The organism is Arthrobacter sp. DualSoilB13 (genome assembly GCF_055389195.1).
The window spans coordinates 2,973,425-3,029,463 of the sequence record NZ_AP035865.1 but is presented as its reverse complement, the minus strand read 5'-3'; the positions used below and the strand labels follow the sequence as shown (position 1 = coordinate 3,029,463).

The window sequence follows — 56,039 nt, the reverse complement described above, 5'->3', positions numbered from 1 at the left end:
AGCCCGGAGAGGCAGACCTTGTTGATGGTGACGGCAGGGATGTTCCAACCAACACCGGCGGCGATGGCGCTTTGCCGGGCCGGATTTTGGCCCGTGCCGGCCTGAAGCACCTGGCCCATGATGACGGCGTCCACCTGTTCGGCTTTGACCCCGCTGGCCGCCAAAGCGGCGGTAATGGCATGAGCGCCGAGGTCGACGGCGGTGAAGCCCGCCAATTGTCCGTTGAGCCGACCCTGTGGGGTACGGGAAGCAGCAAGGATGACAACGTCATTGTCGTCAGCGGAGTTCGTCATGGTCTCTCTTCCGATCCGGGAGTGGTGTAGCAAGGCTATCGCGGAGTGCGCTCGAGCCCACTTCTTCAACAACTGCGTTGATCATCCCATTCCTTGCCTGCTCTCCTCTGACAGTTCGGCCTTCACGGTTCGGCGAATTTTCGCTGGCATTGGTGCCCGCAGCAACCGTGCTTGCAATCACGGACGATCTGGGGTAGACAGAAAGGCTACTTTGCCGTATCGTAGATATTTGCGTCTTCCCTGTTAACCTTCAGCCTTCATATAGCGGTGGGCTTTACCTCTCAGCTGCGTCATTGACGTGCCGTTCCGAAACGTGCACTGTCATAAGCGGACTGGGTCCGGGTCATATAGCGGAACCGGAACAAGTATTCTGCGGAGCACTCTGCAGGATGCAAACGGGGGAGATCTGAAAACGCCTGAAGGTCTGTGGAAGGATCCCTCTTGGTCGCCTCGAGCACCTCTAATAACGAAACCGCTAACACGGCAAGCACCGATGGTGCCACCCGCCGCCTCTCATTCGCAAAGATTCACGAACCGCTTGACGTTCCGAATCTTCTCGCCCTGCAGACAGACAGCTTTGACTGGCTGGTCGGAAACGAACGCTGGCAGGCGCGGGTAGCGAAGGCTGTCGAGGAGGGCGACCTCAGCGTCGCCACCACCTCCGGACTTGCCGACATCTTCGAAGAGATCTCCCCCATCGAGGATTTCCAGGGCACTATGTCCTTGAGCTTCTCCGAGCCGGAGTTCGCTGACCCGAAGTACACCATGGCCGAATGCAAAGACCGTGACGCCACTTACTCGGCACCGCTGTATGTCAAGGCCGAGTTCATGAACAACAACACGGGCGAAATCAAGCAGCAGACCGTGTTCATGGGCGACTTCCCCCTCATGACTGAGAAGGGTACGTTCGTCGTCAACGGCACCGAGCGTGTTGTTGTCTCCCAGTTGGTCCGCTCACCGGGCGCCTACTTTGAGCGCACGGCTGACAAGACCAGTGACAAGGACATCTTCACTGCGAAGATCATCCCGTCCCGTGGTGCATGGTTCGAACTTGAAATCGACAAGCGCGACCAGGTCGGCGTACGCCTCGACCGTAAGCGCAAGCAGTCGGTCACGGTTCTCCTGAAGGCCCTCGGCTGGACCGAAGGCCAGATCCTGGAAGAGTTCGGCCAGTACGACTCCATGCGTGCAACGCTGGAGAAGGACGCCACCGAAACCCGCGAAGATGCGCTTCTGGACATCTACCGCAAGCTGCGTCCGGGCGAGCCGCCCACAGTTGAGGCTGCCCAGTCCCTGCTGGACAACCTGTACTTCAACGCCAAGCGCTACGATCTTGCCAAGGTTGGCCGTTACAAGATCAACCGCAAGCTCGGCATCGACCGTTCCCTTGGTGACAAGGAAGCTTCGGTCCTGCACGTTGAAGACATCGTCGCCATGATCAAGTTCCTCGTCGCGCTTCACGCCGGCGAGAAGACCCTCATGGGCAAGCGCGACGGCGAAGACCACGAACTTCGCGTCGACGTCGACGACATCGACCACTTCGGCAACCGTCGCATCCGCGCCGTGGGCGAACTGATCGAGAACCAGGTCCGCACCGGCCTCTCCCGCATGGAACGCGTCGTTCGCGAACGCATGACCACGCAGGACGTCGAGGCCATCACGCCGCAGACACTGATCAACATCCGTCCCGTTGTGGCAGCCATCAAGGAGTTCTTCGGAACCTCCCAGCTGTCGCAGTTCATGGACCAGAACAACCCGCTTTCGGGTTTGACCCACAAGCGCCGCCTGTCGGCACTTGGCCCGGGTGGTCTGTCCCGTGACCGTGCAGGCATGGAAGTTCGAGACGTTCACCCGTCCCACTACGGACGTATGTGCCCCATCGAAACCCCTGAAGGCCCGAACATTGGTCTGATCGGCTCGCTGGCTTCCTACGGCCGCATCAACCCGTTCGGCTTCATTGAGACGCCGTACCGTCTGGTTTCCGAAGGCGTCGTTTCCGATGAGGTCCAGTACCTCACGGCTGACGACGAAGCAGAGGTCCTGATCGCACAGGCCAACGCTCCGCTGGACGCTGACAAGAAGTTCGCGGAAGAGACCGTGCTTGTCCGTGCCCGTGGTGGTGGAGGCGAGCCCGTTCTGGTTCCCGCTGCAGACGTTCAGTTCATGGACGTTTCCCCGCGCCAAATGGTTTCCGTGGCAACCGCCCTGATTCCGTTCCTCGAGCATGACGATGCCAACCGTGCACTCATGGGTGCCAACATGCAGCGTCAGGCCGTGCCCCTGGTCCGTTCCGAGGCTCCTTTCGTGGGCACCGGCATGGAACGCGCAGCAGCAGTCGACGCCGGTGACGTTGTCATCGCGAAGAAGGCAGGTGTGGTTACCGAGGTTTCCGCCGAGCTCGTTGTGATGATCAACGATGACGGTACCGAGACCAACTACCGCATCAACAAGTTCGCCCGTTCCAACCAGGGCAACTGCTACAACCACCGCGTGTTGGTCAACGAAGGCCAGCGCCTGGAAGTTGGCGGCATCATCGCCGACGGTCCCGCAACGGACCAGGGTGAGCTTGCCCTCGGTAAGAACCTGCTTGTGGCATTCATGTCATGGGAGGGCCACAACTTCGAGGACGCCATCATCCTGTCCCAGCGCATTGTTGCTGAGGATGTTCTTTCCTCCATCCACATCGAGGAGCACGAAATTGATGCCCGCGACACCAAGCTTGGTGCCGAGGAAATCACCCGTGATATCCCCAACGTGTCCGAGGAAGTCCTTGCAGGACTGGACGAGCGCGGCATCATCCACATCGGTGCCGAGGTTGAAGCCGGCGACATCCTGGTCGGAAAGGTCACCCCTAAGGGTGAAACCGAACTGACCCCGGAAGAGCGCCTCCTCCGCGCCATCTTCGGTGAGAAGTCCCGCGAAGTCCGAGACACCTCCCTGAAGGTGCCCCACGGCGAGTCCGGTACGGTCATCGGCGTGCGCGTCTTCGACCGCGACAACGACGACGAACTGCCCCCGGGCGTGAACCAGCTGGTCCGCGTCTACGTTGCAGCCAAGCGTAAGATCACCGACGGCGACAAGCTCGCCGGCCGTCACGGCAACAAGGGTGTTATCTCCAAGATCCTCCCGATCGAGGACATGCCCTTCCTTGCAGACGGTACCCCGGTGGACATCGTCCTGAACCCCCTTGGTGTTCCGGGTCGAATGAACGTTGGACAGGTCCTGGAAACCCACCTCGGTTGGGTTGCCAAGACTGGTTGGAAGATCGAAGGCGAGCCGGAGTGGGTCAAGAACCTGCCCAACCTGCCCCGTGAAACCGGCCAGACCACCGTTGCCACACCGGTGTTCGATGGCGCCCGCGAAGAAGAAATCACGGGCCTGCTTGACTCCACCAACGTGACCCGCGATGGCGATCGCCTGATCGATTCCTCCGGCAAGACCCGTCTGTTCGACGGCCGCTCCGGCGAGCCGTTCCCGGACCCGATCTCCGTCGGTTACATGTACATCCTGAAGCTCCACCACTTGGTGGACGACAAGATCCACGCGCGCTCCACCGGCCCGTACTCCATGATCACGCAGCAGCCGCTGGGTGGTAAGGCTCAGTTCGGTGGCCAGCGCTTCGGTGAAATGGAAGTGTGGGCGCTCGAAGCTTACGGCGCTGCTTACACCCTTCAGGAACTCCTCACGATCAAGTCCGATGACATCCATGGTCGTGTGAAGGTCTACGAAGCCATCGTCAAGGGCGAGAACATCCCTGAGCCTGGCGTTCCCGAGTCCTTCAAGGTCTTGATCAAGGAAATGCAGTCGTTGTGCCTGAACGTGGAAGTTCTTTCCACGGACGGAACCACGATCGAAATGCGTGACTCTGATGACGCAGTCTTCACGGCTGCGGAAGAACTGGGCATCGATCTGTCTCGTGCAGAGCCCAGTTCCGTAGAAGAGGTTTAGCAGCTGTTCCGGCGGACAGCTTCAACAACTGTCCGTCGGAACAACTCCCTCTTCCCGTAACCAAGACTTCAGAATTTAGAGAACAAGAGAGAACAGGGACCATATGTCCAGCGAATCCTCCTTCGGCCTCATGCAGATCGGCCTCGCCACCGCGGAAGACATCCGCGGATGGTCTTACGGTGAGGTCAAGAAGCCGGAAACCATCAACTACCGCACGCTAAAGCCTGAGAAGGACGGCCTCTTCTGCGAGAAGATCTTTGGCCCGTCCCGCGACTGGGAATGCTACTGCGGTAAGTACAAGCGCGTCCGCTTCAAGGGCATCATTTGCGAGCGTTGTGGCGTTGAAGTCACCCGTGCCAAGGTGCGCCGTGAGCGCATGGGCCACATCGAGCTGGCCGCGCCTGTAACCCACATCTGGTACTTCAAGGGCGTCCCCTCGCGCTTGGGTTACCTTTTGGACCTGGCGCCGAAGGACCTTGAGAAGGTCATCTACTTCGCTGCCTACATGATCACCAGCGTTGACACCGAGAGCCGTCACGCAGAACTGCCGAACCTCCAGGTTGAGCACGACCTCGAGAAGAAGCAGATGGTGGACAACCGCGACAGCGACATCGCCACGATCGCCCGCGACCTTGAAGACGAGCTTGCCCGTCTTGAAGGCGAAGGCGCCAAGGCTGCCGACAAGAAGAAGGCCCGCGACTCTGCTGACCGCCAGATGGCGAACGTCCGTAAGCGTGCCGACGCCGACATCGAGCGCCTTGAGCAGGTTTGGGACCGCTTCAAGAACCTCAAGGTTGCTGACCTTGAAGGTGACGAAGGCCTGTACCGCGAACTGCGCGACCGTTACGGACTGTACTTCGAGGGCTCCATGGGTGCCGAGGCGATCAAGAAGCGCCTCGAGACCTTTGACATGCAGGCTGAAGCCGAGTCACTGCGCGACACCATCCAGAACGGCAAGGGCCAGCGCAAGACGCGTGCCCTGAAGCGCCTGAAGGTTGTCAACGCGTTCCTGACCACCAACAACAGCCCGCTCGGCATGGTTCTCGACGCCGTCCCGGTGATCCCGCCGGAACTGCGCCCGATGGTCCAGCTGGACGGTGGCCGCTTCGCGACCTCCGACCTCAACGACCTCTACCGTCGCGTGATCAACCGCAACAACCGACTCAAGCGACTGCTTGACCTCGGTGCTCCGGAGATCATCGTCAACAACGAGAAGCGCATGCTTCAGGAAGCTGTTGACAGCCTCTTCGACAACGGTCGTCGTGGCCGCCCCGTTACGGGTCCGGGCAACCGTCCCTTGAAGTCCCTGAGCGACATGCTCAAGGGCAAGCAGGGTCGTTTCCGCCAGAACCTCCTCGGCAAGCGCGTTGACTACTCGGGTCGTTCGGTTATCGTCGTCGGCCCGCAGCTGAAGCTGCACCAGTGTGGTCTGCCCAAGCAGATGGCCTTGGAGCTCTTCAAGCCGTTCGTGATGAAGCGCTTGGTTGACCTCAACCACGCACAGAACATCAAGTCGGCCAAGCGCATGGTTGAGCGTTACCGTCCGCAGGTTTGGGACGTGCTGGAAGAGATCATCACCGAACACCCGGTGCTGCTCAACCGTGCACCTACCCTTCACCGCCTCGGCATCCAGGCCTTCGAACCCCAGCTTGTGGAAGGCAAGGCAATCCAGCTTCACCCGTTGGTTTGTGGCGCCTTCAACGCTGACTTCGACGGCGACCAGATGGCAGTCCACCTGCCGCTGAGCCCGGAAGCCCAGGCCGAAGCACGCATCCTGATGCTGTCCTCGAACAACATCCTGAAGCCCTCTGATGGCCGTCCGGTGACCCTTCCTTCGCAGGATATGATCATCGGCCTGTACCACCTGACCACCAAGCGCGTCGGCTCCGCCGGCGAAGGCCGCATCTTCTCCTCGGTTTCGGAAGCCATCATGGCCTACGATGCCCGTGATCTGCACCTGAACTCCCAGGTCAAGATCCGCTTGGACGACTTCGTGCCTTACGCAGGATGGGAAGCTCCGGAAGGTTGGGAGCCCGGTCAGCCGGCTCTCGTTGAAACCTCCCTGGGCCAGGTCATCTTCAACCAGACGCTGCCTGAGGATTACCCGTGGGTTGAGGCTGTTGCAGATAAGGGCGAACTGTCCCGTATCGTCAACGACCTCGCCGAGCGCTACCCGAAGGTTGTTACCGCGGCAACGCTGGACAACTTGAAGGACGCCGGTTTCTACTGGGCCACCCGTTCGGGTGTCACGGTTGCCATCTCTGACATCGAGGTGCCTACTTCCAAGCCTGCCATCCTGGCCGGTTACGAGAACATGGCCGCCAAGATCCAGGGCCAGTACGACAAGGGCCTGATCGACGACGACGAGCGTCGCCAGGAACTGATCGAAATCTGGAACAAGGCAACCAACGAAATCGCCCAGGCGATGCGTGACAGCCTGTCCCCGATGAACACCATCAACCGCATGGTGTCCTCCGGTGCACGTGGTAACTGGATGCAGGTCCGCCAGATCGCGGGTATCCGTGGTCTTGTGGCCAACCCGAAGGGTGAGATCATTCCTCGCCCGATCAAGTCCTCCTACCGCGAGGGCCTGTCGGTTCTGGAATACTTCATCGCCACGCACGGTGCCCGTAAGGGTCTGGCCGATACCGCTCTGCGTACTGCCAACTCGGGTTACCTGACCCGTCGTCTGGTGGACGTTTCGCAGGATGTCATCGTCCGCGAAGAGGACTGTGGTACCGAACGCGGTCTGGTCACCCCGATCGCCGTGCCGGATTCCAACGGTGAGCTCGTCCTGGACGAGAACGTCGAGAACAGCGCCTACGCACGTACGCTGGCTGTCGACGTCGTCGATGCCCAGGGCAACGTCCTGGCTGCCGGCGGCACCGACTGCGGCGACGTCGTTATCGACCAGCTGCTGGCTGCAGGCATCACCGAGGTCAAGGTCCGCTCCGTACTCACGTGTGAGTCCAAGGTGGGCACGTGTGCACTCTGCTACGGCCGTTCGCTGGCTACCGGTAAGACCGTGGACATCGGCGAGGCCGTGGGCATCATTGCCGCACAGTCCATCGGTGAGCCCGGTACACAGCTGACCATGCGTACGTTCCACACCGGTGGTGCTGTTTCCGCCGGTGGCGGCGACGACATCACCCAGGGTCTGCCCCGTATCCAGGAGCTCTTCGAAGCCCGTACTCCGAAGGGTGTGGCACCGATTGCAGAAGCAGCCGGCCGCATCACCATCGAAGAGTCCGAGCGTCAGATGCGCCTGGTCATCACTCCGGACGATGGTTCCGAAGAGATTGCCTACCCGGTGCTCCGCCGTTCACGTTTGCTCATCGAAGATGGCGATCACGTAAGCGTCGGCCAGAAGCTGATCAACGGTCCTGTGGACCCGAAGCAGGTTCTGCGCATCATGGGTCCGCGTGCTGCACAGAAGTTCCTTGTGGACGAAGTTCAGGGCGTGTACCGCAGCCAGGGTATTGGTATCCACGACAAGCACGTCGAGGTTATCGTCCGCCAGATGCTGCGCCGCGTGACCGTCATCGAATCCGGCGACTCCGACCTGCTCCCCGGTGAGCTGGCAGAGCGCGCCCGCTTCGAGGACGAGAACCGCCGCGTCGTGTCTGAGGGCAAGGCGCCGGCATCCGGTCGTCCGGAACTCATGGGTATCACCAAGGCTTCCTTGGCTACCGAGTCCTGGCTGTCGGCTGCTTCCTTCCAGGAAACCACCCGCGTCCTGACGCAGGCGGCCATGGAAGGCAAGAGCGATCCTCTGCTCGGCCTCAAGGAAAACGTCATCATCGGTAAGCTCATCCCGGCTGGTACGGGTCTGCCCCGCTACACAGAGGTCACCGTGGAGCCGACGGAAGAAGCAAAGGCAAGCCTGTTCACAGGCCCCAGCGCTTTCACCGACTTCTCCTATGACGCCCTGGGTGGCGACGGTGCGCCTGAGTTCCACGCCATCCCGCTGGATGACTACGATCTCGGTAACGATTTCCGCTGACGCGTGAGTTGACGCCAAAAGGCCAGGCCCCGCACTTTCGAGTGCGGGGCCTGGCCCGTTAACGCCGCCTTTTCGGGCGGGAACCCGGGGGAGTGGAGGACGACGGCGGCGCCCGGCTTCCGCCGTCGTCCTCCATACACCCGATTAAGGCGCTAGATCAAGCCGTGCTAGACTTTTGGTAATTGTTCTGTGTGGCAGTGGATGAAGGCCGCCGCAGCATCATTTTGGTTTTGTTCTCATGGTGCTGGGTGGAGCCTGTTTCCGGGTTGCGGGCAACATGCGCAACGAATGCCGCACTTTTGCACGCCTACCGGAGTTTCGGCCGGCTGCACGAGCAACGCCAAAGTTCCCACGTTTACACAGGCTGGCGCCTGTGTGTGGGGGCAGAGATCAAACAACGGAGAACACGAAAGTGCCTACGATTAACCAGCTGGTCCGCAAGGGCCGCACGCCGAAGGTCTCCAAGACCAAGGCTCCCGCGCTGAAGGGCAGCCCGATGCGCCGCGGTGTTTGCACCCGCGTTTACACCACCACCCCCAAGAAGCCGAACTCGGCTCTCCGTAAGGTGGCACGTGTGCGCCTCAACGGTGGCGTAGAAGTTACCGCCTACATCCCCGGTGTTGGCCACAACCTCCAGGAGCACTCCATCGTGCTCGTCCGTGGTGGTCGTGTTAAGGACCTTCCGGGTGTCCGCTACAAGATCGTCCGCGGCGCACTCGACACCCAGGGTGTCAAGAACCGCAAGCAGGCTCGCAGCCGTTACGGCGCAAAGATGGAGAAGAAGTAATATGCCTCGCAAGGGTCCGGCCCCGAAGCGGCCGCTAGTTTCCGATCCCGTTTACGGCTCCCCGTTGGTCACGCAGCTGATCAACAAGGTTCTTGTCGACGGCAAGAAGTCCACTGCAGAGCGCATCGTTTACGGTGCACTCGAAGGTGCACGTGCCAAGTCCGGCGGCGACCCCGTTGCCGCTCTCAAGAAGGCCATGGACAACGTCAAGCCTTCTCTCGAGGTGCGTTCACGCCGTGTTGGTGGCGCTACCTACCAGGTTCCGGTTGAGGTCAAGCCGGGTCGCTCCACCGCTCTCGCTCTGCGTTGGCTCGTGGGCTACTCCAAGGCCCGCCGCGAGAAGACCATGACCGAGCGCCTCCAGAACGAAATCCTGGATGCCTCAAATGGTCTTGGTGCCGCTGTGAAGCGTCGCGAAGACACCCACAAGATGGCCGAGTCCAACAAGGCCTTCGCACACTACCGCTGGTAAAAACTTTCCGGACGCCGCCGGCTCACTGAGCCGGCGGCGAACGTGTAGTCCATCCGAAAGGGAGACCCCGTGGCACAGGACGTGCTTACCGACCTTAATAAGGTCCGCAACATCGGCATCATGGCCCACATCGATGCCGGCAAGACCACCACTACCGAGCGCATCCTGTTCTACACGGGTGTGAACCACAAGATCGGCGAGACGCACGACGGCGCTTCGACGACTGACTGGATGGAACAGGAAAAGGAACGCGGCATCACCATCACGTCTGCCGCCGTGACTTGCTTCTGGGACAAGAACCAGATCAACATCATTGACACCCCGGGCCACGTTGACTTCACGGTTGAGGTTGAGCGCTCCCTGCGCGTCCTCGACGGTGCAGTCGCAGTGTTCGATGGCAAGGAAGGCGTGGAGCCGCAGTCCGAGACTGTTTGGCGCCAGGCCGACAAGTACAACGTTCCGCGTATCTGCTTTGTCAACAAGATGGACAAGCTGGGTGCTGACTTCTACTTCACCGTAGATACCATCATCTCCCGCCTTGGTGCCAAGCCGCTGGTTATGCAGCTGCCCATTGGCGCTGAGAACGACTTCATCGGTGTTGTTGACCTCCTCGAAATGCGCGCCCTGGTTTGGCCTGGCGACGCAAAGGGTGACGTCACCATGGGCGCTTCCTACGAAGTGCAGGAAATCCCGGCGGATCTCCAGGCCAAGGCCGAAGAGTACCGTGCACAGCTCGTTGAGACTGTGGCCGAGGCTTCCGAAGAACTTATGGAGAAGTACCTCGAAGGTGAAGAACTCACCCTCGAAGAGATCAAAGCCGGCATCCGCAAGATGACCATCAACTCTGAGCTCTACCCGGTCTTCTGTGGTTCTGCCTTCAAGAACCGCGGTGTCCAGCCGATGCTTGACGCTGTTGTTGACTTCCTGCCGAACCCGCTCGACGTCCCGCCGATGATCGGTCACGATCCTCGCGACGAAGAGAAGGAACTCACCCGCAAGCCCTCTGCTGACGAGCCGTTCTCGGCCCTCGCCTTCAAGATTGCTGCGCACCCGTTCTTCGGTCAGCTGACCTTCGTTCGCGTGTACTCCGGTCACGTCGAGGCTGGCGCCCAGGTGGTTAACTCCACCAAGGGCAAGAAGGAACGCATCGGCAAGCTGTTCCAGATGCACGCCAACAAGGAAATGCCTGTTGAGGGCGCTACCGCCGGCCACATCTACGCGGCTATCGGTCTGAAGGACACCACCACGGGCGACACCCTGTGTGATGCCAACAACCAGATCGTCCTCGAGTCCATGAGCTTCCCGGAGCCCGTGATCTCTGTTGCGATCGAGCCCAACACCAAGGGTGACCAGGAGAAGCTCTCCACGGCCATCCAGAAGCTCTCCGCTGAGGACCCGACCTTCCAGGTCTCCCTCAACGAAGACACGGGCCAGACCATCATCGCCGGCATGGGCGAGCTCCACCTGGACATCCTGGTGGACCGCATGCGCCGCGAATTCAAGGTCGAGGCAAACGTTGGCAAGCCGCAGGTTGCTTACCGCGAAACCATCAAGCGCGCCGTTGAGCGCCTTGACTACACGCACAAGAAGCAGACCGGTGGTTCGGGTCAGTTCGCAAAGATCCAGATTGCGATCGAGCCCATGGACACCGCTTCCGGCGAGCTGTACGCGTTCGAAAACAAGGTCACTGGTGGCCGTGTTCCGCGCGAATACATCCCGTCCGTTGACGCTGGTATCCAGGATGCACTGAACGACGGCGTCCTGGCCGGTTACCCGGTTGTCGGCATCAAGGCCACGCTGATTGATGGCGCGTCCCACGATGTTGACTCCTCGGAAATGGCGTTCAAGATCGCCGGACGTATGGCTTTCAAGGAAGCTGCACGCAAGGCGAACCCTGTTCTGCTTGAACCGCTGATGGATGTTGAGGTCCGCACACCTGAGGAATACATGGGTGATGTTATCGGTGACCTTAACGCCCGTCGTGGCCAGATGCAGTCCATGGAAGACGCAGCAGGTGTGAAGGTTATCCGTGCACACGTTCCGCTGTCCGGCATGTTCGGCTACATCGGTGACCTCCGGTCCAAGACCCAGGGTCGCGCTGTGTACTCCATGACGTTCAACAGCTACGCGGAGGTCCCCAAGGCAGTAGCCGACGAGATCATCCAGAAAACCCGCGGCGAGTAATCTCCCGGTAACGGATGCAATTCCGGTATCGGGAAGGCATCTGAGCGCTTGAGGCGGGGCTGCGGCGAGAGCTGCAGCCTGGCCCCTGCGCAAACAGGCTCGAGGAACTACCATTGGTTCCTGAATCTGCAATTTCACCAAAACCAAGCCCCCAAGTAGACTTGCTAAAGTTTCTGCCGCGAAAAGCGCGGCCGAGGAGCACTTCACTTGAAATCGTTCTAGGAGGAACCTGTGGCAAAGGCAAAGTTCGAGCGGACTAAGCCGCACGTCAACATCGGCACCATTGGTCACGTTGACCACGGTAAGACGACGCTGACTGCCGCCATTTCCAAGGTGCTGTACGACCAGTACCCGGATCTCAACGAGCAGCGCGACTTCGCGTCGATCGACTCTGCTCCGGAAGAGCGCCAGCGCGGTATTACCATCAACATCTCCCACGTGGAGTACCAGACCGAGAAGCGCCACTACGCACACGTAGACGCCCCGGGTCACGCTGACTACATCAAGAACATGATCACCGGTGCTGCCCAGATGGACGGCGCAATCCTCGTGGTTGCTGCAACCGATGGTCCGATGGCTCAGACCCGTGAGCACGTTCTGCTCGCCCGCCAGGTTGGTGTTCCCTACCTGCTGGTTGCACTGAACAAGTCCGACATGGTTGATGACGAAGAACTCCTCGACCTCGTCGAAATGGAAGTTCGTGAGCTCCTGAGCTCGCAGGGCTTCGATGGCGATGAGGCTCCGGTTGTTCGCGTTTCCGGTCTCAAGGCTCTGGAAGGCGACCCGGTTTGGGTCAAGTCCGTCCAGGACCTGATGGCAGCAGTCGACGAGTCCGTTCCGGACCCCGTACGTGACCGCGACAAGCCGTTCCTGATGCCGATCGAAGACGTCTTCACGATCACCGGTCGTGGAACCGTTGTTACGGGCCGCGCCGAGCGTGGAACCCTCGCCATCAACTCCGAGGTTGAGATCGTTGGCATCCGCCCGATCCAGAAGACCACGGTTACCGGTATCGAGATGTTCCACAAGCAGCTCGACGAAGCATGGGCCGGCGAGAACTGTGGCCTCCTGCTCCGCGGTCTGAAGCGCGACGATGTCGAGCGTGGCCAGGTTGTCGTCAAGCCGGGTTCCATCACCCCGCACACCGACTTCGAGGCTAACGTCTACATCCTTTCCAAGGACGAAGGCGGACGTCACAACCCGTTCTACTCCAACTACCGCCCGCAGTTCTACTTCCGTACCACGGACGTAACCGGCGTTATCACCCTGCCGGAAGGCACGGAAATGGTTATGCCTGGCGACAACACTGAGATGACCGTTGCGCTCATCCAGCCGATCGCTATGGAAGAGGGCCTCGGCTTCGCTATCCGCGAAGGCGGCCGCACCGTTGGTTCGGGACGTGTTACCAGCATCATCAAGTAGTCTCTACTTGTAGATCGGTGACACTCCGGCCCAGCCGGTAGTTAGCTAAGAGAACCCCACCGCTACGGCGGTGGGGTTCTTTTTGCTACAGTTACTCTATCGAATGGATAAAGGCCGTGCACTTGCTGCGTCCGGCGCAACCAAGGAGCTACCATGACTGCATTTCTCATCCTGCTGCTCGTCGTCATTGTCGGCGGGATTGGCTTTGCAGTCGGGCTTGCGAAGGGACGCCGCGGGACTGCTCATGCCCCTACTGCGGAGCCTCACCACGCAGCCTCCTACCAGGCAGGTTTTCTCGCCGGGCACCTGGCTGGTTGGCGGGATGCTGAGGCCAAGGGGCAGGCATTGGGCGGGTCCGCGGCCGGGAGTCCTGCTCCTGCCTCTGTTAGCCCGCCGGCTCCGTCTGCCCCGTACCGCCCAGTGCCGCCGCCGGCGCCCGCTTTCCACCCGCCTACGCCTCAGCCACCTGCACAACAACAGGCCGCGGCCGCGCAGCAGCCCATCCCACAGCAGCCCCTTCCGCAGCAGCCCGTCCGGCGGCAGCCGAACCCGCACCAGCCGAACCCACAGCCGTCGAATCCACAGCAGCCCGTTCGGCAATGGACTGCTCCCCGGGAACAGGCGACACAACGGGCCGTGCCACCTGTGGCACAACAGCAACCTGGTTTCTACGTCAACCAACCCCCGGTAGTTCGAGAGACTCCTGAGGCCGCCGCTGCGCGCAAGGAAAAGCGCGATCAGCAGAACATCAACATCACGCTCTACGTCGCCAGCCTCCTCTTGGTTGCAGCCGGAGCTTTGTTCCTGGGCACGAGCCTTCCGGCCCTCTTGCGGTTCGTGGGGATCTGGTTCATCACTGCGCTGTTCTATGGTGCAGGCATGGTCATCCACTCGCGCGTACCGCGGCTTCGGCCTGCTGCTGTGGCCTTTGTTGGAACAGGACTTGCGCTGGTTCCGGTCACCGGGTTGGCCATGTACAACTTTGTGCTTCACAACGGCCCGGCGGCATGGTTGGTCACTTCGTTGCTGGGCACCGCAGTCTACGCTTACACCGCAGTGAAGTTGGACAACAAAGTCCTGGCCTTCCTGTCCCTCAGCTTCATCGTCTCAACGGCGTGGTCCGGCGTATCGGTCCTTGGCGGCGCGCTGGTCTGGTACTTCACGGCGCTCATTGGGGTGGCAGTTCTCCTGACAGTAGTGTCCTTGCTGCGTCCTAAGTGGCTTCCGCCTCTTTACGTCCGTCCTCTGATGATGCTGCACCCGGCGTTGGTTCCCCTTGTAGCCGTTGCTGTTACGCTCACCCCTCACCTTTTGTCCAAGGGGGAGTACGCCTGGGTCATGTTGATGTGCGGCATCTACTTCGCCGTGATGTTCTTCGTTCCGCGGGCTCGCTATAGGGTGCAGCACCTCTATGCGGCGCGGGCCGCGCTGACCCTCGCCCTGCTCGGGGTGGTGTGGGATGTCACCGCGAACGTGAGCACGGTGTTGTTGGCCGCCGTCATCTGCCTCGGAGTCCAGGCCTTGGGGGTTGCCTTCGGAGGAAGGAAGTTGCTGCCCCGCTCCTGGTGGGCTGACGCCGTGTCATGTTTGGCGCTGCAACTGATAACTTCAACTATCCTCACCGTGGTGCTGGAGTTCAGGCCGTTCGACCCCCCAAACTATGTTCCTCTCGCTGTGACGATGCTGACTGCCATGGTGATGGGTTGGAAGTTGCGCCAAGGCCTGGAGTTTGCCCCGGCCGCTGTGCTGGGAGTGGGCGGAGCCCTCGGTGCGTTGCTCGGGGCATGGCCCGTCTCGATATTCCTGGGGTCAGCAGCGCTTTACTGGTTCCTGCTGGCACTGACCGCAGCAACCACTTCCCGCCAATACTTGATTCTCGCGGGGAGGATCGCGCTCACCTTGGCTGTGCCTTTGGGGGTAGCCGGTGTGATGACGGGAAATCCGGAACGAACGTCGTACTCCTTGATTGCGCTCGTGGCCGCGGCCGCCGTGCAGCAACTACTGAGCGCCGGGTTGGCACGTGGGGGAGTCCGGCTGTTGGCGCCGCAGGCTTCGGTAGCCGGCTTTGGCGCCGCCGCCGTCGCGGGCCTTCTTGTACTGCCGATATTTGACGACACTTCCGGGCGTCCGGTTGTTGCAGTAGCTGTACTCCTTGTTGTGCTGGCAGGTTTGGTAACGGGACTTCTGATGTTTCCGCCAGTTCGTACGGAATCCGCTGGCAAGGTTGGATGGCGTGCAACAGTGGCCGAAGTCATTGCGCCCGCAACCGCAGTCATCGCGGGCGCAATGGCAACTGCATTCGTGTCGTTGACGTTGGGAAATGGCGTCCTTTTGGCATTGCTTGCCTACTTCGTGGTCACTGCCCTAAGAATCTCCCCGTCCTTCCACAGGCAGTGCTACTGGTGGCTGTCCCGGGCGGCTGGCACGCTGTTGGCGGTCTCGGCTTACGGGGACGCGATGCGCGATGGCTGGAGCATTCGGGTCGCCGGTGAAGTTCCCACCACAGGATTTGTACTGGTGGTGGCGGCCGCGGTCCAGCTGGTCCTTCCCCTCCTTGTCGGCAGCCGACGCCGTTACCCTCGAGCTTCCGTAGCAGATGCCGGTGTTGTGGTTGCCGTCATGGCGGCGGCAACCACGTTCCTTACTGTCACTGGAGCGTTTTCCGGGGGGACCGTTAGGGATAGCTGGCAGCCTGGAGTTGCAGCGGTATCGACTGCCTTGGCGGCCGTCCTCGTCAGTGCGATTCTGCGACGCCACTCCGCTGGCTGGATCTTTGCGCCCGCTGCTTTTGTCCTCCTCCTGGCACTCCGAGGAGGGAACGTCCGGGACGTCGAAATTCTGTTGGGCATCTTTGCCGCCTACAGCGGGTTCATGATGGGCGCGGTTCGCCACCGATTGATCCGCGGTTACTACCTGCTGGCGGTCCGGGTGCTTACCGGCGCCTTCGTCGCGGTGACAGTGGCTGATGTCACGGACTCGGCGACGGCTCTGTCCATTAGCCTCGCTCTGGTTCTTGCCTTGCAGCATGCGTTGACCATGGTCCTGCGAGGGCGAGGCATTGATGTCGCATTCCAGCAGGCAACAGTCCACGCCACCTTGGGTGCCCAGCTATTGCTGCCGTTCTCATACCTGCTCGCAGGGGATTACGACGGCGGAGGCCGCTGGGTAGCGATGCTTGAATTGGCTGTGGCCGCGGCTTCGGCCGCTATTGCATGGCGGATTCTCCGAGCCCGAGGATCCCAGTACTTCGGTACCGCGGCCGTTGTGGCTGGCGTCATCGCTGCTGGGCCGGCCCTCGTGTTCCCAGCTTCAACGTGGCTGTATCAGCCGCTTCTGGACAAGTCTCAAGTCCCTGTTGTCCTGCTCGCCCTGGCTGTTGCCACGGTTGCTGCGCGGGGGATATCCCGCCCGCAGAAGTCGTACGAGGGTTCTGCTGCCGGCGGCGCGGAGCGCTGGTTCTGGCTCATCTCGGCAATGGCATTTACGTTGGTTGGCGGCACTTTGACCTTGGGCATCTCACACTCCCTGACAGGACTGTCGGTACTGGTCCTGGCTGGTGTCTTGTTCGCTGCCTCGCACTTTGAACGGATGCCGGTCCTTTACACCGCAGCTGCCCCGGCTGTGCTGGTAGGGGCGGTGCCCGCCGTCGACGGTTTGTTGGTGGAGCTGCCTGCGGGTGTCTGGAGCGACTACGCTGCCTGGCTTATTGGCGGAGTGGGGACCGCGGTGCTCCTCTATTCCCTGAGAGTATTTGGCGGAGCGGCCATCAAAGGCAATGACTGGCGACGTAACTCCTTGGCTGCCATTGCGGCCGTGGCGGTTGCAACATCTGCGGCCGTGGGGTTGGGGCGCGATCAAACATCCATGCTGGGATTTGTCCTGGTGGTGGTTACCGGGGTACTGGTTGTGATTGAGGTACCGAACGGGAAGTGGCTGGCAGCGGAGCTTGCGGGGATTGTCTCCGTCGCGGCTCTGCAACGGGCGGTGCTTTTCGTGGACGGATCCAGTCCGGATTTGTTCTGGACCGCGCAATGGTACGTGGTGGCGGGGGCCGTTATAGCAGGGCTGCGCTATGCAAAGGGGCAGCGCGCGGAGGCCCTCCTTCGGCTTTGCCTTGCCGCTGGCTTGCTGTCTCTCATGTCCCTGGGGACCGTCGTCGGCGGTACGTCTTCGCAACAGCTCTACGTACTGGTGGCACACGTCGTGCTTCTGGCAGCGGGCCTGCTCCTGGCTGAACGCGTACTGGTGTGGTGGGGAGCCGTCGCCGTAGCGCTGAGCATTATGTGGGCGCTGCGGTCCTACGCCTTTGCCATGCTCGCGTTGGTCGCCTTGGGTCTGATCGTGCTGGCGGTATGGCGTTTGAATCGGAAGCCGCCCAGCAATACCGGCGGGCCGGTCAAGGGCGGGGATCCGAGCGATGTTCCGCCGGAGCGGACCCGTGACGGAATCCGATAATGTTGCAGTCTACGAAGAGGAGAGCACCATGGAATTTCTGATTTTCCTGGCAGTCATTGCCGCTATCGGTGGCGGGGTGCTGTGGGGTCGAAAGAACTTCAAGAGCGAGATCGAACGCGCCAAGCGGATACGTCGCGCCAACAAGAGCAAGTAGGGTTCGGACTCCAAGCCTGATCGATTTAACTCACACATGCTACGAGTGATGGTGGCGTGCGCGGACCAGGGATCGATACCAGTAGAACGAGTCCTTGGGAGTCCGCTCCATGGTCTCGAAGTCCACGTGGGTCAGGCCGAACCGTTGTGAGTAGCCTGCTGCCCACTCGAAGTTATCCAGTAAGGTCCAGACGTAATATCCCCGGAGATCCACATCTGCGGCGAGGCCACCAGGCCCCGTTGCCGTCAAGGCATGGCCAAGATGCTCAGCCAGGTAGGTAATGCGGTTAGTGTCTTGGATGGGTCCGTCAACGTGGGCAGGCTCGGGGAAGCTTGCTCCACCTTCCGTGATGTAGACGGGGGGAAGTGCCGCTCCATACCGGTCCTTCATGTCGCGGAGCAGCAACGCCAGGTATTCCGGCGCAACAGGCCAGCCGAACCCTGTGGTCTCATACTCCTGGTAGGCGGCCAAATGGAAAGGAACATTGGTCATCTCGGGAGAACTTCCGGTAGGGATCTCCGCCGGTCCAGGGCCCACTGCCACCTTCACGGGGTAGTAGTAGTTGAGCCCGTAAAAGTCCAGAGGTTGGCTGATCAGTTCAAGATCACCGTCGTGGACGGTACCCAGCGAGCGGAACCACGGTTTCATGGGCCACGGTGGCTTGGGGTATTGGCCAAGCAGGATCGCATCGGCGTAGATGCGGTTGAGGATCAGGTCCAGCGCCTGCGTCATCAGCCTGTCGCCGAGACTGTTGCTGGCCGGCTCCACGGGGCAATGCATGTTTGACACCCCGATCTGCCCCTTGACGCCAGCGTTCCGGAGAGCCCGCACGGCCATCCCATGACCCAGCAATTGATGATGCGCGGCAGGCAGTGAGTCGAACAGCAGTTGCCGGCCAGGGGCGTGCACTCCCAGCGCGTATCCCTGAACTGTGACGGACACAGGCTCGTTCATGGTGACCCAGTGCTCAACGCGGTCACCGAACCGTTTGGCGGCGGCTTCGCAGTACACTCCGAAGCGTTCTGCAGTGTCCCGGTTCATCCACCCCCCGGCATGCTCCAACTCCAGCGGGGTATCCCAGTGGTACAGCGTTGCCATGGGGGAAATGCCTGCGGCCAGGAGTTTGTCGATCAGGCGATCATAGAAGTCCAGGCCGCGCTGGTTGACTGCACCTTTGCCTCCAGGTTGGATACGCGGCCACGAGAGCGAAAAGCGGTAGGAATCGACACCAAGCTCCTGCATCAAGGCAATATCTTCGTCGGAGCGGTTGTAGTGATCGCAGGCCATGGCGGGGGAGCCGCCGTCGACTATTGCCCCGGGCTTTTCGGAGAAAGCATCCCATCCCGACGGCCCGCGGCCGTCAGCGGTCAGCGAGCCCTCAATCTGGAAAGCTGCAGCAGCCACACCCAACGTGAACCCGGGAGGCAGGCGGGCGGCGAGATCTTCCACGGAGCCTGAATCCTGGGCGTTCATGCCCCTATCATCCTCACGGGACGAGTGGCGGGCAATGGCTCTTCAGGGCCGATTAGCCTTTACACCATATTTCCGCCATACTGGATGAGTTGTTCAAGCGCTTCTTCGTGTCCCGATCCGGATAATGCCGGGTGTCAGGGTCCAGGCTGAAGCCCAAACATAACCCTGAACCCCATGATTGCGGTCGAGTTTGCGTGGAAATCGCGACACGCCCGACCGCGGGGGTCGGTGCGCCGGCAAGGTGAGGAACCCGGATTTTTCCGGATTCAGCTTGTGCGGCGTGTGGTGGCACTGCCTCAAACGCTTCGGCGGCCACATCAACAGGTAAGTAAACAGAGCAGCCCTAACTAGAGCAGCACTAGCTGAAAGAGAGTCAGGCGACATGGCGGGACAAAAAATCCGCATCCGGCTGAAGTCATATGACCACGAGGTCATTGATGTTTCAGCGCGGAAGATCGTTGAGACGGTCACGCGCGCAGGCGCAACGGTAGTCGGCCCGGTGCCGCTGCCCACGGAGAAGAACGTTTACTGCGTTATTCGCTCTCCTCACAAGTACAAGGACAGCCGTGAGCACTTCGAAATGCGTACTCACAAGCGTCTGATCGACATCATCGACCCCACGCCGAAGGCTGTTGACTCGCTTATGCGTCTCGACCTGCCCGCAGACGTGAACATCGAAATCAAGCTCTAGGGAGGTGCTGAGAGACTATGACCGCAACCCGTAACGTAAAGGGCCTGCTGGGCACGAAGCTCGGCATGACCCAGGTCTGGGACGAGAACAACAAGCTCATCCCGGTAACTGTTGTCCAGGCTGACTCCAACGTCATCACCCAGCTGCGTAACGCAGAGGTAGATGGCTACGTCGCCGTACAGATCGGCTACGGCCAGATCGACCCCCGCAAGGTCACCAAGCCGCTGGCTGGTCACTTTGAAAAGGCTGGCGTAACTCCTCGCCGCCACGTCGTCGAACTGCGTACCGCAGACGCCGCATCCTACGAGCTGGGCCAGGAGCTCTCTGTTGAGATCTTCGAAGCCGGCCAGAAGATCGACGTCGTCGGCACCTCCAAAGGTAAGGGCTTCGCCGGTGTTATGAAGCGTCACGGCTTCCACGGCGTTGGCGCTTCCCACGGTGCCCACAAGAACCACCGTAAGCCTGGCTCCATCGGTGGCGCATCCACCCCGAGCCGCGTCTTCAAGGGCCTGAAAATGGCCGGCCGCATGGGCGCCGAGCGTCACACCACGCTGAACCTCACGGTTCACGCCATTGACGCTGAGAAGTCGCTGCTCCTTATCAAGGGTGCCGTCCCCGGTGCCCGCGGCCAGGTCGTACTCGTACGCACCGCCGTGAAGGGAGCCTAGTTAAATGACTAGCACTGTCAAGGTAGACCTGCCCGCAGAGATCTTCGACGTCCAGACCAACGTGCCGCTGCTGCACCAGGTCGTCGTCGCACAGCTCGCTGCTGCACGCCAGGGTACCCACAAGACGAAGACCCGCGCCGAGGTTTCCGGTGCAGGTCGCAAGCCGTTCAAGCAGAAGGGCACCGGCCGCGCCCGTCAGGGTTCAATCCGTGCTCCTCACATGACCGGCGGTGGCGTTGTCCACGGTCCGACCCCTCGTGACTACAGCCAGCGCACCCCCAAGAAGATGAAGGCCGCTGCACTCCGCGGTGCCCTGTCTGACCGCGCCCGTAACGGCCGTATCCACGTCATCGCTGAACTGGTAGCCGGCACCAAGCCGTCCGCCAAAGAAGCACTGGCGTCGCTGCGCGCAGTCTCCGAGCGCAAGAACCTGCTCGTCGTTATCGAGCGCGCCAATGATGTTGCAGCACTCTCCGTGCGCAACCTCGAAGGTATTCACGTTCTGTACGCAGATCAGCTGAACACCTACGACGTGCTCATCTCCGACGACGTGGTCTTCACCAAGGCTGCTTTCGAGGCGTTCGTCGCTGACAAGGCAAAGAACGAGGAGGCCTCCAAGTGAGCGTAACCACCATCAAGGACCCGCGCGACGTCGTGCTTGCACCCGTCGTGTCGGAAAAGAGCTACGGTCTGATCGACGAAGGCAAGTACACCTTCCTGGTGGACCCTCGTTCGAACAAGACCGAGATCAAATTGGCCGTTGAGAAGATCTTCTCGGTCAAGGTTGACTCGATCAACACCATCAACCGTGCCGGTAAGCGCAAGCGCACCAAATTCGGCTGGGGTACGCGCAAGAGCACCAAGCGTGCAATTGTCACCCTCAAAGAAGGCACAATCGACATCTTCGGCGGTCCGCTCGCGTAGCGGAGACCACTTTAACGAGGAAATAAATTATGGGAATCCGTAAATACAAGCCGACTACCCCGGGCCGTCGTGGCTCGAGCGTAGCCGACTTCGCTGAAATCACGCGATCGACTCCGGAAAAGTCGTTGCTGCGTCCGCTGCACAAAACTGGCGGCCGTAACAACTCCGGTAAGATCACCACCCGTCACAAGGGTGGTGGGCACAAGCGCCAGTACCGTCTGATCGACTTCCGTCGTCACGACAAAGACGGCATCAACGCCCGCGTTGCCGAAATTGAGTACGACCCGAACCGTACGGCTCGCATCGCACTCCTGCACTACGTTGATGGCACCAAGCGTTACATCATCGCTCCTAACAAGCTGTCCCAGGGTGACTTCGTCGAGGCTGGTCCTGACGCTGACATCAAGCCGGGCAACAACCTGCCGCTGCGCAACATCCCGGTTGGTACCGTAATCCACGCAGTTGAACTGCGTCCGGGTGGCGGCGCCAAGATGGCACGTTCCGCAGGTGCTTCGGTGCAGCTCGTTGCCAAGGAAGGCCGCTTCGCTCAGTTGCGTCTGCCCTCCGGCGAAATCCGCAACGTTGACGTGCGCTGCCGCGCAACCGTCGGCGAGGTTGGCAACGCCGAGCAGTCGAACATCAACTGGGGCAAGGCCGGCCGTATGCGCTGGAAGGGCGTTCGCCCGACCGTCCGTGGTGTAGCCATGAACCCGGTTGACCACCCGCACGGTGGTGGTGAAGGTAAGACTTCCGGTGGACGTCACCCGGTTAACCCGAACGGCAAGCCCGAGGGCCGTACCCGCCGTCCGAACAAAGAGAGCGACAAGCTTATTGTTCGTCGCCGCCGTACTGGCAAGAACAAGCGATAGGAGCCTGGACACATGCCACGCAGCCTGAAAAAAGGTCCTTTCGTTGACCAGCACCTCTTTGTGAAGGTCGCACGGGAAAACGATAAGGGCACCAAGAACGTCATCAAGACCTGGTCCCGCCGTTCGATGATCATCCCCGACATGCTCGGGCACACGATCGCCGTACACGACGGACGCAAGCACATTCCGGTGTTTGTCACAGAGTCGATGGTCGGGCACAAGCTCGGCGAATTCGCTCCCACGCGGACATTCCGCGGCCATGTTAAGGACGACCGTAAGGGCAAGCGCCGCTAGGCGCCTGACTTTACGTCTTAGACGAGAGAAGGAAAGCAATGGAAGCCAAGGCTATTGCGCGTCACATCCGCGTAACGCCTATGAAGGCCCGGCGCGTCGTCAACCTTGTTCGTGGTAAGCAAGCGAATGAGGCTCTGGCAATTCTGAAGTTTGCCCCCCAGGCAGCTTCGGAGCCGGTATTCAAGGTACTTCAGTCGGCAATGGCCAACGCACGTGTCCTCGCGGACCGTGACGGCGTTGCATTCGACGACAGCGACCTCTTCATCACCGAAGCATTTGTTGATGAAGGCCCGACCATGAAGCGGTTCCAGCCGCGTGCCCAGGGCCGCGCCTACCGCATTAGGAAGCGGACCAGCCACATCACGCTGGTTGTCGCAACCCCGGAGAAAGAGGAGGCTCGCTAAGTGGGACAGAAAGTTAACCCGCACGGGTTCCGACTCGGCATCACCACCGACCACGTTTCGCACTGGTTCGCTGACAGCACCAAGCCCGGACAGCGCTACAAGGATTTCGTCCGCGAGGACATCAAGATCCGTCAGCTCATGTCCACGGGCATGGAGCGCGCCGGCATCGCCAAGGTCGAGATCGAGCGCACCCGTGACCGTGTCCGCGTGGATATCCACACGGCACGCCCGGGTATCGTTATCGGCCGCCGCGGCGCTGAAGCAGACCGCATTCGCGGCGAGCTCGAAAAGCTCACCGGCAAGCAGGTTCAGCTGAACATCCTCGAGGTCAAGAACCCCGAGATGGAAGCACAGCTTGTTGCCCAGGGCATCGCTGAGCAGCTGACTTCCCGCGTGGCTTTCCGCCGTGCGATGAAGAAGGCCATGCAGTCCGCACAGCGTGCGGGTGCCAAGGGTATCCGTGTTGCTTGCTCGGGTCGTCTGGGCGGCGCAGAAATGTCCCGCTCGGAGTTCTACCGCGAAGGCCGTGTGCCCCTGCACACCCTCCGTGCGAACATCGACTACGGCTTCTACGAAGCCAAGACCACCTTCGGCCGCATCGGCGTGAAGGTCTGGATCTACAAGGGCGACGTCACTGCCAAGGAACTGGCTCAGCAGGCAGCTGCTGCTCCTTCCCGTGGCCGTGCAGGAGACCGTCCGGGCCGCCCGGGTGGCGACCGCCGTCGTCGTAACGACCGTCCGGCAGCTGAGGCAGCACCTGCTGCCGTTGAAGCACCGGCCGCTGAAGCTGCTGCACCTGCAGCAGAAGGAGGACAGGCTTAAATGCTTATCCCACGTCGAGTCAAGCACCGTAAGCAGCACCACCCGGGTCGTTCCGGCGCTGCAACGGGCGGCACCAAGGTCAGCTTCGGTGAGTACGGTATCCAGGCTCTCAGCCCGGCATACGTAACCAACCGTCAGATCGAGTCCGCTCGTATCGCGATGACCCGCCACATCAAGCGTGGCGGTAAGGTCTGGATCAACATCTACCCGGACCGTCCGCTGACGAAGAAGCCTGCTGAAACCCGCATGGGTTCCGGTAAGGGTTCTCCTGAGTGGTGGGTCGCAAACGTCAAGCCGGGCCGGGTTCTCTTCGAACTCTCCGGTGTCAATGAAGAGGTAGCTCGCGAGGCACTGCGCCTGGCAATCCACAAGCTGCCGTTGAAGGCACGCATTGTGCGTCGCGAAGGTGGTGAATAGAAATGGCAGTAGGGTCGAAGGATCTCGCACCCGCACAGCTGGACGGTTTCGACAACGAGCGTCTCGTTGAAGAACTCCGCAAGTCCAAGGAAGAGCTGTTCAACCTGCGTTTCCAGTCCGCCACCGGACAGCTGGAGAACCACGGTCGCCTGCGTGCGGTAAAGAAGGACATCGCACGCATCTACACCGTTCTCCGTGAGCGCGAGCTGGGCATTCGTGCCGAGGTTGCCGCACCGGTTGTGGAAGCCAAGGAAGAAAAGAAGTCCAAGAAGGCTGCCAAGGCTGAAAAGGCCGAGGTTGAAGCTGGAGAGGACGCCAAGTGAGCGAGAAGGAAACTGTGACGGAAGCAGCAGCCAGCGCTGAACAGCGCGGTTACCGTAAGACGCGTCGCGGCTACGTTGTCTCTGACAAGATGGAAAAGACCATCGTTGTTCAGGTTGAAGACCGCGTAAAGCACGCTCTGTACGGCAAGGTTATTCGCCGCACCTCGAAGGTCAAGGCTCATGACGAAGAGAACACCGCCGGCATCGGCGACCTCGTTCTCATCTCTGAGACCCGCCCGCTGTCCGCTACCAAGCGGTGGCGTCTGGTGGAGATCCTCGAAAAGGCCAAGTAAATCCAACGCCGGGCTTGCCCGGCAGGGTTGACTGGAAGGACCCGTATTCCCTGGGGAATGCGGGTCTTTCCGCGTTTCAGGCCCGTTGGTTTCGAGTGCATAAACGTGCTAGGATATTGAGTTTGTATGGCGCCATTAGTGGGCCGTCAACTACCTCGTAAACAATCGTGCTGCTGCATACTGCCCCGCGCAGAGTTTTCTGCAAGGGAAGCTGATGCTTGTGGCACGGGCGTTTAGGCCCGTCCTGGCAAAATCCAGACGGGTCAAGAGACACCCCGATCAACCGTTCCGCAAGGCTCATTCCGTATGCATGATTTCGGTCTGAGAACCGGCGCGACGCAAGGAGTAAAAATTGATTCAGCAGGAGTCGCGACTGAAGGTCGCCGACAACACGGGTGCTAAGGAAATCCTTACCATTCGCGTTCTCGGTGGATCTGGCCGTCGCTACGCAGGCATTGGCGACGTCATCGTCGCAACCGTCAAGGACGCTATCCCTGGCGGCAACGTAAAGAAGGGTGACGTCGTCAAGGCTGTCATCGTTCGTACCAAGAAGGAACGCCGCCGTGCGGATGGTTCCTACATCAAGTTTGACGAAAACGCAGCTGTGATCCTGAAGAACGACGGTGACCCCCGCGGTACCCGTATCTTCGGCCCGGTTGGTCGTGAACTTCGCGACAAGAAGTTCATGAAGATCGTTTCGCTGGCCCCGGAGGTGCTTTAGTCCATGGCTAAAATCAAGAAGGGTGACCTCGTTCAGGTCATCACCGGCGCCAAGCAGGAACGTGGCGGAGACCGCGGCAAGCAGGGCAAAGTCCTGCGCGTATTCCCGGACACCAACCGCGTGTTGGTAGAGGGCATCAACCGCGTCACCAAGCACACCAAGGTCGGTCAGTCGCAGCGCGGCACCAAGACCGGTGGCATCGAGGTCGTTGAGGCCCCGATCCACGTTTCCAACGTTGCTTTGGTTGACCCGTCGACCAAGAAGCCGACCCGTGTTGGTTTCCGTCTCGACACCGTTGAAAAGGATGGTCGTTCAAAGACTGTCCGTATCCGCGTGTCCAAGGCCTCCGGGAAGGACATCTAATGAGCGAGACACTGTCTGCAAACAAGATCGTTCCGCGTCTGAAGACCAAGTATGCAGAGGACATCAAGAAGTCCCTGCAGGACGAATTCAACTACGCGAACGTGAACCAGGTTCCCCGTCTGGTGAAGGTTGTTGTGAACATGGGTGTTGGAGATGCCGCCAAGGACTCCAAGCTGATCGACGGCGCTGTCCGCGACCTCACCCTGATCACCGGCCAGAAGCCGCAGGTAACCAAGGCCCGTAAGTCGATCGCACAGTTCAAGCTGCGCGAAGGCATGCCCATTGGTGCACACGCTACCCTGCGTGGCGACCGCATGTGGGAATTCGTGGACCGTCTGGTTTCGCTGGCCCTGCCGCGTATCCGTGACTTCCGCGGCCTCAACGGCAAGCAGTTTGATGGCAACGGCAACTACACCTTCGGTCTGACCGAGCAGGTTATGTTCCACGAAATCGACCAGGATTCCATTGACCGCGTTCGCGGCATGGACATCACGGTTGTGACCACTGCCAAGACCGACGACGAAGGCCGCGCGCTGCTCAAGGCGCTTGGTTTCCCGTTCAAAACCGAAAACTAACTACGTGACAGGTCCGTCCGCGTTTGCTCATGAGGGCAAGCGCAGCGGAAACCGGTACGAGGAAGGGCTATAGCCCAAATGACTATGACAGATCCTGTCGCAGACATGCTTACGCGTCTGCGCAATGCAAACTCGGCATACCACGACACCGTGTCCATGCCGTACAGCAAACTGAAGGCACGCGTTGCCGACATCCTTAAGGCCGAGGGCTACATTGCCGGCTGGAAGGAAGAGGAAGCAGAGGTTGGCAAGAAGCTGACCATCGACCTCAAGTTCGGTCCCAACCGCGAGCGTTCAATCGCTGGTGTCCGCCGCATCTCCAAGCCGGGTCTCCGCGTTTACGCGAAGTCCACCAACCTGCCGCACGTGCTGGGTGGCCTGGGTATCGCTATCCTGTCCACCTCTTCCGGCCTCCTGACTGACAAGCAGGCCGGCAAGAAGGGCGTGGGCGGCGAAGTCCTCGCGTACGTCTGGTAACGGGAAAGGAAGAGAATAATGTCACGTATTGGACGTCTCCCCATCACCGTTCCTGCCGGAGTTGAGGTCAAGCTCGATGGCTCCGTCATCAGCGTCAAAGGTGCCAAAGGCGAGCTGAGCCACACTGTGGCCAGCCCGATCGAGGTTACCCAGGAAGAAAACACTCTCACGGTCACCCGCCCGAACGACGAGCGCAACTCGCGTTCGCTGCACGGCTTGACCCGCACCCTGATCGCAAACATGATCCAGGGCGTTACCGAGGGCTACGAGAAGAAGCTTGAAATCGTTGGTACTGGTTACCGCGTTCAGGCCAAGGGTTCTGACCTGGAGTTCGCTCTGGGCTACAGCCACCCGGTTAGCGTCTCTGCACCCGAAGGCATCACCTTCGTAGTAGAGGGTCCGACCAAGCTCTCTGTTGCGGGTATCAACAAGCAGCAGGTCGGCGAGGTTGCTGCCAACATTCGCAAGCTGCGCAAGCCTGACCCCTACAAGGGCAAGGGTGTCCGTTACGCCGGCGAAGTCATCCGCCGCAAGGTCGGAAAGGCTGGTAAGTAAACCATGGCCATCGCAATTAACAAGAAGCGTACGAACAAGAGCAAGTCGGCTGCACGCAGCCGTCGCCAGCTTCGTATCCGCAAGCGCATCACAGGTACGGCCGTACGTCCTCGTATGGTTGTTAACCGCTCTGCACGTCACATGTTCGTCCAGGTTGTCGATGACAGCAAGGGTGTAACCGTGGCTTTCGCTTCCACTTTGGAGGCGGACCTCCGTGCATTCGACGGTGACAAGACTGCCAAGGCCAAGCGCGTTGGCGAGCTCGTTGCCGAGCGTGCCAAGGCTGCAGGCGTCGAAGCTGTTGTCTTCGACCGTGGCGGTAACAAGTACCACGGCCGTATCGCCGCCGTCGCTGACGGTGCTCGCGAAGGTGGGCTGGCACTGTGACCGTTGAAAATAACGAAAAGGACGTTCAGGTGACTGAAGCTGTAGCTGCTGAAGCAACTGAGACCGCACCCGCTACCGACGACCGCCGCGGCGGACGTCGTGGCGAGCGCGGCGACCGTGGCCAAGGCCGCGGCGACCGTGGTGGCCGTGGTGGCCGCGACGGCGGTCGTGAGGCTGAGAAGAGCCAGTTCGTAGAGCGCGTTGTCACCATCAACCGCGTTGCCAAGGTCGTCAAGGGTGGTCGTCGCTTCAGCTTCACCGCGCTCGTCGTCGTCGGTGACGGCAACGGTATGGTCGGCGTCGGCTACGGCAAGGCCAAGGAAGTTCCCGCGGCTATCGCAAAGGGCGTTGAAGAGGCTAAGAAGTCCTTCTTCCGCGTTCCCCGCGTTGGCAGCACCATCCCGCACCGTGTGCAGGGTGAGGCCGCTGCAGGTGTAGTCCTGCTGCGTCCGGCTTCCGCCGGTACCGGTGTTATCGCCGGTGGTCCGGTCCGCGCGGTACTGGAGTGCGTGGGTATCCACGACATCCTCTCCAAGTCGCTCGGTTCCTCAAACGCGATCAACATCGTTCACGCGACTGTTGCCGCTCTGAAGCAGCTCGAAGAGCCCGCTTCCGTGGCTGCCCGCCGTGGCCTGCCGCTGGACGAGGTTGCTCCTGCTGCTCTGGTGCGCGCGCTCCAGAACCAGAAGGCAGGTGTTTAGTCATGGCTAAGAACCTGACTCCCTCCGACGCCAAGTTGGAGATCACCCAGATCAAGGGCGTCATTGGCGCCAAGCAGAACCAGAAGGCTACCCTTCGGTCCCTCGGCCTGAAGCGCATCGGACACACCGTTGTCCGCAACGCCGACGCCGTGACCGTGGGCATGCTGAACACGGTTCCGCACCTCGTGAATGTAGAGGAGGCGAAGTAATGGCAGAGAACAAGACCGCCGAAGAGACTGCTGAGAAGCAGCACGCTCTGAAGGTCCACCACCTGCGCCCCGCCCCGGGTGCCAAGACCGCCAAGACCCGTGTTGGTCGTGGTGAAGGCTCCAAGGGTAAGACCGCTGGTCGCGGAACCAAGGGTACGAAGGCCCGCTACCAGGTGAAGGCTGGCTTTGCCGGCGGCCAGTTGCCGCTGCACATGCGCCTGCCGAAGCTGCGCGGCTTCAAGAACCCGTTCCGGGTTGAGTTCCAGGTTGTGAACCTGGAGAAGCTCAACGAGCTGTTCCCGGAAGGTGGCACTGTCACCGTAGAGTCCCTGGTTGAGAAGGGTGCCGTTCGCAAGAACCAGCCCGTCAAGGTGCTGGGCACCGGCGACATCACCGTCAAGGTTGACGTCACCGCCCACGCATTCTCTTCCAGCGCTGCGGAAAAGATTGCTGCAGCAGGCGGAAGCACCACTGCTCTCTAAGAGCCAGTTGGGCAAATGCCCGTTGTAAAAGGATCCCGGTATGCGGGGCTTCGGCCCTGTATACCGGGATTTTTTGCGTGGTTGTGGACTCTCGATTATTCCGACGGCGTCCCAAGCGGTTAGACTCGGTTGTTGGGTTTCATTGATCCCATCCACATCCTTGTACTTTCTACTCAGGAGGACGCTTGCTAAGCGCATTCGGCCGGGCGTTTCGGACGCCTGATTTGCGACGCAAGTTGTTGTTCACGCTGGGAATCATCACAATCTTCCGCTTGGGAGCTTTCATCCCCTCGCCTGGTGTGAACTACCAGAATGTCCAGCAATGCTTGAACACCGGTGACACCTCGCAGGGCATCTACCAGCTGGTGAACTTGTTCAGCGGCGGCGCGTTGCTGCAGGTTTCAGTGTTTGCCTTGGGCATCATGCCCTACATCACGGCGAGCATCATCGTGCAGTTGCTCCGGGTGGTCATTCCCCGGTTCCAGCAGCTTTACGAAGAGGGCGCCTCCGGTCAGTCAAAGTTGACGCAGTACACCCGGTACCTCACCATCGCATTGGGCCTGCTGAACGCCACTACGTTGGTTTCGCTGGCTCGATCCGGCCAGTTGCTCCCAGGGTGTAACCTGCCCATCATTCCTAATGAGAGCATCATGACCACCATCCTGATCATCATCACGTTGACGGCCGGCACCGGCCTCATCATGTGGATGGGCGAGTTGGTCACGGAAAAGGGTGTGGGTAACGGTATGTCGTTGCTGATCTTCACCTCTATCGCTGCAAGCTTCCCCGGCTCGCTGGGCTCCATCTGGGAATCCAAGGGCCCGGGAACGTTCTTCACCGTGCTGGCTGTAGGCCTGCTCACGGTGGCCTTGGTGGTCTTCGTGGAGCAGTCCCAGCGCCGCGTTCCCGTTCAATATGCCAAGCGCATGATCGGACGCCGCACCGTGGGCGGCACCAGCACCTACATTCCCATCAAAGTGAACATGGCCGGCGTCGTGCCTGTCATCTTCGCTTCCTCCATGCTGTACCTGCCCGGGCTGATTTCACAGTTCAACCAGCCCGCGCCGGGGGAGCAGATGGCCCCGTGGGTTGAGTGGATCAATAACAACCTCACCCGTGGCGACCACCCCATCTACATGGCACTGTATTTCGCCATGATTGTGTTCTTCACCTACTTCTACGTTGCCATCACCTTCAACCCTGAAGAAGTGTCGGACAACATGAAGAAGTACGGCGGGTTTATTCCGGGCATCCGGGCGGGTAAACCGACCGCGGACTACCTGCAGTACGTGCTTTCCAGGATCACCTTGCCTGGAGCCCTTTACCTGGGCTTCGTGGCGTTGATTCCGCTGGTTGCGCTCGTCCTGATCAACGCCAACCAGAACTTCCCGTTCGGTGGCACGTCAATTCTGATCATGGTGGGTGTTGGCCTGGAGACCGTCAAGCAGATTGATGCGCAGCTACAACAACGTCACTACGAAGGGCTTTTGCGATGACGAGAATGCTGATCATTGGACCTCCCGGTTCGGGTAAGGGTACGCAGGCTGAGCGAATTTCGGAGCGCCTCGGCGTAGTCGCCATCTCCACCGGCGACATCTTCCGTGCCAACGTCAAGGGCGAAACCCCTTTGGGCATCGAAGCCAAGAAGTACATGGACGCCGGCGACTTTGTTCCGGACAGCGTCACGAACGACATGGTTCGCGATCGCCTGAGCCAAAGCGATGTGGAGAACGGTTTCCTGCTGGACGGATACCCGCGCACCACAGCGCAGGTGGACTACCTAGACCAGATCCTCGCTGAGGGTGAGCAGGAGCTCGACGTCGTGCTCCAGCTGACCGCTGACGACGAAGAACTGGTGACCCGTCTTCTTGGCCGTGCCAAGGAAACGGGCCGCTCGGACGACAACGAAGCCGTAATCCGTCACCGCCTGGATCTCTACCATGAGCAGACCGAGGCAGTTGTGGCTAAGTACGCCGAGCGTGGCATCCTCACGCAGGTAGATGGCATCGGTGGTATCGATGAAGTTACCGACCGCGTGCTGACAGCGATCGAGGCGGCCAAGACCGTTTAGTGTGTTCTCCACGAAGCCGGTAAAACGGTGGTGGAGTGAGGGTGTGTCCCGTACAGTGCGTGCGGGACACACCCTCTTTTCTTTTCACCCTGCATTCCAATTTCGGCCACGCACCCCGGTACGGGAAAATGGTTGAAGCATGGGGCCTGATCGGCCTCTACAGCAAACCTTCCAGAGGAGATCATGGCGTTCGGTCAGCCCCGCATTGAATACAAAACCAACGAGCAGATGCGCACCATGCACCAGGCCGGTCTCGTCCTGAGCCGGGCACTGGATGCTGCCGTTGCGGCGGCCAAGCCGGGGGTCACCACCAAGGACCTGGACGACGTCTTCGCCGCGGTCCTCAACAATGCCGGCGCAAAGTCGAACTTCCTCGGGTATCACGGCTTTCCGGCCACCATTTGCACCTCTGTCAATGAAGAAGTGGTCCATGGAATCCCTGGCGGCAAGGTGCTCAACGACGGCGACATCATCTCCATTGACGGCGGATGCATAGTTGACGGTTGGCATTCCGACTCCGCCAGGACGGTGATCGTCGGTAACGCAGATCCTGAAGACCAGAGACTCTCTGATGTCACCGAGGCAGCTATGTGGCGCGGTATCGCAGCCTTGGCCAAGGGCAAGTTCGTCGGGGACATCGGAAACGCAATTGATGATTACGTATCGTCCGTCCCGGGCAAGCCCTTGGGCATCCTGGAGGACTATGTGGGCCACGGCATCGGCTCGGAAATGCACATGGCCCCGGACGTTTTGAATTATCGGACCGGCCACCGCGGCCCCAAGATCCGGCCCGGCCTGTGCCTGGCCATCGAACCCATGCTGGTTCGTGGTGACATCGAGACCGCGACCCTCGACGACGACTGGACCGTGGTCACCACGGACGGCAAGCGTTCCTGCCAGTGGGAGCATTCCGTGGCTGTGCATGACAAAGGCATCTGGGTTCTTTCGGCCCCGGATGGAGGAGCCGAGCAGTTGGCGCCACTCGGCGTGGTGCCCGTCCCCATCCCGTAGCACCGCAAAAAAGAGCTGGGCTACGTCAGTAGCCCAGCTCTTTTCGCAGGGATGAAAAGCAGTCACGCCTTCAGCTTGGGCTTCACGTCCTTGGTGTAGATACCCTCGAGTGTCTTCTTCAGCTCGGTCATGGTTGCCTGGACGTCGCCCTGCTGCGTCAGGATCTTGGCCGCAGCCTTGGCCATCTCCTGGTCCGCTCCCGGCAGGAACACGCGGGCATTGTCCTGGACCTTGGTGGCTGCAAGCTGGTCCATGGCGGTCTTGATTTGCGGTGTTGCTGCCAGGACCGCGGACATGTCAGCTGAGAGCCTGGTAGGCATGTAACCGGTGGCGGCCGAGAACGCCGCAGTGTTCTCCGGCTCGGTCATGAACTTCAGGAACGTCGCGGCGGCAAGCTGCTCTTCCTTGCTGATGCCGCTGGGGATGCCCAGCCCAGCGCCGCCGGTGGGGCATACGCCGCTGGGTGCCTCCGGGCCGCCGGGAAGGAACCCGACGCCCACGTTGAACTTGGCTGCTTTCAGGACGCCGAGCAGTGAGCCGGTAGAGGAAATGGTGGATGAGGTGATACCTGCGGCGAAGTCATCGGCTGCTTCCTTGGACGAGACCCCGGCCCAACCGTCCTTGTAGATGGTGTCCTGCGCCCACTGCAGTGCAGCCACGGACTGGGGAGAATCGCAGGTGATGTCCCAGTCCTTTGACCAGCTTCCGCCCCAGCCCCACAGGTTGTTTTGCAACGTCCAGCCCGCGTAGCCAGCCAGGGCCGGGTAGATGTAGGCGTACTGCGCACCTGATGTGGCCTTGAGCTTGGGCGCCCACTCGGCAAACTCCTGCCACGTGGCCGGGGCCCGATCCGGAAGCCCCGCTGCCTTGAAGTGGTCCTTGTTGTAGTAGAACAAGGGCGTGGAGCGGCCGTAGGGGAGCGCCCACTGCTTGTCGTCGTATTTGTAGTCGTCCACCAGCGACTTTTGGAAGTCGTCCATCTTGATGTCCAGCTGCTTCACCAAGCCATCGATGGGAATGATGCTGCCGTTGGAGAAGTAGCGGAACCACCACACATCCGAGAGGACCACCAACCCGGGAAGGCCTGTCTTGGCTGCCTGGGACGTCTGGAATTTCTGGGCTATTTCTTCGTAGTTGGCGCCCGCTGTCACCAGGTTCACCTTGATGTCCGGGTACTTGGCGTGGAACTTTTCAATGATCGCCTTTTCCACGTCCTGCGACTTGCCGGGGTGGTTGGTCCAGAAATCGATGGAGGCGGCGGGCTTTATGCCACTGAAATCGATCGTTGCGGTGTCGACGGCGTCTGCCGTGCCCGCCGTCGACGGTCCGCCGCATGCGGCAAGTGCCGCAGCTCCGGCGCCGAGGCCTGCTAGGCCCAGGAAATGTCGGCGGTCAAGGTTGGTGCGCATGGTGCTTCCTCTCAATAATTTACTTCGATGCGAATGGTGCGGTTGGAGAAAATCAGCCGGTGACACTGCCTTGGGTCAGCCCGGCAACGATGTATCGCTGGAGCGCTGCGAATACCAGCAAGATGGGAACGATCACCAAAACGGCTCCCGCCATGAGAATTCCCCATCCGGCGCCGTTGCCCTCCGAGTTCTGCAGCAACGTCAGCCCCACTGGCAATGTCATGGTTTCGGGACGGTCCGTGATGATGAGGGGCCAGATGTAGTCGTTCCATTCACTGACCACGGTCACCAAAGCCACCGTCGCAATAGATGGAACCGACACCGGGACGATGATCTGCCACAACCGCCGCCAATGGCCCGCACCGTCGATTTCAGCTGCTTCGAGAATCGACGGCGGTAACGTCAGGAAGTGTTGGCGCAGCAGGAACGTGCCAAACGCCGTCCCCAGGCCCGGAAGGATGATGCCCCACAGGGTGTTCTTGCCGCCCATGCCCGCTATGAGGATGTAATTGGGCAGGATGGACACCTGCGCGGGCACCATGAGTGCCACCAGAATCAGCACGAAGATTACGTTCTTGAACGGGAAACGAACGAACACCAGCGCGTAAGCCGTCAGAATGGCCAGGATGACCTTGATGGACGCGCCAACCACGGTGACGATGAGGCTGTTGGCGAAGAACTGCGCGAACGGAACCGTAGTCATCGCCGTGGCGTAGTTCTCCAGGTTCACAGACTCCGGAAGGATTCTGAGGTCCGTGGTAACGATCTCGCCCGGTTGCTTGAACGAGCTCAGCAACATCCACATCAGCGGCAGGAACACCACCAGCGTGGCGATGATCAGGGGCACGTATCCGGTTGCCATGGTCCGGATGAGGTTGGCTTTGGAGAATGGTCGCGGCGGCTCATGCGGCGCCTTCTCCTGCATGCTCTCCTGTAAGGAATCAACGACGACGGCGGGTGAAGGCGCGCTCATGAATAGTGGACCTTTCGCTCAACGAACCGCAGTTGAAGAACAGTAATGATCAGCAGGATGGCGAAAAGAATCACCGATATCGCGGCCGAATAGCCTGCCCTGTTGTAGGCCCCGAACGCCTGCAGGTATGCCTCGTAGATCAGTGTGCTGGTGCCATTGCCCAGCGGCGTCATGATGCGGATGAGGTCGAACGCCTGCAACGAGCTGAGCATGGTGGTAATCAACAGGAAGAACGTGGTGGGGGACAGCAGCGGCAAGGAAATATTGAGGAACCTGCGTGCGCCATTGGCTCCATCCAGTGCCGCAGCTTCCATGACGTCGCGTGGAAGGGACTGCAGGCCGGCCAAGTAGACCACGGCGCAGTAGCCCAGGTTCTTCCAGACGTACACAATGATCACCATCACCAAGGACAGCTGGGGATCGTTGATCCACTGTGGGCTCTGCTGTCCCAGGCCCCGGAGGAGCCAAGCAAGTACGCCGTAGCCGGGATCGAAAATGAACAGCCACACCAGGCCAACACCAACACCGGACAGTACATAAGGCGCGAACACGGCAGAACGGGCGAACGTGGTGCCGCGGACCTTGGAGTTCAAAGCAAGGGCAACCAACAAGCCCAGGATCATGGAACCGCCAACCGTTACCAGCGTGAAAATCGCTGTAGTCCCAAGGACCTTTGACGCGTCCTCACCGGTGAAAAACGTGACGTAGTTCTGTAAGCCCACCACCGTGGCCGAGGCCGAGCCGAGGGTCCAATCCAACGTGGAGTAGTAGATGTTGTTGATCAGCGGCCAATAAGTGAACGTGCCGATCAACACCAAGTTCGGCAAGGCCATGGCCAGGAACACCAGGAAATCCCGGCGGTCTCGGCCGGACCAGCGCTTCCTAACCTGTCTGGGCTTGGCTGCTGTGGCGGGCGGAACCGGAGGCTCGGCCGGCTTGTCTGCAGGCGCAGCACTGCTGCTGTGAATCTGTCGGGTAGTCATGAGTCACTAACGGTTTCTGGCTAATGTGGGGCGCCAGCTCCCGGACCGGGGCGGCGAAGACAGGCCTAGCTCACCACACCGAAAGCCTGCGTTTGGGCCAAAATGGGGAGCCGCAGCGATAGTTGGCTTACACTTCCTAACCCGTTTACTCAGCGTTACTCGCCTGTTCGTATTTGAGGCCCGGCTCCCACTTGTTGCCGCGCCTTGGGCCGCCAGTTGGCTCACCAGTGGAGAATGGAGCCATGAATTCGATCACCGATGTTGCCGGCATACGGGTTGGGCATGTGCAGAGGGTGGGGGAGGGGTGGTTGTCCGGGGTTACTGTGGTGCTTCCTCCGCCGGGGACCGTGGGGTCTGTGGACGTGCGCGGTGGTGGGCCCGGGACGCATGAGACCGATGCGCTGGATCCCACCACGTTGGTTTCCACTGTGGACGCTGTGGTGTTGACCGGAGGTAGCGCCTTTGGGTTGGCGTCGGCGACGGGTGCTCAGTTGTGGTGTGAAGAACAGGGGCGGGGTTTCGCTGTTCCCGGGACCGTGGTGCCCATTGTGCCGGCGGCCGCCATCTTCGACCTTGGTAGGGGCGGCGACGTTATAGCCCGACCTGATGCCGACATGGGCTACCAGGCAGCCGCCGCAGCCTTCGCCTCAGGCGACCATGCCGCCGTCGTACGTGGAAACGTTGGTGCCGGGACTGGCGCCGTTGTTGCACGTGGACAATACAAGGGCGGCGTGGGGACGTCCTCGATCGAACTCGACGACGGCGTGGTAGTGGGGGCCATCGCAATAGTCAACGCCCTGGGATCGCCGGTGGGGCTGGGACCCGGCAGCGCGCGTCTAAGGGAGGAGCGACCGAGCGCGCAGAGGGTCGCAGGCCCACCGGCTCCACCGCAGGGACTCAACACCACGCTCGTGGTGATCGCCACCAATGCTGTCTTGGATGTTGCCGAGTGCAAGCGGACTGCTTCTTCCGGGCATGCCGGGCTTGCGCGTGCTTTGGATCCGTCCCATACCCTCGTGGACGGCGATACCGTGTTCGCTGTGGCGACCGGCGCCGTCGTGCTTGACCGCAGTACTGAACAGGCGCGGCAGGCGTCCTTGATAACACTCCAAAGTGCGGCGGCGGAAGCCGTTCGACTAGCCATTCTGGATGGTGTCCTTGCAGCGCAAGCCGTCTCGACGGCGGCGGGCGACTTCCCGGCCTATCGGCCAGCGGGGGAGTGACGACTGGAGACAGGTGCGCTACCATTGACGGATTTAACTTTCCGGCTTCATTGGCGTAGAGTTATTTGTTGGTTGTCTGTGCAGCCACGCCCTTTTTAGTGTCGTGGTTCCAAGAGAGCCAAGCAAACAAAAAACGTCCGCTGGATCTTCGGTGCCTAACTGAAGGACGGCGGCAAACAACAGTTAGCGGAGGATATGGCCAAGAAGGACGGGGTCATTGAGATCGAGGGCGTTGTGACTGAGGCGCTGCCCAATGCGATGTTTCGTGTTGAGCTCACCAATAAGCACGTCGTTCTCGCACACATCTCTGGGAAGATGCGACAGCACTACATTCGAATCCTCCCCGAGGACCGGGTAGTGGTTGAGCTGAGCCCATACGACCTCACACGTGGTCGTATCGTCTACCGCTACAAGTAAATTGCTGGGCGGCAAGGCAATAGTGCCTAAGCCGCTCCAGCAGATCAACTGCAAAACACGCAAAGGAACGCCATGAAGGTCAAGCCGAGCGTCAAGCAGATCTGCGACAAGTGCAAAGTGATCCGCCGTAACGGCCGGGTCATGGTGATCTGCGAGAACCCGCGCCACAAGCAGCGCCAGGGCTAATTCCCCTCACGGGAATCTGCGTCCGCAAGGACAAACCTGGGCTGCTAGCCCACGCAAGTAAATAAAGGCAGCACAAGCTGTGCCAGGACTGCATTACAGAGCCTGGTCAGCGAACCCCCGGTCGGAGGCTGGGGCCACACTGAACGTGTGGGTGTACTGCCTACGACCTCCGGTTTATTCAAGGAGTACTGCCACTATGGCTCGTCTCGCTGGCGTAGACATTCCCCGCGAAAAGCGGTTGGAAATTGCGCTTACTTACATCTACGGCGTGGGCAAGACCCGTGCACACGAAACCCTGGCTGCCACCGGCATCAGCGCTGACGTTCGCGTCAAGGACCTGACTGACGCCGAGCTGGTCCAGCTGCGTGACTACATTGAAGGCAACTACAAGGTTGAGGGTGACCTTCGCCGCGAGGTAGCCGCTGACATCCGCCGCAAGGTAGAGATCGGCAGCTACGAAGGCCTGCGCCACCGCAAGGGCCTGCCCGTACGCGGACAGCGTACGAAGACCAACGCTCGTACCCGCAAGGGCCCCAAGCGCACCGTCGCCGGCAAGAAGAAGGCCGGACGTTAATCCCTCGGGATTGATCCGGTTTTCCCCCGATAACTTTCTGTAGGAGAAACAATGCCCCCGAAGACTCGTGGAGCGGTTCGTAAGCCGCGTCGCAAGGATAAGAAGAATATTGCGCTTGGCCAGGCGCACATCAAGAGCACCTTTAACAACACCATCGTGTCCATCACGGACCCGAACGGTGCTGTAATCTCATGGGCTTCCGCCGGTGAGGTTGGCTTCAAGGGCTCCCGTAAGTCCACCCCGTTCGCTGCCCAGATGGCTGCTGAAGCTGCTGCAAAGCGCGCTCAGGAGCACGGTCTGCGCAAGGTTGACGTATTCGTCAAGGGCCCGGGATCCGGACGCGAAACCGCAATCCGTTCGCTTCAGGCCGCTGGCCTCGAGGTTGGCTCCATCCAGGACGTCACCCCCAGCGCCCACAACGGTTGCCGCCCGCCGAAGCGCCGCCGCGTCTAATTAGGTCTTCCCCGCCTGACCGGCCGGGCCTGCTATGGATGGTTTCGATCATCCATCAGCATGGCCCGGCTGGTCAGGCTGGAAACCGAAGCCGATTTCCACCACCTGTGTTGCGTCATATAGCGGATGCTCGCCGAAAGGAAACCTAAGTGCTCATTGCACAGCGCCCCACCCTGTCTGAAGAAGTTGTATCCGAGAACCGCTCCCGTTTCATCATTGAACCGCTGGAGCCGGGCTTCGGCTACACCCTCGGAAACTCCCTCCGCCGTACCCTGCTCTCCTCCATCCCCGGTGCCGCTGTAACCAGCATCCGGATCGATGGCGTGCTGCACGAGTTCACCACGGTTCCGGGTGTCAAGGAAGATGTCACCGAGATCATCCTGAACATCAAGAACCTTTCGGTTTCCTCCGAGCACGATGAGCCGGTTGTTGCTTACCTGCGCAAGCAGGGCCCCGGAGTCGTCACCGCCGCGGACATCGCTCCGCCGGCCGGCGTCGAATTCCACAACCCGGATCTGCACATTGCCACTCTGAACTCGAAGGGCAAGTTCGAACTCGAACTGACCATCGAGCGCGGCCGTGGCTACGTTTCGGCAGCTCAGAACAAGTCCGGCGACTCCGAGATCGGCCGTATTCCGGTTGACTCGATCTACTCGCCGGTCATGAAGGTAACTTTCCGCGTGGAAGCTACCCGTGTTGAGCAGCGCACCGACTTCGACAAGCTCATTGTCGACGTCGAGACCAAGCAGGCTATCGCCCCTCGCGATGCTGTTGCTTCCGCAGGCACCACCTTGGTGGAACTGTTCGGTCTGGCTCGTGAGCTGAACACCGCAGCTGAAGGTATCGAGATTGGCCCGTCGCCGACGGACGCTGCCCTGGCAGCGGACATGGCTCTGCCGATCGAGGATCTGGACCTCACCGTCCGTTCCTACAACTGCCTCAAGCGTGAGGGCATCCACACCGTGGGTGAACTCGTTGCCCGCTCCGAGGCTGACCTGATGGACATTCGTAACTTCGGTGCGAAGTCCATTGACGAGGTCAAGGCAAAGCTCGTGGAACTGGGTCTGTCCCTCAAGGACTCCCCTCCCGGTTTCGATCTCGCAGCCCGCGCCGCAGCCATCGAAGAGGACGACGCCGCGTTCAGCGACGACGAGCTCTAAACAGCAGATCTTGGCCGCCGGGTCCAGCGATGGACCTGAACGGCTTACATAACAGGAGAAATAACTATGCCTACCCCCACTAAGGGTCCGCGCCTCGGAGGCGGCCCGGCTCACGAGCGCCTGATGCTCGCGAACCTGGCAGCTGCTCTCTTTGAGCACAAGCGCATCACCACCACGGTCACCAAGGCCAAGCGCCTTAAGCCGTACGCAGAGCGTCTGGTCACCTTCGCCAAGCGTGGCGACCTCGCTTCCCGCCGCCGCGTTCTCGGCCTGATCAGCGACAAGGGCGTTGTCCACGAGCTGTTCACCGACATTGCCGGCGCCGTTGCTAACCGCGATGGTGGCTACACCCGCATCACCAAGATCGGCAACCGCAAGGGCGACAACGCTCCCATGGCTGTCATCGAGCTCGTTCTCGAGCCGGTTTCCCCCAAGCAGGCTGTAGTTGCTGAAGCAACCAACGCTGCTGCCAAGGCTGCTCCGGCCGCCGAAGCTCCGGCTGCTGAAGAAGAGGTTGTAGAGACCGAAGCTGCTGAAACCGAAGAGGCTCCGGCCGCTGAGGCAGAAGCTGCTGAGACCGAAGCTGCTGAAACCGAAGAGGCTCCGGCCGCTGAGGACAAGAAGTAATTCACTGAATTCTTCACAGTAGACTTAAGTCTATGAACGAACGAAAACCCGCTGCCCCCGTTATGGGGGGCGGCGGGTTTTTGCGTGTCCGGCTTGATCTTTCCTACGACGGCGGCCCTTTCAACGGGTGGGCCGTGCAGCCCGGTCTTCGCACCGTTCAAGGATCCCTTGAAGAAGCTTTGGCGCTCATCCTGCAACGCCCGATTCGCGTGACGGTTGCTGGCAGGACCGACGCCGGCGTCCATGCCCGGGGTCAAGTTGTTCACCTGGACCTGACGGAAGCCGAGTGGCTGTCACTGCCGCGTGGGCACGAACTCGATCCCGCCGTCGCGCTTTTGCGCCGACTCCGCGGCGCTTTGAGCCGCATTCTCGGCGATCTGACGGGGACCATTGAAGTGCACGACGCCGGTCTGGCGCCGGAAGGTTTCGACGCCCGCTTCTCAGCGTTGTGGCGCAGGTACAGCTACCGGATTGCCGATGGTCCGGGTCGCTGGGACCCTGTGCTGCGGGGAATCACTTTGTGGCATAAAACGTCTTTGGAGGTTGAGCTCATGAATCACGGTGCGCATTCTCTGCTGGGCCTTCAGGACTTCCGCTCTTACTGCAAACCCCGCGAGGGAGCCACCACCATTCGTGAACTGCAGCAATTTTCGTTCGACCGTGGAAGCGACGGTGTCATAGTTGCCACCGTCCAGGCCGACGCTTTCTGTCACAACATGGTGCGGTCCTTGGTAGGTTCTGCGCTCCGCGTGGGGGAGGGCTTGGAAACTCCGGGTTGGCTGCACTCGCGTCTTCTGGAACGTCAACGTGACGCCAAATCAGTGCTCGCTGCTCCACATCCCCTGGTGCTTGAAGAAGTCGCCTACCCTTCCGATAGTGAGTTGCTGGCGCGGGCCGAGCTGACGCGGGCACGGCGCGAGTAGCTCTTCTGTCCGTGACCAAGGACCTATCCGGGCGTTGGGGGGACCCCCTCCCGGCTCTGGGTACCGGAAGGGGGCCGTTGTGGCACTCCGTGGTCTGGGATCCGCGAAGTGCCGGTCTTTAGGGCAAGAACACCAGAGCCCTAGAACGTTCCGGCAAGGTTAGTCATTACGTTGATGACGGCCGGACCCATGATGACGATGAAGAGCACCGGAAGGATGCAAAACATCAGGGGGAAGAGAACCTTTACCGGCAGTTTCATGGCCTGCTCTTCTGCCCTCTGCCGACGCTTGATACGCATTTGCTTGGCTTGTGTACGAAGGACGTTGGCGATCGCGATCCCGTAGGTGTCTGCCTGGACTATGGCCCCAACGAATGCCCGCAGGTCGTGAACGTCAACACGTTCGGCCAGGGCAATGTAGGCTTCCTTCCGGCTTCGTCCTGCCTGCATGTCCTGCAGCGTACGGAGCATTTCCATAGCGAGCGGTCCCGAACCGTTTTGTCCGGCCCTTGCCATGGCACCTTCAAAACCAAGACCGGCTTCCACGGAGATCAGCATCTGGTCCAGGGTGTTGGGAAGCTCCGTCTGGATGGCCTTCTGCCGCTCGGCTGCCCGGCCGTGGATGAGCAGGTCCGGAATGAAATACACCAACGAGACCGCTGCCAGATAAAGCACGAAGCCCGGGCCGGATGGCGCCCGTAGAAAGAACAGCAGGCCCACGAGCCCTGCTGCCAGGGCCAACGCCGGCTTGAGGATGAGAAGGCGCCCAAGGGGCATTCCCGCTGGTCGGCCCAATTTGGCCAGCAGCTTGTCCAACCAGATTGTGTAGCCCTTGGGGGTGAGCCTTGCTCCGAGGCGTTGGAGGTTGAATGATGATGACTGTGCTCCCAGCTCCGTTGCCATCCCGGCGCTTCGGCTCAAGTTGGCTCGAACAGTCGCCAGGCCGGCACGATCAACTGAAATGAAGGCCCACGCCATGAAAGCGATGGGGATGACGATCAAGGCGACGGACGCCCATGCAATAACGTTCATGATCACTCCCTAAAACTTGATCTTGACCACGCGGCTGAGCCAGAAGGTGCCCAACCCCAAAAGGACTATTGCGGCCACCAGCATGATCCAACCCAGGGGATGGGTGAACAACGGCTGGATGTACGTCCCGTTCGCAAGGCTGAGGTACAGGAACATGCCAGTCGGCAGCGCTATGAGCACATAGGCGGACATACGACCTTCAGCGCTGAGTGCCCTGACTTGCCCCTTGATTTGGGACCGTTCACGGATCGTCTCGGCCACATGGTCCAGGACTTCAGCCAAGTCGCCGCCCACTTCGCGATGAATTTCGATGGCCTGCGTCGCCCAGAGGAAGTCCTCGCTATGGAGACGCGAGGCCGCGTCCAAGAGGGCGTCACGCAAGTCGCGACCCAGGCGAACTTCTCCCACGATCCTGGCAAATTCTTCTTTGGTAGGTGACTGGGCCTCTTGGGCAACAGCATCCACCGCCCGGAGCAAGCTGTGGCCGGCCCGCATGCTGCCGGACAGCATTTGCAACGTGTCACCCAGTTGAGCCTCGAACTGGGCCCTGCGTCGGGAGGTCATAATGCTCAGAACCATGCGTGCGCCGATGGGCACGATGATTCCGAAGAGAATCGCCACCAAGACGCCGCCAAGGATGAAGCCTAGAACGGCGCCAGTGAACGTGGCGCAGATGACCAAAAGAACGTAGTCCGCTGGTCTCATCCGCGAGCCGGCCTGTTCAAGCAAAATCCTGGTTCCTGAAGCCCGGCTTGCAGAAACCGAACCATCCACCATGGCCACAGCGGAATTCGTCACTCGGGTCAGGACGGATTCCTGTGGGCCCGAGTCCGGACGGCGCCGGGACAACGCAATCGTTGAGTTCCTCGACCTGGGGATGAGGAACAGCCCGATCGCCAGAGCGGAGAATCCGAGAAGCACGCCGGCTATGAGCAGGAGCGGGTTGGTGGCGGTCATCGCTGACCACCGCCAGTGTGCACGCTGCCAAAGACCGCCGGCGACAAGTAGATTCCAAGGTCCGCGAAGTGGTCCACGAACCGTGGCCGCACCCCTGTAGGAACGGGCTTCCCAAGGAACCTCCCGTTGGCGTCCATGCCTGCCGAGTAGTCGAACGTGAAAGCATCCTGCAAGGTAACAACGTCACCTTCCATGCCCTGGACTTCTGTCACGTGGGTGATTCGGCGGGTTCCATCGCGCAGCCGAGAGATCTGAACCACCAGGTTCACGGCGGACGAGATCTGCTCGCGGATTGCCCTGAGGGGCAAATCCATTCCAGCCATAAGCACCAACGTCTCGAGGCGTGCAATGGCGTCCCGTGGCGAATTCGCGTGAACAGTGGAGATGGATCCATCATGGCCGGTGTTCATTGCCTGAAGCATGTCCAAGGCTTCGCCGCCACGAACCTCGCCCACCACGATCCTGTCCGGGCGCATGCGCAGCGAATTGCGAACCAGGTCCCGGATGGCGATTTCGCCCTTGCCTTCGATGTTGCTGGGGCGGCTTTCCAAACGAACCACATGTGATTGCTGGAGTTGCAACTCCACTGCGTCTTCGATGGTGACGATGCGCTCATCGGAGGGCAGGAAGGACGAAAGGACATTAAGGAGAGTTGTCTTTCCCGTTCCAGTACCGCCGGAGACGATGATGTTCAGCCGGGCCTGTACACATGCATGAAGGAGTTCCGTGATCTCGGGGCTCGTAGTTCCCAACTGGATGAGATTCTGGGCCGTTAGAGGGACGCGCCCAAACTTACGGATAGTCAGCGACGATCCATTGACGGCCAGCGGCGGAATGATCGCGTTGACACGGGACCCATCCGAAAGCCGCGCGTCCACAAGAGGTGAGGACTCGTCGATGCGGCGGCCAACCTTTGAGACGATCCGCTCAATGATTCTGCGCAGGTGCTCTTCGGACGAGAAATGAACGTTGGTCAAATGGAGTTTTCCTGCAATTTCCACGTAGACCTTATCTGCGCCGTTCACCATGATTTCCGTGACGTCCTTGTCGTCAAGGAAACGCTGTAGTGGCCCCAGGCCAAGCACGTCGTCAGCGATTTCCTGAACCAGCCGTTGCCTTTCCGAGGACGTCAGGGGGATATCGTCCTCGTCGATGACGGCGCGGAGTTCCTCCTTGACATAGCGGTGCAGCTCGGCTTCGTCGAGTGTGGTATCCGAGATCCGGGAGCCCATGCGGTCAAACAAGGCGCTGCTGGTACGTTCCTTGACCGCAGACAAGGCCTGGCTGGAGTCCTCGGTGGCTCCTCCGGACCCCGGCGAATCGGCGAGATAATCCGGGGCTTGCGTTGCCGGTCCGGCCCACGGATCTCCCGGCGTTGATGTTCCAGGTGTCTCAACTTCAAGTCCACGGACCGTTTGAAGGCGTTTTGCGAGGTTCACTTGACTACCGCCCTTCGATGCAACTGCTTGTGTGGCCGTTCTTCCCATCCGGGCTTGAACCGCTCCACAAGCTGGCGGAGGCCCCGAAGGGTGACATCCTTCGCTCCATCTTGGAGTACGGGGATGCCTCTGTTGGTTGAGTAGGGGAGTGAGCGGGACCGGGGCAACGTGACATCCACCGGGCAACCGATGGTGGCTTCCACATCCACCAAGGTGAGCCCGCTCCGCTTGTCCGCGAAGTTCAGGACAACATGGCGCTGTTCCGGGACCAACCCAATCTCGTCCAAAATCTCCAAGCCGTTCCGGAGCCCCCTGATGCTGGGGATGTCCATTCCGCATACCCAGACGACGTCGGAGGCACGTTCCAGAGTCGCCAGGACATGTTCACCGAGACCGGGGGCCGTATCCACAATCACGTAATCGAATTCCTTGGCCAACTGTTCAAGGAGATGCCCCACTTGTTCTGCGGAGATCTGTTCGATTTGAGATGGGTTGCGCGGCGCGCAGAGTGCGTAGATGCCAGCGGGATGGGCTGAGAGGTATGACTTGAGCACCATGCTGTCTTGGACTGCCGCGCCAGTGACGGCATCCGCGATGGTCCGTTCAGGGTCTATGAGCAGACCGGATGCGACGTCGCCGAATTGGAGGTCCAGGTCGGCTATGACTACCTTCATGGGCGCGGTACGCCCCAAGCCAATGGCCAGGTTGGTTGAGATGGTTGTTTTGCCCACGCCACCCTTGGGAGACATAACGGCGATGATCCGGCCTCCCTGTGGACCTGCGTCCACTTGGGCACCCAAGCCCCTGCGTCGCCCGGCGGCTGCAAGGCTGGCACGCTCCAACAGGGCTCGAATGGCCACTGCATCTGCAGATGGCTCCAACAAGTCACGGATTCCTGCACGCATGGCTGGCAGCGCGATCTCGGCCGCATCCGTCGATGCGAGTACGACGCTGATCTCGGGATACTGGAGGTCGAAAAGGCTGGCCAGGCGAATGGCGTCGTCTGCTTGCAGTCCGGGGCCCAGCACCAGGACTTCCAGCAGTTGACCGGACAACACGCGTAGGACGTCGTCCGGGCCCTGCGGCAAGTAGTCGGCAATGATGGACTGCACGTCGCCGTGCAGACCGGACGCAGCGTGCCGGACGCGCTTTTCGAACTCAACGTCAGCTGTGATGACTAGGAAGCGGCTCATTGGAGTACCTCTGCCTTCTTGATGGTGACGCGTGCGCTTTCCTGTGCTTCTGCGGGTTCTTTGGTCAGCCAGATGTCCCCGTACTTTGCGCCATAAACAATCTTGGTAGCGTCTACATCGCTACGGGCCAGGGTCACTATGAAGGAACCTTCTGGCAGCTGGGTATTGGCCTGCTCGGAGCTTGCCTGCGCCGTATTGGTGTTTCTCGAGGTGGCCCGCTGAACGCTGGTCACAAGAACCTTGTGGAAGACGAGCTGCGCTGATGCCTCAGATTCGGCCTGCCCGGGCTGGCCAAGCAGTACCATGACGCCGACGGTGTCGCCGGCAGCCAATCGCCCGCCAACCACACGCTGGGCGTCCAGTTGAACTGAAACTTCTTGAAGTCCGTCTGGAACGGGGACTGATCCCGGAGCCGCCAGGCTGTTGGGGTCCACCAGACGGTTTCCCAGCAGCGCTTCACCCGGCATGAGTTCTGCCCCGGCGACTTTGCCTTCCATACCGGAGAGGCTCTTGAGGGCGCCATTGGGCACCGAAGCCGCAGGTAGCGAAGCAAGCTTTACAGCAGATCTGATCTGCTGAAGATCGGCTCCCTCCGGAACCTGACTTTGAATAACGAGGACATCAACGGGCTGGAGGTCCTTTTGAGCCCGCGCGTCTGCTGCTTGAACATATGTGACCAGTAACAGCGTGCCGACTATTGCCAGCACTACTGCGACTATGCCTCCCAGTAGGCGAGTTTTCACTTTGATTCTCCTTAATGCAATGGAGTTTTCTCCCAGATTGGTTATTACTCGGTGAGTTGGACGCCCAAGGCGCCGTACGTGGTGGGGCCGCCCAGAGTTGCGGCTTCCGTCAGACTTACTTTCTTGATGAAGGTGCCGAACAGCCCGGTATCGCTGTTCTTGAGGCCCAGGGACTTCTGGAGCGCCGAGGCATCGGAAGTCATGTAGGTCGGTCCGCCGCCTGTCAGATGCCATCCTCGGAGTGAGATCTGGGCAAAGGCCTCGATCTTGAAGGACTTCTTATACGGAGAAGAAGCGCAGGGGTTGGTTCCCGTACCCTTCTTCACCGGGCAGGCAGTTTCAAAAATGGGAATCAGGAGTTCCACAGGCTTGCCGGCTTTGAGCTTGGCCTCCCAGGATGCGAAGGCCGAGCTGCATGTGGAATCGAAGTCGTTGCCCTCGTTGGCCTCCACCCACGGATCATCAATGTCCACATGCACGGTGCACGTAGCACCGGGATGTTTGAGCCAACCGAAACCGCCGGGAAGCTCGAAGCCGGACGAAGACTGATGCTTACACGCGTAATCCGGGTCATCGGACAACTTGGTCCCGTGGACCGGGAAGAACTGAAGGCCTTTAGTGAAACCCGGGTCCGCTTCGCATTGCGAGAAAGTCAGCGGTATTGCATCCGTTGCGGAAAAGCCACCGAATTTGGCTTGGGCGGTGGCCTTGATATCCGCCGTCTGGACACCCAGTGCCCGAGCGAACACCAAGCTGAAGTGATTGTCACCGGAGGCGTTGCGGGATTGGGTAGTGACATCAATGGTTCCGGTGGCCAGATTCACCGTTGCCACCGGCGCATTGCTGACACCGTCCAGGGCATTCAGTCCTGCCAAGGTGGTAGCTGTGGATGCGGGCGAGACGCAGTCGGCAGAGCCTGCACTCTTGGCGCAAGCCTGGGCGATGCCTATTGCCGACGAGTCGGCGCCATTCTGCAGTTGAGCATGCTCGGAGTACATCATTGCCACGTCCACGGCGAAGGCGGTCATTCCCAGCAGCGCCACCATCAGCATGGCCGTCATGGGAGCAACAGCACCGCGTTCGGCATCACCGTGTTTCAGCCGCCGCATCGCATGACCCCTGTCCCTGAGATGTTCAGTTCAGCCGGCATTCCAGGCACGAGGCCCGGGAACCCGGTCATCCAGGGCGTGCTGTAGGAGATGGTGACTTCCACGTTGCAAGGGTTGGTTCCGGTTGACGTAATGGCAATGTCACCAGGATCCAGATCCACCGAAGGTGCCGCAGCCACACCGGCAGCCTGTGCATCGCCCACGGTGTAGGTGGAGTCCGACTGGTGAATGGCTGCATATCGGGCGGCTTCCCGGGCGGCTTCAGACAAGGAAATCTGGATGTTGAATGCGCGGCCGAACTCAAAAATTCCCAGTACCAGCACGAGGAATATGGGCAACACCAATGCAAATTCAACCGCAACGGCTCCGGACTGGTTCTTGGATGTGGAGGGCTTCCGTGTGCGGAGCTTTTTCCTCTTCTTATCGTTGGATCTCATAGCTACTCCCAGATAAAACGAATCCGGGCCGGCTGCAGCCGATGAATGCATCGGGGCAGCCGGCCCGGGATCGGTAGTGAAGCCGGCCGGTATGGGTTACGGCAGCGCCTTTTCTACGGTTTGGAAGCCCTTGAGGACGTCCGTGCCCAAAGTAACCACAGTGCCAACGATGATTGCGGCGATGAGGGCCACGAGCAGACCGTATTCAACAGCCGTTGCGCCCTTCTCCTCGGAGGTGAAGCGATCCTTGACGCCGGCGATGAACGAGATAACGGAAACCATAAGAGATGACATTGGAAAATCCTTCCCAGAATTAATGTGGCAGTGATTCATGAATAGCAGGGCGGCAAATTATCTAAATTTACCCGAATATCGAACCGCGTCAGTGGAGCCTTTAGCTGTTCGTAATTCGATGAGATAAGAATTCACCCTGGGCCGCTGAAGTCACAATGCGTAGCCGTACTCGAATTATCCGGGCGCCTATTACTTGCCGGATGTGCCAGCGGGCAGAAAGTACTCAGTTTCGGTGCCTGGGCGGGTGGAAACTACTTGCTTTACAAAGGAGCCTTATGTATTCCGGGCGGGCTGAAGCCTGGGTAAGGACGTACTAACCACGGGCTAGTTCATGAACAGAACTACGCCAACCGCAGCAATGAGCATTGCGGGTCCATGGGCTGTTTCTGCGGGCTTTTCGGCGGATCGCAGGCGTAACATCAGCACCGTCAGCAACCCGCCCACCACGAATCCCAGTAGCCCGCCAATGAGTACTTGCTGCCAACCCAAGTAGCCCAAGTACAAACCCAGGGGCGCTGCGAGCTTCACATCGCCCATTCCGAGGCTTCTTGGCGAAATAAGTTTGAGAATGACGTAGCCGGCGAACATCATCGCCCCGCCGGCGAGGGCGCGGAAGAGGTCCGGCCAGCCCGGCGCGAGAGCTGCTGAGGCCAGTAGCAGCAGAAATCCACCACCGAGCAAAAGCAATACAAGGGGGTTGGGCAGCAAATGGAGTGTGAAATCAATCCGCGAAAGTTGCACTCCGAGTAATGCCAATAAAAGGAATGCCGGCAATTCGTGGGCAACGCCGAACCGCCACGCAAGCAAGCCAAACAGCAACGCGGTGGCAGCCGCCGTCGTGATCCGGACCTTAGCTACAGGGAGGCCGCCGAGTCGCGGCAGCGCGCGGGCAATCAGAAGCTCGGTAACAGGGCTCAGCAGCAAACCAAGGAGCGCAAGAAGGAGCGCGAAGCCGGGTCCGTTGGGCATCTGTTCTCCCTCAATCAGCGCATGGCCCCCAAGGGCGGTTACCCCATTTTGACCCGGACGCCCTCATGGCGGTATTGTTTAGAGTCGTTGTGCGTGTCCTATCTCGATGACACATGCCTTGCGGGGGATCCAGTTGCAGGATCGCTAACTCCCTAGGCATTTTCGAGATCTTGGGATAACTGGTACATAGAGCCCTCACCTCTGCTCCGGTAGCGCATACATAGATAGGTACACGCCTTATTGCGTGTCGCCTAAAACATGAACGCCAGAACAAGAACGAGGCAAAACCGTGCGTACGTACACCCCGAAGCCCGGCGATATCAACCGCCAGTGGCACGTCATTGACGCCACCGACGTTGTCCTTGGTCGTCTTGCCAGCCAGACCGCAACACTGCTGCGCGGAAAGCACAAGCCGACCTTTGCGTCCCACATGGACATGGGCGACTTCGTCATCATCATCAACGCTGAAAAGGTAGCCCTCACCGGCGCCAAGCTGGAGCAGAAGCGCGCATACCGCCACTCCGGTTACCCGGGCGGCCTGACCTCCGTCAACTACGCCGAGCTGTTGGAATCCAACCCGGTTCGCGCTGTTGAGAAGGCCATCAAGGGCATGCTCCCCAAGAACTCCCTCGCTGCACAGCAGTTGGGCAAGCTCAAGGTCTACCGTGGCGCTGAGCACCCCCACGCTGCACAGCAGCCGAAGACTTTCGAAATCACCCAGGTCGCCCAGTAGTCCTGGCCACCAACTAAACTTTTTATTACAAGGAGAACCGTGGCTCAGAACGAAGAACTGACCGCCGAAGCCGTCGAGGCCGAGGAAACCCTCACCAGCTACACCTCTGAAAGCAGCAACGCTGCCGAAGATGCTCCCAAGAAGGAGCGCCCGGCACTGACCGTTGCCGGCGCAGCTGTTGGCCGCCGCAAGGAAGCCGTTGCACGCGTCCGCGTTGTGCCTGGCTCCGGCAAGTGGACCATCAACGGCCGCACGCTGGACAACTACTTCCCGAACAAGCTGCACCAGCAGGATGTCAACGAGCCCTTCAAGATCCTTGATCTCGAAGGCGCCTACGACGTCATCGCCCGTATCCACGGTGGTGGCATCTCCGGCCAGGCCGGCGCACTGCGCCTTGGCGTTGCTCGCTCGCTGAACGAGATCGACGTCGACAACAACCGCGCCACCCTCAAGAAGGCCGGTTACTTGAGCCGTGACGCACGCGTCATCGAGCGCAAGAAGGCTGGTCTCAAGAAGGCCCGCAAGGCTCAGCAGTACTCCAAGCGTTAATCTACGCTTACTCGAAAGCCCGTTCCGCCGTTTCGGCGGGGCGGGCTTTCGCCGTTTCAGATACCAGGCAGCGGAGTCAAGGAAGGCGCCGCACATGACCTTCTGGCGGCCGCTTGAACCAGTGCTGTCCTGTCGTCGTCTAAACTTGACCCGATGTCTAGATTATTTGGAACAGATGGCGTCCGCGGTCTCGCGAACGGATTGCTCACCGCCGAACTGGCTATGCAGCTCGCGCAAGCAGCCGCCGTCGTACTCGGCCATGAACGCTCTACCGATGGCAAGCGGCCGCGCGCCGTCGTCGCAAGGGATCCCAGAGCCAGCGGCGAGTTCCTCGCCGCTGCCGTCGAAGCCGGGCTGTCCAGTTCCGGCATCGACGTCTACGACGCCGGCGTGCTCCCCACCCCTGCCGCGGCTTACCTCGTGGCGGATCTCGACGCCGACTTTGGAGTCATGCTCTCGGCGTCGCATAACCCTGCGCCGGACAACGGAATTAAGTTCTTCGCCCGCGGCGGCCAGAAGCTTCCGGACGATGTTGAGGACGCCATCGAGGCTCAGCTGGGCAAAGAGCCGCAGCGCCCGGTGGGAGCCGACGTCGGACGAATCCAGAGGTTCTCAGACGCCGAAGACCGGTACATTGTGCACCTGCTTGGCACGCTACCCAAGCGCTTGGAAGGCTTGAAGGTAGTTCTGGACTGCGCCCATGGTGCAGCTAGCGGCTGTTCGCCCCAGGTATTCAAGGATGCTGGCGCCGACGTGGTGGTCATCGGCGCAGAGCCGGACGGCTTGAACATTAATGAAGGCGTTGGATCCACGCACCTGGGCCCGCTCAAGGAGGCCGTGGTCAAGCATGGCGCGGACCTTGGCGTAGCCCATGACGGTGACGCTGACCGCTGCCTGGCCGTTGACCATGAAGGCAACGAAGTGGACGGCGACCAGATCATGGCGATTCTGGCACTGGCGCTCAAGGACGCAGGAAAGCTCAAGGACAACATCCTCGTGGCTACAGTCATGAGTAACCTCGGCCTGAAGATCGCCCTGCGCGATGCGGGTATCGCCATCCGCGAGACTGGTGTTGGTGACCGTTACGTATTGGAGGCAATGCGAGACGGCGGATACAACCTTGGTGGTGAACAGTCCGGCCACGTGATCTTCTCGGACTTCGCCACCACAGGTGACGGCGTCCTGACCGGTCTGCAGCTTGCAGCCCAGGTTGCCTTGACCGGACGCAGCCTCAAGGACCTGTCCAGTGCCATGACCAAGCTGCCGCAGCTCATGATCAACGTCAAGGGCGTCGATAAAGCCCGGGCTGCCACTGACGAGGGCGTTGCCGAGGCTGTAGCCGCGGCGGAGCTTGAACTGGGTGAGACCGGCCGTGTGCTCCTCAGGCCCTCAGGGACCGAGGCGTTGGTGCGTGTGATGGTGGAAGCCGCTGACATGGAAACGGCCGAGCGTGTCTGCAAGGGGCTCGCCGCCGTCGTCAAGGAACGTTTGGGCGCTCCCAGCGAAATGGCAGTCTAGGAGAGCACATTTTGAGGCCCGTACCCCAGCTTGAGTCGGAGCAGGGGTGCGGGCCTCGGTGTTTAAGGATGAGAGCCTCAGTTACTAAGGATTAGAGGTAGTCCGGAGCTGCTTCAAGCCCGAAATACTCTTCCAGGGTTGCGATGCCGCGGGCGGTCATGTCCGTAGCTGCCTCCACCCCGATGTACCGCAGATGCCAGGACTCGTAAAAGTACCCTGTGGTGTCGTGGAACATCCACGGATAGCGGACCACGAATCCAAACTTGTGGGCGTTGGCTTTGGCCCAGATGGCAGCGGGTTGCTCGGCGAAGCATGGTTGGAAGCTGCAGGCTCCCGCACCGTCGCCGATGTCAAAGGACCAGCCCGTTTGATGCTCGGAGTGCCCTGGGCGGGCGGAAGCGCGGTCGGCGGCGGCCTGGCCGGTGCTGGCGACGTAGCCGTTGTAGGTAGCAACCTGGGTGGAATACGAACGGTATCCGGAGGCCAGCGTCATGATGACGCCCTCCGTGGCTGCGGCCCCGAACATCTTTTCAGCGGCAGTCGCCGTCGTGCTGTTAATCAGGGCCGCTTCGCCGCTGACGGCGAGCCGTACGCCTGGCTGCACCAAGTCTGCCGGAACGAAGGCCTGGGGGACCAGGGGCCGGTGCTTGTTCACCACTACCCAGGGACTCGTTGGATCCGTAAGGGAGTGCTGCGGGGCAACGGCGTGCGAGGGGGCTGTATTGGAGGGAGTCGCGTTGGGGGCTGATTCAACGGGTGCAGGCTCGCTTGCTGCGGCGCTGGGGGTGCCCACGGAGGACGGTGTGGCCTCGCTGGCGGCGTTCGCCGCGACGGGGGAGGGGGCGGCGTTTTCAGGCGTGCAGGCCGCCAATGCTGCCATTCCCGCGCCGGCGGTCAGGAGGCTGGCGAAAGTCCGCCGGCTAGGCAACGGTTGGGAATTGTTGGGCACCCTAGACCTTTCTGAGCAGCATGCGGCGGATCGAGTGGTCTGCGTCCTTGGTGAGTACCAGTTGTGCACGTCCGCGGGTGGGCAGCACATTTTCCTCGAGGTTCGGCTCGTTGATGCGTTTCCATATGCCCCGTGCCGTTGACTCGGCGTCCTCGTCCGACAGTGTGGCGTAGCGGTGAAAGTAGGACTCGGGCTGGGCGAATGCCGTGGTCCGCAATTTCCGGAAGCGGTCCACGTACCACTCTTCAATGTAGGAGGTCTTGGCATCCACATAGATGGAGAAGTCGAAGAAGTCGCTGACGGCCAGTCCCTGCTTGCCGTCCATCCGAGGGCGGGCCGGGGCCAGGACGTTCAGTCCCTCGACAATCAGGACGTCGGGGCGCCGCACTACGACTTCCTTTCCCGGCACGATGTCATAGGTGACGTGGGAGTACCAAGGCGCGCGGACTTCCTCGGCGCCGCCTTTGACTTCAGAAACGAAACGAAGAAGTCCACGGCGGTCGTAGGACTCCGGGAAACCTTTCCGCTCCAGCAAGTGCCGGCGCTTCAGCTCAGCCAAAGGATAAAGGAAGCCATCTGTGGTGATGAGTTCCACGTTGGGCGTTCCGGGCCAGCGCCGGAGCATTTCCCGGAGCACACGGGCAATGGTGGACTTGCCAACGGCAACTGACCCGGCCACCCCGATCACGAACGGCGTGCGTTGGGTTTGCTCACCCAGGAACGTAGTGGTGGCTGCGTGGAGTTGGTGTGAGGCCTCAACGTACAGGTGAAGGAGGCGGGAGAGAGGGAGGTAAACCTCCCTGACTTCTTTCATGTCCAGGGGGTCGCCGAGGCCGCGGAGACGGAAGACGTCCTCTTCGTTGAGGGGCTGCTCCATCTGCGCTGCAAGCCTGGACCACGTTTGACGGTCCAGCTCTACAAACGGGGAAGCGCCGTCGCCATTAGCTTCGGTGCGTTGCAAAGTCACGCTCATGATTCTGCCCTCCGCGGAGCGGATCAGGAAATGCACGACGAAGGGCAGGTGAATTGTGAGGGCTGGAAGGCCGTCAATGAAACGGGGGAGAGAGGATGTCCCACATCAGTTGTTTGCACTAGCCGCTACGCTTGTACCCATGTGTGGAATCGTAGGCTATGTTGGCAATTCGTCTCGCAAGGCAGCTGGATACAGCGCTCTTGACGTTGTGGTGGAAGGGCTGCGCCGTCTGGAATACCGCGGCTATGACTCCGCAGGCGTCGCAGTAGTGGCTGACGGGAGCATCTCCTCCCGTAAAAAGTCCGGCAAGCTGAGCAACTTGATCGCAGAACTGGAAGCAAGCCCGGTTCCTGAGTCCCTGACCGGCATCGGCCATACCCGTTGGGCAACGCATGGCGGACCCACGGACCGTAACGCGCACCCGCACCTCTCCGACGGTGGCAAGCTGGCGGTCATTCACAACGGGATCATTGAGAACTTCGCCGAGCTCAAGCAGGAACTGCTGGGCAAGGGCGTCACCTTCGAGTCGGAAACGGACACCGAAGTTGCTGCCGCACTTATCGGCGACATTTTCCGCACCCAGCTCAACGGCGACGGCGGCAACCTCACCGAGGCAATGCGCCTGGCCTGCCAGCGACTCGAGGGCGCATTCACTCTTCTCGCCGTCCACGCTGACCAGCCCGACGTCGTCGTGGCCGCCCGCCGTAACTCCCCGCTTGTAGTGGGCCTGGGCGACGGTGAGAACTTCCTCGGCTCCGACGTCTCCGGCTTCATCGACTACACCCGCCGTGCCGTCGAACTGGGTCAGGACCAGATCGTCACCATCACCGCGGACTCCGTGGAGATCACCGACTTCTTCGGCGCTCCTGCCGAGGGCAAGGAATACCACGTTGACTGGGACCCGGCTTCCGCCGAAAAGGGTGGTTTCAGCTCCTTCATGGAGAAGGAAATCCACGACCAGCCGGACGCCGTAGCTCAGACCCTCCTGGGCCGCTCGGACCTCAACGGCCAGCTCACCCTGGACGAGGTCCGCATCGACCCCGAGCTGCTCAAGCAGGTGGACAAGATCATCGTGCTGGCTTGCGGTACCGCGGCCTACGCTGGTCTGGTAGCCAAGTACGCCATTGAAAACTGGTGCCGCATTCCCACCGAGGTGGAGCTCGCGCACGAGTTCCGCTACCGCGATCCCATTGTTGACTCCAACACCCTGGTGGTTTCCATCAGCCAGTCGGGCGAAACCATGGACACGCTGATGGCTGTCCGTTACGCCCGCGAACAGGGCGCCAAGACAATCTCCATCTGCAACACCAACGGTTCCACCATCCCGCGTGAATCCGATGCTGTGCTTTACACGCACGCAGGCCCCGAAATCGCTGTTGCTTCCACCAAGGCGTTCCTGGCGCAGATCACTGCTGCCTACCTGCTTGGCCTGTACCTGGCCCAGTTGCGGGGCAACATCTTCTCCGGCCAAATCAAGGATGTCCTGGCGGACCTGAACAAGATCCCCGCCAAGATCCAGAAAATCCTGGACAACGCAGGGCCGCTGCGTGAGCTTGCCCGCAGCATGAAGGACGAGAAATCCGTCTTGTTCCTGGGCCGCCACGTTGGCTATCCGGTAGCCCTTGAAGGCGCGCTGAAGCTCAAGGAAATCGCCTACATCCACGCTGAAGGCTTTGCCGCCGGCGAGCTCAAGCACGGTCCTATCGCTTTGATCGACGACGGCCAGCCGGTCTTCGTGGTGGTTCCGTCCCCGCGTGGCCGCGACTCGC

59 protein-coding genes (2 of these 59 running past the window's edge) are annotated in these 56,039 nt (G+C 60.5%); 43 read left to right on the top strand and 16 right to left on the bottom strand.

Annotated elements, in window-relative coordinates:
- Positions 1-293 carry the 5' end (the start) of an acetyl-CoA C-acetyltransferase gene (locus ACZ5J0_RS13945; protein ID WP_142938365.1) on the bottom strand. 907 nt of this gene lie to the left of the window's left edge, so the window shows 293 of its 1,200 coding nt (coding positions 1-293); it begins with the start codon at positions 291-293; the stop codon falls past the left edge of the window.
- Positions 294-734: 441 nt separating this feature from the next.
- Here ACZ5J0_RS13945 and rpoB point away from each other — a divergent pair, with 441 nt between their 5' ends.
- The 8 genes from rpoB (at position 735) to ACZ5J0_RS13905 (ending at position 17,718) form a co-directional block, all read left to right on the top strand.
- Positions 735-4,241 (top strand): DNA-directed RNA polymerase subunit beta, encoded by a 3,507-nt coding sequence (rpoB, locus tag ACZ5J0_RS13940; RefSeq protein WP_142938366.1) that lies wholly within the window; start codon positions 735-737, stop codon positions 4,239-4,241.
- Positions 4,242-4,344: 103 nt separating this feature from the next.
- The gene (locus tag ACZ5J0_RS13935; protein WP_142938367.1) at positions 4,345-8,244 is read left to right on the top strand and encodes a DNA-directed RNA polymerase subunit beta'; all 3,900 of its coding nucleotides are present in this window, start codon (positions 4,345-4,347) and stop codon (positions 8,242-8,244) included.
- Between the two features lie 412 nt (positions 8,245-8,656).
- A complete protein-coding gene (gene rpsL / locus ACZ5J0_RS13930; protein WP_009358312.1) occupies positions 8,657-9,031 on the top strand; it encodes a 30S ribosomal protein S12 in 375 nt (124 codons plus the stop codon).
- Between the two features lies 1 nt (position 9,032).
- Entirely contained in the window at positions 9,033-9,503 is a 471-nt protein-coding gene (rpsG, locus tag ACZ5J0_RS13925; protein WP_003803829.1) for a 30S ribosomal protein S7, read from the top strand.
- A gap of 69 nt (positions 9,504-9,572) precedes the next feature.
- Positions 9,573-11,687 carry an elongation factor G gene (gene fusA, locus ACZ5J0_RS13920; RefSeq protein ID WP_011775599.1) on the top strand — a complete coding sequence of 705 codons (2,115 nt, stop codon included), beginning with the start codon at positions 9,573-9,575 and terminating at the stop codon, positions 11,685-11,687.
- Positions 11,688-11,918: 231 nt separating this feature from the next.
- On the top strand, positions 11,919-13,109 hold the full coding sequence (gene tuf, locus ACZ5J0_RS13915; protein ID WP_011775598.1) for an elongation factor Tu: 1,191 nt from the start codon (positions 11,919-11,921) through the stop codon (positions 13,107-13,109).
- 153 nt (positions 13,110-13,262) lie between these two features.
- Positions 13,263-17,564: a hypothetical protein gene (locus ACZ5J0_RS13910; protein ID WP_464093312.1), complete on the top strand. Its 4,302-nt coding sequence runs from the start codon at positions 13,263-13,265 to the stop codon at positions 17,562-17,564.
- 28 nt (positions 17,565-17,592) lie between these two features.
- Positions 17,593-17,718, top strand: a complete 126-nt coding sequence (locus ACZ5J0_RS13905) for a hypothetical protein (protein WP_261609405.1) — start codon at positions 17,593-17,595, stop codon at positions 17,716-17,718.
- A gap of 39 nt (positions 17,719-17,757) precedes the next feature.
- Here ACZ5J0_RS13905 and ACZ5J0_RS13900 read toward each other — a convergent pair whose 3' ends face one another.
- Positions 17,758-19,191 carry a GH1 family beta-glucosidase gene (locus tag ACZ5J0_RS13900; RefSeq protein ID WP_223940645.1) on the bottom strand — a complete coding sequence of 478 codons (1,434 nt, stop codon included), beginning with the start codon at positions 19,189-19,191 and terminating at the stop codon, positions 17,758-17,760.
- 382 nt (positions 19,192-19,573) lie between these two features.
- Between ACZ5J0_RS13900 and rpsJ the strand changes: the two genes are divergently transcribed.
- From rpsJ to map, 23 genes are all read left to right on the top strand, one after another.
- Entirely contained in the window at positions 19,574-19,882 is a 309-nt protein-coding gene (rpsJ, locus tag ACZ5J0_RS13895; protein WP_003803825.1) for a 30S ribosomal protein S10, read from the top strand.
- A 17-nt stretch (positions 19,883-19,899) separates the two neighbouring features.
- Positions 19,900-20,550, top strand: a complete 651-nt coding sequence (gene rplC, locus ACZ5J0_RS13890) for a 50S ribosomal protein L3 (protein ID WP_011775595.1) — start codon at positions 19,900-19,902, stop codon at positions 20,548-20,550.
- A gap of 4 nt (positions 20,551-20,554) precedes the next feature.
- Positions 20,555-21,172 carry a 50S ribosomal protein L4 gene (rplD, locus tag ACZ5J0_RS13885; protein ID WP_142938370.1) on the top strand — a complete coding sequence of 206 codons (618 nt, stop codon included), beginning with the start codon at positions 20,555-20,557 and terminating at the stop codon, positions 21,170-21,172.
- Positions 21,169-21,474, top strand: coding sequence for a 50S ribosomal protein L23 (gene rplW, locus ACZ5J0_RS13880; RefSeq protein ID WP_024817589.1), 306 nt, complete (start codon positions 21,169-21,171; stop codon positions 21,472-21,474). The genes rplD and rplW overlap by 4 nt, the downstream gene beginning before the upstream one ends.
- Positions 21,475-21,503: 29 nt before the next feature.
- The gene (gene rplB / locus ACZ5J0_RS13875; RefSeq protein WP_011775592.1) at positions 21,504-22,343 is read left to right on the top strand and encodes a 50S ribosomal protein L2; all 840 of its coding nucleotides are present in this window, start codon (positions 21,504-21,506) and stop codon (positions 22,341-22,343) included.
- Positions 22,344-22,355: 12 nt separating this feature from the next.
- A complete protein-coding gene (gene rpsS / locus ACZ5J0_RS13870) occupies positions 22,356-22,637 on the top strand; it encodes a 30S ribosomal protein S19 (RefSeq protein ID WP_011775591.1) in 282 nt (93 codons plus the stop codon).
- A 38-nt stretch (positions 22,638-22,675) separates the two neighbouring features.
- Positions 22,676-23,041, top strand: a complete 366-nt coding sequence (gene rplV, locus ACZ5J0_RS13865; protein ID WP_011775590.1) for a 50S ribosomal protein L22 — start codon at positions 22,676-22,678, stop codon at positions 23,039-23,041.
- Positions 23,042-23,863, top strand: a complete 822-nt coding sequence (gene rpsC / locus ACZ5J0_RS13860) for a 30S ribosomal protein S3 (RefSeq protein WP_011775589.1) — start codon at positions 23,042-23,044, stop codon at positions 23,861-23,863. It abuts the gene before it with no gap.
- Complete coding sequence (gene rplP / locus ACZ5J0_RS13855; protein WP_003803795.1) at positions 23,864-24,280, top strand: 50S ribosomal protein L16; 417 nt, start codon at positions 23,864-23,866, stop codon at positions 24,278-24,280. It begins immediately after the preceding gene.
- Positions 24,281-24,282: 2 nt separating this feature from the next.
- Positions 24,283-24,603, top strand: coding sequence for a 50S ribosomal protein L29 (rpmC, locus tag ACZ5J0_RS13850; protein ID WP_014922387.1), 321 nt, complete (start codon positions 24,283-24,285; stop codon positions 24,601-24,603).
- On the top strand, positions 24,600-24,896 hold the full coding sequence (gene rpsQ, locus ACZ5J0_RS13845; protein WP_142938371.1) for a 30S ribosomal protein S17: 297 nt from the start codon (positions 24,600-24,602) through the stop codon (positions 24,894-24,896). The genes rpmC and rpsQ overlap by 4 nt, the downstream gene beginning before the upstream one ends.
- A gap of 352 nt (positions 24,897-25,248) precedes the next feature.
- Positions 25,249-25,617 (top strand): 50S ribosomal protein L14, encoded by a 369-nt coding sequence (gene rplN / locus ACZ5J0_RS13840; RefSeq protein ID WP_003803789.1) that lies wholly within the window; start codon positions 25,249-25,251, stop codon positions 25,615-25,617.
- A gap of 3 nt (positions 25,618-25,620) precedes the next feature.
- Entirely contained in the window at positions 25,621-25,980 is a 360-nt protein-coding gene (gene rplX / locus ACZ5J0_RS13835) for a 50S ribosomal protein L24 (RefSeq protein WP_142938372.1), read from the top strand.
- Positions 25,980-26,555, top strand: a complete 576-nt coding sequence (gene rplE, locus ACZ5J0_RS13830; protein WP_142938373.1) for a 50S ribosomal protein L5 — start codon at positions 25,980-25,982, stop codon at positions 26,553-26,555. The genes rplX and rplE overlap by 1 nt, the downstream gene beginning before the upstream one ends.
- Positions 26,556-26,633: 78 nt before the next feature.
- Positions 26,634-27,032: a 30S ribosomal protein S8 gene (gene rpsH / locus ACZ5J0_RS13825; RefSeq protein WP_142938374.1), complete on the top strand. Its 399-nt coding sequence runs from the start codon at positions 26,634-26,636 to the stop codon at positions 27,030-27,032.
- 18 nt (positions 27,033-27,050) lie between these two features.
- The gene (rplF, locus tag ACZ5J0_RS13820) at positions 27,051-27,587 is read left to right on the top strand and encodes a 50S ribosomal protein L6 (protein WP_062073167.1); all 537 of its coding nucleotides are present in this window, start codon (positions 27,051-27,053) and stop codon (positions 27,585-27,587) included.
- A 3-nt stretch (positions 27,588-27,590) separates the two neighbouring features.
- Entirely contained in the window at positions 27,591-27,974 is a 384-nt protein-coding gene (rplR, locus tag ACZ5J0_RS13815; protein ID WP_024817584.1) for a 50S ribosomal protein L18, read from the top strand.
- Between the two features lie 29 nt (positions 27,975-28,003).
- A complete protein-coding gene (rpsE, locus tag ACZ5J0_RS13810) occupies positions 28,004-28,675 on the top strand; it encodes a 30S ribosomal protein S5 (protein ID WP_011775581.1) in 672 nt (223 codons plus the stop codon).
- Positions 28,676-28,677: 2 nt separating this feature from the next.
- Positions 28,678-28,884: a 50S ribosomal protein L30 gene (gene rpmD, locus ACZ5J0_RS13805; protein WP_011775580.1), complete on the top strand. Its 207-nt coding sequence runs from the start codon at positions 28,678-28,680 to the stop codon at positions 28,882-28,884.
- Positions 28,884-29,366 carry a 50S ribosomal protein L15 gene (rplO, locus tag ACZ5J0_RS13800; protein ID WP_142938376.1) on the top strand — a complete coding sequence of 161 codons (483 nt, stop codon included), beginning with the start codon at positions 28,884-28,886 and terminating at the stop codon, positions 29,364-29,366. The genes rpmD and rplO overlap by 1 nt, the downstream gene beginning before the upstream one ends.
- Before the next feature lie 185 nt (positions 29,367-29,551).
- Entirely contained in the window at positions 29,552-30,862 is a 1,311-nt protein-coding gene (gene secY, locus ACZ5J0_RS13795; protein WP_464093311.1) for a preprotein translocase subunit SecY, read from the top strand.
- Positions 30,863-30,867: 5 nt separating this feature from the next.
- Positions 30,868-31,437, top strand: a complete 570-nt coding sequence (locus tag ACZ5J0_RS13790; RefSeq protein WP_187697147.1) for an adenylate kinase — start codon at positions 30,868-30,870, stop codon at positions 31,435-31,437.
- 183 nt (positions 31,438-31,620) lie between these two features.
- Positions 31,621-32,448, top strand: coding sequence for a type I methionyl aminopeptidase (gene map / locus ACZ5J0_RS13785; RefSeq protein WP_464093310.1), 828 nt, complete (start codon positions 31,621-31,623; stop codon positions 32,446-32,448).
- Positions 32,449-32,510: 62 nt separating this feature from the next.
- Here the strand turns inward: map and ACZ5J0_RS13780 are convergent, their stop codons facing one another.
- From ACZ5J0_RS13780 to ACZ5J0_RS13770, 3 genes are read right to left on the bottom strand one after another with little or no spacing between them, the layout of a single operon-like run.
- A complete protein-coding gene (locus ACZ5J0_RS13780; RefSeq protein ID WP_142938380.1) occupies positions 32,511-33,857 on the bottom strand; it encodes an ABC transporter substrate-binding protein in 1,347 nt (448 codons plus the stop codon).
- A 52-nt stretch (positions 33,858-33,909) separates the two neighbouring features.
- Complete coding sequence (locus tag ACZ5J0_RS13775) at positions 33,910-34,830, bottom strand: carbohydrate ABC transporter permease (RefSeq protein WP_142938381.1); 921 nt, start codon at positions 34,828-34,830, stop codon at positions 33,910-33,912.
- Positions 34,827-35,813, bottom strand: coding sequence for a carbohydrate ABC transporter permease (locus ACZ5J0_RS13770; RefSeq protein ID WP_464093309.1), 987 nt, complete (start codon positions 35,811-35,813; stop codon positions 34,827-34,829). Before ACZ5J0_RS13770 ends, ACZ5J0_RS13775 begins: the two co-directional genes overlap by 4 nt.
- A gap of 242 nt (positions 35,814-36,055) precedes the next feature.
- Here ACZ5J0_RS13770 and ACZ5J0_RS13765 point away from each other — a divergent pair, with 242 nt between their 5' ends.
- From ACZ5J0_RS13765 to ACZ5J0_RS13730, 8 genes are all read left to right on the top strand, one after another.
- Positions 36,056-37,036, top strand: coding sequence for a P1 family peptidase (locus ACZ5J0_RS13765; RefSeq protein ID WP_464093308.1), 981 nt, complete (start codon positions 36,056-36,058; stop codon positions 37,034-37,036).
- 195 nt (positions 37,037-37,231) lie between these two features.
- The gene (infA, locus tag ACZ5J0_RS13760) at positions 37,232-37,453 is read left to right on the top strand and encodes a translation initiation factor IF-1 (RefSeq protein WP_011775571.1); all 222 of its coding nucleotides are present in this window, start codon (positions 37,232-37,234) and stop codon (positions 37,451-37,453) included.
- 72 nt (positions 37,454-37,525) lie between these two features.
- Positions 37,526-37,639 (top strand): 50S ribosomal protein L36, encoded by a 114-nt coding sequence (rpmJ, locus tag ACZ5J0_RS13755; protein ID WP_011775570.1) that lies wholly within the window; start codon positions 37,526-37,528, stop codon positions 37,637-37,639.
- Positions 37,640-37,835: 196 nt separating this feature from the next.
- Positions 37,836-38,213: a 30S ribosomal protein S13 gene (gene rpsM / locus ACZ5J0_RS13750; protein WP_011775569.1), complete on the top strand. Its 378-nt coding sequence runs from the start codon at positions 37,836-37,838 to the stop codon at positions 38,211-38,213.
- A gap of 51 nt (positions 38,214-38,264) precedes the next feature.
- Positions 38,265-38,666, top strand: a complete 402-nt coding sequence (gene rpsK / locus ACZ5J0_RS13745) for a 30S ribosomal protein S11 (protein ID WP_014922380.1) — start codon at positions 38,265-38,267, stop codon at positions 38,664-38,666.
- Between the two features lie 149 nt (positions 38,667-38,815).
- Positions 38,816-39,826 carry a DNA-directed RNA polymerase subunit alpha gene (locus tag ACZ5J0_RS13740; RefSeq protein WP_011775567.1) on the top strand — a complete coding sequence of 337 codons (1,011 nt, stop codon included), beginning with the start codon at positions 38,816-38,818 and terminating at the stop codon, positions 39,824-39,826.
- A 66-nt stretch (positions 39,827-39,892) separates the two neighbouring features.
- Positions 39,893-40,453: a 50S ribosomal protein L17 gene (rplQ, locus tag ACZ5J0_RS13735; RefSeq protein ID WP_142938383.1), complete on the top strand. Its 561-nt coding sequence runs from the start codon at positions 39,893-39,895 to the stop codon at positions 40,451-40,453.
- A gap of 32 nt (positions 40,454-40,485) precedes the next feature.
- On the top strand, positions 40,486-41,376 hold the full coding sequence (locus ACZ5J0_RS13730) for a tRNA pseudouridine synthase A (protein ID WP_464093307.1): 891 nt from the start codon (positions 40,486-40,488) through the stop codon (positions 41,374-41,376).
- 140 nt (positions 41,377-41,516) lie between these two features.
- Here the strand turns inward: ACZ5J0_RS13730 and ACZ5J0_RS13725 are convergent, their stop codons facing one another.
- From ACZ5J0_RS13725 to ACZ5J0_RS13685, 9 genes are all read right to left on the bottom strand, one after another.
- A complete protein-coding gene (locus ACZ5J0_RS13725; RefSeq protein ID WP_166839937.1) occupies positions 41,517-42,407 on the bottom strand; it encodes a type II secretion system F family protein in 891 nt (296 codons plus the stop codon).
- 9 nt (positions 42,408-42,416) lie between these two features.
- On the bottom strand, positions 42,417-43,364 hold the full coding sequence (locus ACZ5J0_RS13720) for a type II secretion system F family protein (RefSeq protein WP_142938385.1): 948 nt from the start codon (positions 43,362-43,364) through the stop codon (positions 42,417-42,419).
- Positions 43,361-44,803, bottom strand: a complete 1,443-nt coding sequence (locus ACZ5J0_RS13715; protein WP_223940637.1) for a CpaF family protein — start codon at positions 44,801-44,803, stop codon at positions 43,361-43,363. Before ACZ5J0_RS13715 ends, ACZ5J0_RS13720 begins: the two co-directional genes overlap by 4 nt.
- Positions 44,800-45,996, bottom strand: coding sequence for an AAA family ATPase (locus ACZ5J0_RS13710; protein WP_142938387.1), 1,197 nt, complete (start codon positions 45,994-45,996; stop codon positions 44,800-44,802). The genes ACZ5J0_RS13715 and ACZ5J0_RS13710 overlap by 4 nt, the downstream gene beginning before the upstream one ends.
- A complete protein-coding gene (cpaB, locus tag ACZ5J0_RS13705) occupies positions 45,993-46,739 on the bottom strand; it encodes a Flp pilus assembly protein CpaB (RefSeq protein WP_464093306.1) in 747 nt (248 codons plus the stop codon). Before cpaB ends, ACZ5J0_RS13710 begins: the two co-directional genes overlap by 4 nt.
- Positions 46,740-46,783: 44 nt before the next feature.
- Complete coding sequence (locus ACZ5J0_RS13700) at positions 46,784-47,848, bottom strand: TadE/TadG family type IV pilus assembly protein (RefSeq protein WP_142938388.1); 1,065 nt, start codon at positions 47,846-47,848, stop codon at positions 46,784-46,786.
- The gene (locus ACZ5J0_RS13695; RefSeq protein ID WP_142938389.1) at positions 47,836-48,285 is read right to left on the bottom strand and encodes a TadE family protein; all 450 of its coding nucleotides are present in this window, start codon (positions 48,283-48,285) and stop codon (positions 47,836-47,838) included. Before ACZ5J0_RS13695 ends, ACZ5J0_RS13700 begins: the two co-directional genes overlap by 13 nt.
- A gap of 96 nt (positions 48,286-48,381) precedes the next feature.
- Entirely contained in the window at positions 48,382-48,579 is a 198-nt protein-coding gene (locus ACZ5J0_RS13690) for a Flp family type IVb pilin (RefSeq protein ID WP_142938390.1), read from the bottom strand.
- A 324-nt stretch (positions 48,580-48,903) separates the two neighbouring features.
- The gene (locus ACZ5J0_RS13685; RefSeq protein WP_464093305.1) at positions 48,904-49,548 is read right to left on the bottom strand and encodes a prepilin peptidase; all 645 of its coding nucleotides are present in this window, start codon (positions 49,546-49,548) and stop codon (positions 48,904-48,906) included.
- A gap of 289 nt (positions 49,549-49,837) precedes the next feature.
- Here ACZ5J0_RS13685 and rplM point away from each other — a divergent pair, with 289 nt between their 5' ends.
- From rplM to glmM, 3 genes are all read left to right on the top strand, one after another.
- Complete coding sequence (gene rplM, locus ACZ5J0_RS13680) at positions 49,838-50,281, top strand: 50S ribosomal protein L13 (RefSeq protein ID WP_024817563.1); 444 nt, start codon at positions 49,838-49,840, stop codon at positions 50,279-50,281.
- A 39-nt stretch (positions 50,282-50,320) separates the two neighbouring features.
- Positions 50,321-50,830: a 30S ribosomal protein S9 gene (rpsI, locus tag ACZ5J0_RS13675; protein WP_024817562.1), complete on the top strand. Its 510-nt coding sequence runs from the start codon at positions 50,321-50,323 to the stop codon at positions 50,828-50,830.
- Positions 50,831-50,983: 153 nt separating this feature from the next.
- Positions 50,984-52,348 carry a phosphoglucosamine mutase gene (glmM, locus tag ACZ5J0_RS13670; protein ID WP_142938392.1) on the top strand — a complete coding sequence of 455 codons (1,365 nt, stop codon included), beginning with the start codon at positions 50,984-50,986 and terminating at the stop codon, positions 52,346-52,348.
- A gap of 91 nt (positions 52,349-52,439) precedes the next feature.
- Here glmM and ACZ5J0_RS13665 read toward each other — a convergent pair whose 3' ends face one another.
- Positions 52,440-53,297, bottom strand: a complete 858-nt coding sequence (locus ACZ5J0_RS13665; RefSeq protein WP_464093304.1) for a M15 family metallopeptidase — start codon at positions 53,295-53,297, stop codon at positions 52,440-52,442.
- Between the two features lies 1 nt (position 53,298).
- Complete coding sequence (coaA, locus tag ACZ5J0_RS13660; RefSeq protein ID WP_142938394.1) at positions 53,299-54,270, bottom strand: type I pantothenate kinase; 972 nt, start codon at positions 54,268-54,270, stop codon at positions 53,299-53,301.
- A gap of 139 nt (positions 54,271-54,409) precedes the next feature.
- On the opposite strand from coaA, the gene glmS reads away from it, so the two are divergent.
- Positions 54,410-56,039, top strand: partial view of a glutamine--fructose-6-phosphate transaminase (isomerizing) gene (gene glmS / locus ACZ5J0_RS13655; protein ID WP_464093303.1) — the 5' portion only. It continues 254 nt past the right edge of the window; only the first 1,630 of its 1,884 coding nucleotides appear in the window; its start codon is at positions 54,410-54,412; its stop codon lies off the right edge, out of view.

Excerpts from the sequence above, each read along its gene's own strand:
- ACZ5J0_RS13935 (WP_142938367.1), top strand. The coding sequence starts at position 4,345 with ATGTCCAGCGAATCCTCCTTCGGCCTCATGCAGATCGGCCTCGCCACC.
- rpsG (WP_003803829.1), top strand. The coding sequence starts at position 9,033 with ATGCCTCGCAAGGGTCCGGCCCCGAAGCGGCCGCTAGTTTCCGATCCC.
- ACZ5J0_RS13910 (WP_464093312.1), top strand. The coding sequence starts at position 13,263 with ATGACTGCATTTCTCATCCTGCTGCTCGTCGTCATTGTCGGCGGGATT.
- ACZ5J0_RS13905 (WP_261609405.1), top strand. The coding sequence starts at position 17,593 with ATGGAATTTCTGATTTTCCTGGCAGTCATTGCCGCTATCGGTGGCGGG.
- ACZ5J0_RS13900 (WP_223940645.1), bottom strand. The coding sequence starts at position 19,191 with ATGAACGCCCAGGATTCAGGCTCCGTGGAAGATCTCGCCGCCCGCCTG.
- rpsJ (WP_003803825.1), top strand. The coding sequence starts at position 19,574 with ATGGCGGGACAAAAAATCCGCATCCGGCTGAAGTCATATGACCACGAG.
- rplC (WP_011775595.1), top strand. The coding sequence starts at position 19,900 with ATGACCGCAACCCGTAACGTAAAGGGCCTGCTGGGCACGAAGCTCGGC.
- rplD (WP_142938370.1), top strand. The coding sequence starts at position 20,555 with ATGACTAGCACTGTCAAGGTAGACCTGCCCGCAGAGATCTTCGACGTC.
- rplB (WP_011775592.1), top strand. The coding sequence starts at position 21,504 with ATGGGAATCCGTAAATACAAGCCGACTACCCCGGGCCGTCGTGGCTCG.
- rpsS (WP_011775591.1), top strand. The coding sequence starts at position 22,356 with ATGCCACGCAGCCTGAAAAAAGGTCCTTTCGTTGACCAGCACCTCTTT.
- rplV (WP_011775590.1), top strand. The coding sequence starts at position 22,676 with ATGGAAGCCAAGGCTATTGCGCGTCACATCCGCGTAACGCCTATGAAG.
- rplP (WP_003803795.1), top strand. The coding sequence starts at position 23,864 with ATGCTTATCCCACGTCGAGTCAAGCACCGTAAGCAGCACCACCCGGGT.
- rpmC (WP_014922387.1), top strand. The coding sequence starts at position 24,283 with ATGGCAGTAGGGTCGAAGGATCTCGCACCCGCACAGCTGGACGGTTTC.
- rplX (WP_142938372.1), top strand. The coding sequence starts at position 25,621 with ATGGCTAAAATCAAGAAGGGTGACCTCGTTCAGGTCATCACCGGCGCC.
- rplE (WP_142938373.1), top strand. The coding sequence starts at position 25,980 with ATGAGCGAGACACTGTCTGCAAACAAGATCGTTCCGCGTCTGAAGACC.
- rpsH (WP_142938374.1), top strand. The coding sequence starts at position 26,634 with ATGACTATGACAGATCCTGTCGCAGACATGCTTACGCGTCTGCGCAAT.
- rplF (WP_062073167.1), top strand. The coding sequence starts at position 27,051 with ATGTCACGTATTGGACGTCTCCCCATCACCGTTCCTGCCGGAGTTGAG.
- rplR (WP_024817584.1), top strand. The coding sequence starts at position 27,591 with ATGGCCATCGCAATTAACAAGAAGCGTACGAACAAGAGCAAGTCGGCT.
- rpmD (WP_011775580.1), top strand. The coding sequence starts at position 28,678 with ATGGCTAAGAACCTGACTCCCTCCGACGCCAAGTTGGAGATCACCCAG.
- rplO (WP_142938376.1), top strand. The coding sequence starts at position 28,884 with ATGGCAGAGAACAAGACCGCCGAAGAGACTGCTGAGAAGCAGCACGCT.
- ACZ5J0_RS13790 (WP_187697147.1), top strand. The coding sequence starts at position 30,868 with ATGCTGATCATTGGACCTCCCGGTTCGGGTAAGGGTACGCAGGCTGAG.
- map (WP_464093310.1), top strand. The coding sequence starts at position 31,621 with ATGGCGTTCGGTCAGCCCCGCATTGAATACAAAACCAACGAGCAGATG.
- ACZ5J0_RS13780 (WP_142938380.1), bottom strand. The coding sequence starts at position 33,857 with ATGCGCACCAACCTTGACCGCCGACATTTCCTGGGCCTAGCAGGCCTC.
- ACZ5J0_RS13775 (WP_142938381.1), bottom strand. The coding sequence starts at position 34,830 with ATGAGCGCGCCTTCACCCGCCGTCGTCGTTGATTCCTTACAGGAGAGC.
- ACZ5J0_RS13770 (WP_464093309.1), bottom strand. The coding sequence starts at position 35,813 with ATGACTACCCGACAGATTCACAGCAGCAGTGCTGCGCCTGCAGACAAG.
- ACZ5J0_RS13765 (WP_464093308.1), top strand. The coding sequence starts at position 36,056 with ATGAATTCGATCACCGATGTTGCCGGCATACGGGTTGGGCATGTGCAG.
- infA (WP_011775571.1), top strand. The coding sequence starts at position 37,232 with ATGGCCAAGAAGGACGGGGTCATTGAGATCGAGGGCGTTGTGACTGAG.
- rpmJ (WP_011775570.1), top strand. The coding sequence starts at position 37,526 with ATGAAGGTCAAGCCGAGCGTCAAGCAGATCTGCGACAAGTGCAAAGTG.
- rpsM (WP_011775569.1), top strand. The coding sequence starts at position 37,836 with ATGGCTCGTCTCGCTGGCGTAGACATTCCCCGCGAAAAGCGGTTGGAA.
- rpsK (WP_014922380.1), top strand. The coding sequence starts at position 38,265 with ATGCCCCCGAAGACTCGTGGAGCGGTTCGTAAGCCGCGTCGCAAGGAT.
- rplQ (WP_142938383.1), top strand. The coding sequence starts at position 39,893 with ATGCCTACCCCCACTAAGGGTCCGCGCCTCGGAGGCGGCCCGGCTCAC.
- ACZ5J0_RS13730 (WP_464093307.1), top strand. The coding sequence starts at position 40,486 with ATGAACGAACGAAAACCCGCTGCCCCCGTTATGGGGGGCGGCGGGTTT.
- ACZ5J0_RS13725 (WP_166839937.1), bottom strand. The coding sequence starts at position 42,407 with ATGAACGTTATTGCATGGGCGTCCGTCGCCTTGATCGTCATCCCCATC.
- ACZ5J0_RS13720 (WP_142938385.1), bottom strand. The coding sequence starts at position 43,364 with ATGACCGCCACCAACCCGCTCCTGCTCATAGCCGGCGTGCTTCTCGGA.
- ACZ5J0_RS13710 (WP_142938387.1), bottom strand. The coding sequence starts at position 45,996 with ATGAGCCGCTTCCTAGTCATCACAGCTGACGTTGAGTTCGAAAAGCGC.
- ACZ5J0_RS13700 (WP_142938388.1), bottom strand. The coding sequence starts at position 47,848 with ATGCGGCGGCTGAAACACGGTGATGCCGAACGCGGTGCTGTTGCTCCC.
- ACZ5J0_RS13695 (WP_142938389.1), bottom strand. The coding sequence starts at position 48,285 with ATGAGATCCAACGATAAGAAGAGGAAAAAGCTCCGCACACGGAAGCCC.
- ACZ5J0_RS13690 (WP_142938390.1), bottom strand. The coding sequence starts at position 48,579 with ATGTCATCTCTTATGGTTTCCGTTATCTCGTTCATCGCCGGCGTCAAG.
- ACZ5J0_RS13685 (WP_464093305.1), bottom strand. The coding sequence starts at position 49,548 with ATGCCCAACGGACCCGGCTTCGCGCTCCTTCTTGCGCTCCTTGGTTTG.
- glmM (WP_142938392.1), top strand. The coding sequence starts at position 50,984 with ATGTCTAGATTATTTGGAACAGATGGCGTCCGCGGTCTCGCGAACGGA.
- coaA (WP_142938394.1), bottom strand. The coding sequence starts at position 54,270 with ATGAGCGTGACTTTGCAACGCACCGAAGCTAATGGCGACGGCGCTTCC.